This is a genomic window from Rhodanobacter sp. Soil772 (assembly GCF_001428385.1).
GTDB lineage: Bacteria > Pseudomonadota > Gammaproteobacteria > Xanthomonadales > Rhodanobacteraceae > Rhodanobacter.
This window is the reverse complement of the sequence record NZ_LMSK01000002.1, coordinates 972,375-1,030,045: the sequence shown is the minus strand read 5'-3', so window position 1 is coordinate 1,030,045 and position 57,671 is coordinate 972,375. Positions and strand designations below refer to the sequence as shown.

The following is a 57,671-nucleotide window of genomic DNA, read 5'->3' as shown; positions in this document are numbered from 1 at the left end:
TCGGATGCGATACCAGCGCGCTCTCCACTTCGGCGGTGCCCAGGCGATGGCCGCTGACGTTGATCACGTCGTCGACGCGGCCGGTGATCCAGTAGTAGCCGTCCTCGTCGCGGCGCGCGCCGTCGCCGCTGAAGTAGTTGCCGGGGTAGGCGCTGAAGTAGGTCTCGATGAAGCGCTGGTGGTCGCCGTAGATGGTGCGCACCTGGCCCGGCCAGGAATCGGTGATCAGCAGGTTGCCCTCGGCCACGCCGTCCTGCACGGTGCCTTCGGCGTCGACGATGGCCGGCTTGATGCCGAAGAACGGCAGCGTGGCCGAGCCCGGTTTGGTGCCGATCGCGCCGGGCAGCGGCGAGATCATGATGCCGCCGGTTTCGGTCTGCCACCAGGTGTCGACGATCGGGCAACGGTTCTCGCCGACCACGCGGTTGTACCACTCCCACGCTTCCGGATTGATCGGTTCGCCGACCGAGCCGAGCAGGCGCAGCGAGGCGCGCGAGGTCTTCTTCACCGGCTCCTCGCCTTCGCGCATCAGCGCGCGGATCGCGGTGGGTGCGGTGTAGAAGATGCTGACCTTGTGCTTGTCGATCACCTGCCAGAAGCGGCTGTAATCGGGGTAGTTCGGCACGCCCTCGAACATCACCGTGGTGGCGCCGTTGCACAGCGGGCCGTACACCACGTAGCTGTGGCCGGTGACCCAGCCGACGTCGGCGGTGCACCAGTAGACGTCGTCCTCGCGCAGGTCGAACACCTGCTCGTGCGTGTAGCTGATGAACACCAGGTAGCCGCCGGTCGAATGCTGCACGCCCTTCGGTTTGCCGGTGGAGCCGGAGGTGTACAGCACGAACAGCGGATGCTCGGCCTCGACCGGCGTCGGCGGGCAATCGGCGCTCTGGCCTTCCATCAGCGTGTGGTAGTAGCGGTCGCGCGGCGATTGCATGTTGATCGCGCCGCCGGTGTGGCGCACCACGATCACCGTCTCCACGCTGTTGGTGCCGGGCCGTTCCAGCGCCGCGTCCACGTTGACCTTGAGCGGGATGCGCTTGCCCGCGCGCAGGCCCTCGTCGGCGGTGATCACCACCTTGGCGGTGGAGTCGGCGATGCGTCCGGCCAGCGAGTCGGGCGAGAAACCGCCGAACACCACCGAGTGGATCGCGCCGAGGCGGGCGCAGGCGAGCATCGCCACCGCCGCTTCCGGGATCATCGGCAGGTAGATCGCCACGCGGTCGCCCTTGACCACGCCCAGGTGCTTCAGCGTGTTGGCGAACTTGCACACTTCGGCATGCAGCTCGCGGTAGGTGATCTTGCGCGACGCCTTCGGGTCGTCGCCTTCGAAGATGATCGCCACCTTGTCGCCGCGCTGGGCCAGCTGGCGGTCGAGGCAGTTCGCCGACACGTTGAGCTGGCCGTCTTCGTACCAGCGGATGTGCAAATCCTTCGGGTCGAACGAGACGTCCTTGATCTTCGTCGGCGGCTTGATCCAGTCCAGGCGCTGGCCGATGCGGCCCCAGAAGCCTTCCGGGTCGTTGACCGACTCGGCGTAAAGGCGTGTGTAGTCGTCGTGGCGCAGGCGCGACGCGGCGGCAAACGAGGGGTTGACCGGATAGAGCTTGGACATGGCTGGGCTCCTGCTGGCTCGGCGTGGAAGGTGGCGACAGGGATACCGCGGCAGGCATCGGTGCCCGGCGGTGTGCGGACTTCGAGTGTAGCCCGATCGATACGCAGGCGGCGGCGCGAAGCCGGCTCGACTTTGGTCGAAGTTCGACCAATGGCGAATAGTCGCTCGCGCTGCAGCATGGCCATGCTCGGCCCGTCATCGACCTCGGGGAGACGCACGCATGACCACGCAACACACCCACCGTTATTCCGCGCTTGCCCTGAGCATGGCTTGCGCCCTGATGCTCCCGCTGGCTGGCCACGCGCAAAGCGACACGCACGAGCAGCAACTCGAACAGCGCGTGGCGCAGCTCGAACAGCAGTTGAACGAATTGAAGGCGATGATCCAGGCGCAGAAAGCCGCGCCCGCAGCGCCGGCGGCACCCGCGCAGAATGTGGCGGCGGCTCCGGCCACTGCGACGCCGGTATTCAGCAGTGCCCCCGGCGTGTCGGTGGCGCTGCACGGCTTCGTCAGCGCCAGCGCGTTCAGCCAGAACAAGAGCTTCACCTATGGCAACGGCCAGAACGCGCTGTTCCCGATACCCGGCTCGAAGGGTTCGCTCTCCGGCGTCGACGTGCGCAACACGCGCTTCTGGCTCGATTTCAAGGGCGCCAAGTTTGCCGGCAACTGGAGCGGCGGCGGGCGCATCGAGATGGACTTCTTCGGCGGCTTCAACGGCACCGGTGCCTACAGCCAGCAGCAGCCGACGCCGCGCCTGCGCCAGGCCTACATGGACCTGACCAATCCCGAGAGCGGCACCACGGTGCGCATCGGCCAGCAGTGGGACCTGATGTTCCCGGTCGACAGTTCGCCCACCTCGCTGGCGCACATCGCGTTCCCGCTGGGCTTCGGCTCCGGCTACGGCGGCTGGCGCTTCCCCGGCGTGGTGGTGATGCAGGACCTCAACCACGGCAGCACCGGCGCGCAATGGCGGCTCGACGTGGGCGTGTTCGAAGGCACCTGGAGCGGGCCCGGCAACAACGTCAACTACCTCACCGCCGGCAGCGCCGGTTTCCGCCCGCAGGTCGAGGCGCGTCTGCACGTGCAGGACAAGAACTGGCTGGCGTACTTCTCGGCGCATTACAGCAAGGTCGACCTGCGCGGGGTGGGCGGCACCGCACCCACGCCGATCCGCTCCGACGTCAAGAGCGTGGGCTACGAGATCGGCGGCCAGTGGAAGCCCGGCCCGTGGACGTTCAAGGGGCTGGCCTATGCCGGCAACGGCCTCGGCGAGATCTTCGGCGCGATGTCGCAGTTCGGCGACATCAAGGAGCGCGGCGGCTTCGTGCAGGCGGGCTACAGCTTCACGCCGAACTGGAGCCTGTACGCGTTCTACGCGTACAGCAAACCCGATAGCGGCGATGTGATCGCCTGGATGGGCAACGGCTCGACCGGGCTGCTGCGCAACCGCCAGACGGCGATGAGCCTGCAGTACACCGCCGGTTCCTACGACCTCAGTGTCGAGTGGATGCACGACAAGCTCGACTCCACCAGCAACGGCGTGGATCGCAAGACCACCAGCGGCAACCAGGTCAGCCTCAACGCGCTTTATCGCTTCTGAACTTCGCGGCGGCGTACCGCGTGTACGCCGCCGCTGATTGCCCTCCCGTCGCGTCGGGAGGATGACGAGGCGCGGTCTGTTCGAGGGACGATCCGCGTCTCCCAACTTCTCCCAGGCGTTACCGGGAGAGGCATCTCACTATCTCGGGAGGGGAAACATCATGGCCACAAATGCGATTGACGCGACCGGCAGCGGAGCTGGCGTCAAGCTCGACGTCAGCCACAAGCGGGTGATCCTGGCGTCCAGCCTGGGCACCGTGTTCGAGTGGTACGACTTCTACCTGTACGGCTCGCTTGCCGTGATCATCGGCCACCAGTTTTTCTCGGGGTTGAACGAGGCGAGCCAGCTGGTGTTCGCCCTGCTCGCGTTCGCCGCCGGCTTCGCGGTGCGCCCGTTCGGTGCGCTGGTGTTCGGCCGGGTCGGCGACCTGGTCGGGCGCAAGTACACCTTCCTGATCACCATCGTGATCATGGGCCTGTCGACCTTCTTCGTGGGCCTGTTGCCCAGTTACGGTTCGATCGGCATGGCGGCGCCGGTGATCCTGATCGCGTTGCGCATGCTGCAGGGCCTGGCGCTGGGCGGCGAGTACGGTGGCGCGGCTACCTACGTGGCCGAGCACGCACCGAAAGGCAAGCGCGGCCTGTACACCAGCTTCATCCAGATCACCGCCACCTTCGGCTTGTTCCTGTCGTTGCTGGTGATCCTCGGCTGCAAGTGGCTGCTCGGCGACAAGTTCGACGACTGGGGCTGGCGCATTCCGTTCCTGCTGTCGTCGCTGCTGCTGGCGGTGTCGGTGTACATCCGCCTGCAACTGGCCGAGTCGCCGGTGTTCAAGAAGATGAAGGAGGAAGGCAAGCAGTCGAAGGCGCCGCTGACTGAGTCGTTCGCGCGCTGGGGCAACCTCAAGCTGGTGATCCTGGCCCTGTTCGGCGCTACCGCCGGCCAGGCCGTGGTGTGGTACTGCGGCCAGTTCTACGCGATGTACTTCCTCGGCAGCACATTGCGCATCGACGCCACCACCACCCAGCTGCTGATTGCCGCGGCACTGTTGATCGGCACGCCGTTCTTCGTGGTGTTCGGCTGGCTGTCCGACAAGATCGGCCGCAAGCCGGTGGTGCTGGCCGGCTGCCTGCTCGCCGCGCTGACCTACTTCCCGATCTTCAAGGGGCTCACCCACTACGGCAACCCGGGCGCGGAGACGGCGCGTGCGACGGCACCGGTCACCGTGCTCGCCGATCCGGCCACCTGTCACCTGCAGATCAACCTCACCGGCACGCAGGTCTTCACCAGTTCCTGCGACGTGGCCAAGAGCTACCTGGCCAAGCGCGGCGTGCCGTACGACAACGTCGCGGCGCCGGCCGGTTCGCTGGCAAAAGTGACCGTGGGCGAAGCCAGCCATGAGGCGTTCGAGGGCAGCAGCCTGGCCAAGGCGGACTTCACCGCGCAGAACAAGGCGTTCACCACCAGCCTCGGTGCCTCGCTCGACCAGGCCGGCTACCCGGCCAAGGCCGACCCGGCGCGTACCAACTACCCGATGCTGATCGTGCTGCTGACCTTGCTGGTGTTGTACGTCACCATGGTCTACGGCCCGATCGCGGCGTGGCTGGTGGAGATGTTCCCGACCAGGATCCGCTACACCTCGATGAGCCTGCCGTACCACATCGGCAACGGCTGGTTCGGCGGCTTCCTGCCCTCGGTCTCGTTCGGCATCGTGGCGCTCACCGGCAACATCTACTCCGGCCTGTGGTACCCGGTGGTGATTGCGATGATGACCTTCGTGATCGGCCTGCTGTTCGTGGGCGAAACCAAGGACGTCGACCTGCGCGACTGAGTGCGGCCACCAGGGTACGGAAAACGCAGCGGCATGAGCCGCTGCGTTGTTCTTTGGCCGCCGTGAACCGGGCGGATCGTCAAGCGCGCTTGACCAGACCGATGAGCACCAGCAGCACGATCGCGCCGATCATCGCGTAGACGATGCTGGTGACGATCGGGCTGCCGAGACTGAAGCCGATGCCGAGCATCGGCAGCAGCCAGCCGGCGAGAAACGCGCCGATGATGCCGACCACGACATTGCCGAGCAGGCCGAAGCCGAAGCCGCGCACGATCAGGCCGGCCAGCCAGCCTGCGATCGCGCCGATGAGCAGGAAAATGATCAAGCCGGATGCAGTCATCGTGAACTCCCAGGAAATGCGGGGCGGCGGGATGCCACGCCGTGACGTCAGCGCAAGCGTCCTTGTTCCGCCGTGCAGCGATCGTGATTGAAGGGTGACGTTGCCGATCCGCGCCATGCACGCGCAGCGGCGATCCGGGCGCAGGCGCCAGTGTGGCGGAAGGCCATTGCGCACGAGGTGCGCTCCTGCGGGGATTCGGCCGCGTTACCGCCCGGAGCGTTCGTGCTTCAGCGGCAGCTTGCCCTCGCGCAACCGCTTCAGGTCGTACTCGGACAGGCTGTCGTCACGCGCATTGCCGGCGATGCGCGCCTGCACGAAGGCCAGCGTGGTGGCGAAGATGCCGACCAGCCCGACCAGCATCCAGAAACCCCAGGCGCCGGCGCCGTGGCGGGTGAAGCACAGCACGAATGCAAACACGGTGAGGGCGAGCAGCAGCCAGCGCATGAGGAAGCCCCGACAGGTGGGAACGCGCCGCCGGCGGCGGCCGATGGCCGCATCATAACGCCGCCATCGCGCGTCCGGCGCGCGCCGGATCACGCCGCGAAAAGATGTCGCGACGGCTGAGACGTCGCCGCGCGAAACTGCACGGATGGACGATTCTTCGCCACCACCGACCTCTCCGGAGCAGCTCCCGACCACGCGCCTGCTCAAGGGCCGCGGCGCCGCTTCCAATCCCGAGGGCCGCTTCGAAAGCATCCGCCACCAGGCCGAGGACGACGGCTGGCAGAGTGCGCTGCTGGACGAGGATGCACCGCGCCCGCGTACCGAGGTTACCGAGGAGCGTGCGCGCAGCGTGATCAGCCGCAACGACTCGCCCGACATCGCGTTCAGTCAGGCGATCAACCCGTACCGCGGGTGCGAGCACGGTATGACGTACTGGTAACTGTACAGTGCGCTTTGGTAGGAAATATCCCTTAGAACCAACGCATTGCCGAGATCATGTGCTGAACAGTTCTGAGGACGACCCCATGATGTGGTGAACACTCTTTGCCACGGTCGATTCGCAGAGCGCTCATCGAGTCCATTCAGACGAACTGCAGCAGCGTGAGCGATTCCTGAGCTAGGTTTAGTCCGAAGGATTCGCGCGGTTACTCCGCGGCCAGCAAAAGATTCGAACCGATAGTGGTGCAGATTTCTCCTGTTCACGTATCTCCAGTTTGCCGGGCACGCTCTCGCTGGAGCGATACAGGCAGTGCAGCTTCACGTGGCTCATGACAGCTCCGCCGCCGTGTGTCCTGGTCGGCGTGTTAGGATTTGCAGAGGCGCTGGTCGACGCCCGCTGCTCACCACAGGCAAACCCTCACGGGACGGCATCCAACTGAAAACACCTGATTCCCACCTGTTGGCGGATCTGGGCAGTGAGCACCTGGCGTTCGCCTCCAGCGAGGAGTCAGCACCATGCGTTTCATTCCCACCAGCACGGCCAAGGTTGAGTCCCTCAGGAAGCAGGCGAAGCGCTTGCAGAGAAATGGGGGAGGCAAGCACGCCGATCTGCTAAATCGCGTTGCCCGCACCGCCGGGTACGAGCACTGGCACCACGTCACGCTGTGTTTCCGTGAGACTGAAGGGATCTCCGCCGACCGTTCGCTTATTGGCACCGTCGAGAAGATCGTGCAAGCCGAGCTGGCTGGTAAGCCGCTCATCATCTCCACCGGCAGCGAAACATCGACTTCCCAGCCTTTCATGCTGTTCGCCAGCGGCATCGGTGATGCGTGGATGCTGGATCCATTCGGCCAGAGAGCGCTTTGCCTTGTTTGGCGAGGACAGCGGCAGTCCCCCATCGTGCGCGAAACCCCCGATCGCCTGGAGATCCAGTGGGAAGGCTCGTATGAGTTACGCGGCGAGTTTTTCTCCGTCGATGTCGACCATCCACTTATCGGCCAACGCACCATTGGTGGCTACCCGGTTGAGCAGTTGCGAAGTCTGACTCTGTCTGTGCAACCGGTAGAGCGGACGATCGACCAAGTGATCCGGCAAGACGATGCCGTCGAGCTTTCGCTAGAGATCATTAGACAACTCATCAAAGCGGGCTGGTCGACCGACCAACTCACTGCTGCCGCCCGTCAAGGGGCGCGGTACTCGCCCTCGCGGGATTCGGTAGTGTTTCCGGCAATGGTCGCGCCGGAATGAGGTCAGTATAGGGCTCAACCGGGGGAGCCCGTGGAGCATTCAGCACGGCTCGCGGCCGCGATGACAGGGTCAAGGATTTGGCTTGCGGCGTGATCGCGCGGAAAGGTCGCGTTTCAACGCCATGTAGTCGCGGCTCTCCGCTTCAAAGTAACGTTTGAGATTGATGCGGCATTCTCGAATGGAGAAATCCGAAGTCTTTGCCATTCGTTGGGCATCCATCTCCACGTAATGTTTGCAGTGTTTCGAAAATTCCGCAAAGAAATCCCATGGCAGTTCGTCATGGGACATCATGGGTGGGTGTGACATCAAGTCCCGAGACGGGAGCATGGTTAAGAATTTCTCTCTGAATTCCCGTTCCATGCGAGCTCTGTTTTCCTCTGACTCCCGATCCCGCTGTCGTGGGCGTATGCCAACGTACTTAGGGTTGAGATTGTGATGGTTGCGATGTACAAGGCGCCACAAGATCAGGTTATAGAGGCCGGAATTGGTACGCCAACGATTGTCGAACACTTTTGCTGCAGCGATCGTCGCCCAGAGATAGATGTGTGCCTCCTGCAGAGCCATGCGATTCATGGCTATCAAAAAAGCGCATCCCAGCAAGGCGATAGCGTCGCAGCTAGCAAAATCTGCGATGCGATAAGCGCATTGTTCGAGTATCTGCGAGTTGTTTTTTTGCACAAAAGGATGATCTAAGCCCACATGCTGCGCGACCGAGCACTCCAAGCCGGTGGCCTGCGCCACCCCAAGCCGTGTCATGAGCGATTGATGGGCATCGTGCACCCAAGCTCTGGCGGGTTCCTTGGACCCTAGCAGTATCCAAAGCTCTGACTGGTAGAGGTCGGTGGCCTCGATATGTTTGGGTTCGAAAGAGACGGCTTTCAGAAGCGTCTGGCCGTTGATCCCTCTTACTTTGGCCGGATCGCTCCCGCTCCGATAGATGCGGTTGAAAGTACGGGTTCGAGAGGCAACCTTGCCTACGCTATCGGTGGGGGTACCAAGATCGATTTGCGGCCGCCAATAGCCGTCCAAAGCGTCCCAAGACATATTGGCCGTGCGATAGACCAGCCACGCCCACAGGCGATGCCTGACCTTGATGGCGACATCGTCGAGGGGGCGGCCGCGGCGACGCGCCGGCTTTGTAGTTGGAGTGTCAATATCCATGATATGGCGGTGTATTTGCGCACCACAAAAGTATGCGGAAATGCTTCGCAACGCCACAAGCAGTCAGAACCCACTATGTCTGCATACATTTCTTTTTGCATCGGAGGACCTCAGGGAGGCATCCCGGGGAACCTCCTCCAAGCGCACGGTGAATTCCAGTCTGGTGCTGCACTGTGGAGGGCATTGGGCTACCCCAGTGAGCGACCGTTCCAGCCGGCAGCGCAGCTGCGCATCTCGCTCTTCGCCTTCGACTCCAACATCGGATGCCGTGGGCTTACGGCGCTTGCGGCATTTGAGGAATGCTCAGGTGTCCAGAGCCAGCCTGTGACGGTGTTCTATGAGCCAGGCGGGTATCGGGTTCGTTACACGCCGAATTTTCGGGTGTCGTTGTCCTTGATGCCGGGCGAATTGGCTGTCGCCGGCGTCGGCCAGAAAGGTATGCCAAGGCCAAGCCATTACATCTCAGGCGGCGACAATGCGAAATGATGCCGAGACGACTCCATTCGTGGAGCTGAGCGTCTACGTATGTATTGCGCAGATAGATGCCGAAACGCGCAGTGAGCTGCTGAGCCGATCGGTTGAACCGCTGCCCAACGGGCTGCATTTTCTAGTTTCCGGAACCACGGGCAAAGTGGTGCAACCCGTCCTGGAATTCCTGCGTGACAAGTACATACGTCGTCTGCTGCCAAACCATAAAAACCAGCTCAAAAAAAGCATCAACACTCGAAAAGCGACCGCCTACGACCTGAAGGATTTTTACGATTTCCTTGATGCGGAGAAATTGACCCTCGCTGACGTCGATGACGCAGCACTCAATACATACGTGCAATCGATGACCAACAGCCCATCCCCCGTGACAGGGCGACCCTACGCGGAAAGAACCGTCATTCGCCGCCTTTCGTCCGTAAAGCTTTTGTGCGCGTGGGCCCAGAGAAACGGGCTACTCCGTCATCGCTTTTGCGTGGCAGACGTGGAAGCGAATCTTGCGCGCGACGATCGATTTCTCGCCCACTTGAAATCGGTTCGTCGCACTGAAAAATTCGCACCGGAAGTTGACGAGCCGACGGCACCCGACAAATCCGAAAGCGTAAGGATCCCGTCGTTCGACGAGACGAGACGGATACTCGACGCGCTTGGGCCACCCGCTCCGATTTCGATCTTCGCAACTGTTCCGAACCTCTCGGAGAAAGAGTTCTGCCGTGACCGAATCATGGCGCAGTGCGCGCTCTACGCGGGACTACGGCGATCTGAAGTCTGTGGGCTTGAACTCAGCATGCTGACTGCGGTGAGGATTGCGGCAGACACGTTGCCCGAACAGATGCAGGACATCCGCATATTCGGCAAGGGAGCCCGCTGGCGCAGGGTACATATCCCCACTTGGCTCATCCAGGCGATGCGCTATTACATAGCCACCGAGCGGGCCGAGGTGGTTGCAGCCGCCAGCAAAAGAGACCCCGCCTATTCGGAGCCAGATAGAGTTTTTCTCAGCAGCGTGAGCGCTCGTACGGGACTCGGATCGGCTGTATCGCCCGATTCACTCGATCGAATTTTCCGCAAGGCGCAGGAGGAAATGTCCATGGGGCCTTTGCCAAGGGAGCCGTTCTCTTACGAAAAGCCTGAGCGGTATGTTTTTCACGATCTGCGTCATGCGTATGCCGTATTGACCTACATCCTGCGGAAGCAGCGAGGCGATGCCGATCCTATCAAATACATCCAGGGGCAACTCGGGCACGTTCACATGTCGACCACCTCCGACATTTACTTGGCACGCGCTACGGCTCTCGAGTCGACCTTGTTCGACCACTACAACAGTGGGGTAAAAATGCTGGTCCAAACTTATGGCTAAGCGTGGAGCTGCTAAATCAAGGCATTCAAATCGAACCAACGCTATGGCGTTGTCTCAAGACGGCGACAGAAGGGTGTCGACGCAGATCGATGCTGTAATGCATGATGCCGAGAATGGGTCTCTGTCTATCCGGCTATCGGGATTGCACGGCCGGGACCCAAAAGAACTCAACTGCTCGTCGTGGCTGGCTGCACCAAAGCTGGCTATGGCATTCGGGAAGATATCTCTTGCCATCCGGTTCCGAGCGTTCAGGACTCGTGAGGCACATTTTATCGACTTGACGTATGGGATTTTTGCTTATTGCGCGAGCGATCCAAGGTTCAGCTGCCTGGCCATTTCGAATCTTGATAGTGCGTTCGTTAGTGGGTTTGTGCGTGAGTGGCTAAGTCGTACCAACGACGATGGATCGTATGTCTTGAGTGGCTATACACGGACGCACTACCTCGGCGCGCTCCGAAAAGTCATCCGTGCGTTGAAAGATATGAACTGCGCGGACCTTCCGGACGATTGCGAAATCCCAAGCAATCCATGGCCGGGCGGCACGCTTGTCACACAACCAAAAGAGCCGATGACACTACGGCAAAGTACGGCCTTCTATCGGTACTGCAGGGCAGGCGTCGCCGCTCAAATTGCAGAAGTTGAGGCCGTCTGGACGTCGGCAGATCAGGCACGTCGCGTGTGTTCGTATGTTGGCGAAACTCCGCTGCCACATCGCGGACGCACAGTGGGTATGGCTTATCTACGCGCGGCATATCTGGCCAACGGTTACCTTCCCGAACAAAAGGTGCTCAAGGCCACCAACGCCGAACTGTTCAAGATCACCGCAGAATTCGGCTACCAGACGATTGCCCGCGCTTTAGCGCCTCTCGCCGGCGACTTGACGAAGTTCGTCTTTCTGCTGGCTTTCGCCACTTTGCTGAATGCTCAGCCGCTGTTGGATCTCGAGTTGAGCCATATCAAAACGAAGAAGATTCTGGGCACAGAAAGGATATTTCTGTCATCGCCAAAGAACAGATCTGGCCGAAAACAACACTTGAATTTTGCAGAGTCAAGCGAGGGCGATAGCCCATACCGGGTTATCAAGTTCTTAATTCGGTGGACAGAACGCTTGCGCGATCTCTGCCCCGAACAAATGCGGAACTACCTCTTTTTATGTGTGCCGCGAAACAAGAAGGGTCGAATCCGTGTCGAGACGCTACATCAAATGGGGCAAGGGAAGAGCGTTCTATTTCATTCGCACATCATTGGCTTTTGCAAAGCGGGAGGGTTTTCGTGGATTGGACTTCGGTCGGTTCGAGCAACGGGCGCAGAAATTGCGGACCTTCTTTTTGGTGGCGATATCCGTAAGACAAGTGCGCTCCTCCAACATAGCGGGTTGGGGGTGACGGAGAAGTACTACCGATCCCGCCTCGCTCAGCGTCGCCAGTCCGAACAACTTGCCGTTGCCATGGACCGACGCGAGCGGTGGATAGCTAGTCAAGGCAAGATCGAACCGCGAAATACGCCGCAAAGCGAAGAGGTAGGTGCGGCCACGCCGGGATTTCGATGCCTGGATCCATGTGATAGTCCCCTACGCGGCGAGCGCCAAGGACGACTCTGTACTGCCTATGGTCAATGCCCGGCGTGTCCCTTTGCGTCGGTCGACGTCAAAAGCCCCTACGCACTCGCGCGAGCGCTTCAGGTGCAGGTACTTCACCACGATGCGCGTGAGCGACTTGGTGCCGAGGCTTGGCGCCTGCGATGGGGCGAAAGCTACGAACGCCTGGTGGGGTTTTGGTTGCCTCAGTTTGATGATGTCGATGTGCAAAATGTGGCAGCACAACTCCCACTCCCACCACTGCCACCCTTGGACTAGCCACATGAACGAAACCATACGATGTGCACAGAGCCATGTGGATTACGCTGATCTCGCAACGCTCTATGTGAGCGAATATTCGCGGTTCATAGACAACATCTGGAAAATGCCGCAAAACATCCCAGGCCAGGCTACCAAGTACGGAACCATCGATTGGAATGTCGAACTTCCAGACGGATCCTTGCTCACGGACAAGGAGAACGCATTTTTACTCATCCAGTTCAAGGTGCTGGTGTGGTCATTGTTTCATGCGCCTCGTGAAGCGAACGCGGCTGCTGCGGGATCCATGACGGCTATCGCGCAAGGTGTCACGAGCGTGGCAGCGTGGATGGTGTCGGAGGGCATGACACATTTTGACGAGATCGATAGCACGGCGAGTTGGGATTTTGTGCGCTTCTTCGTCGAGTCGCATGAGGAGATGAAGTCGAAAAGCCAAACCAGGCCGCGGGTGGTGTCAAATGCGACTGCGTCGGCGAGGCTTGCTCTTCTGTCGTATATGTATCGACAGCGTCGCTCCCTGCGCGAACTCGGGGTTGAGCCCCCACCCGAGCCACCATATGACGGAAGGTCAATCGATGATGTCGTGCAAAACGAGTTGGATCTTCATCGACGCGGCAAACTGGATCCGATTCCAGACGACGTCGCGATTCCGCTCCTGAGCTCAGCTATCAGGCTTATCGGACAACCAGCCGAGGATGTCCTCGCGCTACAAGAGCTATGTATGCATGCATTCGAGCATGCACCAGGGACCATGGAAGGGAAATGGTGTCGGCTAGAAAAGTATCACGCGGTGCTCGCTGAGCTGGATTCGTTTGAGTTTGCGCACGTCGAAGGGGAAACAAAGGCGTGGCATGGGCCGATTCGTCCCACAGAGCGGCGACTTCGAGATGGTCGCGTGGGCACCCTCCGGGGTACCCAGCTCCTGCGTAGACTTGTCATCACCATTCAGTCTGCCGCCATTGTCTGTATCCAGGCGTGCACAGGCATGCGAGCCCACGAAATCTGCGGCCTAGACGCCGGGTCCTCTACAGCGAGCGACCTTCCGGCATGCATTACGCCCGAAGTTTCGTCGGATGGTCTGATGGAGATTTTCTATTGTCATAGCGTAGAGGCCAAACAGAGCAAGATCAGGACCCGCTGGGTAATTGGCGCGCGGAGCGTAGGAAGCAACTATCTGCCGCCATCCGTTCGCGCGTTCAAGGTGTTGTGGCTGTTGTATGGGCGATGGCGGAAGCTGGGATGCACATCGAAACTACTGATAACTTTTAGCGCGGCAAAGGGGTTGCCACGGAAGGCCAGATCGATCGGCCGCATGACCGTCGTGGCCCTTACCAATCTCCAGAAGGACTTTCTGCGCGAGCACTGTGATTTGTCGAGCGCTTCCGAAGCAAGTCGGGCGGAGTTCCTGGAAAGGCACCGCCTGCGTGGACATCGGTGGCGTACGACATTTGCACTATTTCTCTTTCGGATCGACTCCGGGTTGCTGCCCGCGATCTCACGGCATTTCCACCATCTCAGTACAGCGATGACCGAGCGCGGCTACATCGGCAACGATGTATCTCTTATTGAGACACTCGATAGTGTCAGGACGATGGAAACCGCTCGATTTTTGTTGGAAGCCATTGAAGGCTATCGTCCGACAGTGGGAAGCGTGGCCAAATTGATCGCACAATTTCGTGCAAAGTTGCAGGAAGATCTGCAGGAGCCGACGTTGACTGCGGCTGTCGCCTTCATAGTCGAAAACGACCTGCGGATATTCTTTTTGCCGTATGGACATTGCTTTTTGCCTCTGCAGCCCGAGGCGTCGCGGTGCCACGAGCTTGGCGATACTACTCATTGGTCGCAGCGTGGCCCGAATGTTGGTTTTCGATCGCCGTCGGTGTGTGTTGGCTGTCCGCTTTTCGTGGCTGACGGCGGACATCTCGCGTTTTGGGAGCAGCGAGCGGCTTCCCATGCGGCGGCGTTGGTCGATCGTTCAAAGCGCGATCCCGCATTAAGGGTCGTGCAGGCGCGCCTCAACCAAGCCAAAGCAATGGTGGGTGTCTTGTCGGCGAAGATAAGAAAAACCGAGGCAGCACCGTGCCCAGAAAGTCGCGCGTGATGCTGGACGAGAGTGTCGAGGGTCAGTTCGAGGCAGCGCTCCAGAGACTACTAGCGGGAACGCCTCGATCCCCGCGTCTCGCCACGCTGGCGCAAAAACGCAAGATTCGAGTGTCCTTCGCGGTGATCGCGGAGGAAGCGGGACACAGCCGCACCTTGATCGGATTCGATGGCTGTCAATATCAGAAATTCCGCGAGAAGGTAAAGGCCATTCTCGCGAAGGGGCCGCGGGCGGCGGACCTGGCGCACGCTTTGGAAGCGGCGCATGAACGGATTCAGGCTCTTGAGGCAAAACTCTGCTTGAAAAACAGCATTCAGGCGAGCCTGCTGCTTGAACTCAATGCCAGGGAGCGCGCACCGCCGCGTACCCTCGGCAAGGTGACCCACATATCGCGATGAAGGCCTCGAATTTCCACGAGGGTCCGAGAAAATTATTGTGCGTATCGGTTAGACGAAGCACTTTTGTCCAATTGGGCAACAGCCTGTTGCCCAATTGATACACGTACTGAATAGTCAGCAATCCGCTGATCTATTAAGCCGACAGTGAAAGCGACAGCAATCGCGCAACAGGCTGTTGCGCAATTCAGCGGCCACAGAGCGACTGTTAAGCATGATGGATGTCGGAGCGGTGACTAGGATCGGTTGGTTCAAGTGATCAACTTCATCGGCGCGCACAAAGGTCTGAAGTGCCTTCGATGTGGGGCGATGCTGACTTGCTATGTTGACTCAATCGCCTTCAGAAGCCGCTCTTGCTCTGCAACGTCAAGCGCACTGAAAGCTCGAATCATACGTGCCAAGCGTTCGTTGTCAGCGTAGAGATACGCCAGCGGCACTCCCAGCGCTTTTGCCAGACGCTTTGCTGTCGCCTGATCCGCGGCATGAACGTCCTGCTCATATCGGTTGATGCGTGTACTGGCCACGAAAGGATCCAGACCGGCGAGGATGCCCAGTTCCTTCTGGGATAGACCGGCATCCAGACGCGCTTGCTTCAAGCGCTTGCTGAAGATGGATGACGGTTCGCTTGGGCGAAGCATGGAATTCTCGTGGATGAAGACACCTACGAGATTCGTTGCTTTGCCGCGCCACCGATACTACGATATTCGTAGTTTTGTCGATAGCCTTGGTATTTGGTCACCCTGCCGACCATAGGAAGCCAGACCCATGCTCTTGCAACTGGTGTTCGAAGATCAGTGGTCCATTCCCGTGCCGATGGACGATCGGCTGCAGGAAGCGCTTGGCGTGCAGCGCGAGCGAGCGCACTGCGAAGACTTCGATCTCGCGTTTGTCGAGCGCCTCTCGGTGTGCTTTGCGAACTCGCTCACGGAATGCCTCGACACCGATCTACAACTGCCGACGGATAACCAGTTGAAGTACGCCATGGATATTGCTCGCGAACTGGGCGTGTCGCTGCCTGCCGATGCGCTGCGTTTCCGCGGCTCAGCTCATGAGTTCATTGACCGATTCGAGGATGCATTCCGGGCGAGCCGCGAACGCCGCCGACGCGTTACGTCTCCCCCCGGTGAGTAGCTTCACGCGAGTGACCATCCAATGCTGTCACCGCGACAAATCGCGGTATGTCAGCTGCACATATCACCCAATATAAGTTGGTCATGACCCTACCTTGCGAACGCACTTGGGCAGTTGTCGAGACACGGCGTTTCTTGACAGCACTGCTGACCAATCGAAGAGCTCCTGTCGCAGTTCGTGAGCAGGCGCGCACTCTTCTGCGTCACTACCCGAGCGCAAGTGATGTGTTCCACGCAGGGTGGCAAGCGCTTGCTGATCCACGCCTCGTTCTGGAACCGGTCTTTGATGCAGACATTTTGGACTGCAACCCTTCGTTCAACTGGCCGACTCCACGAACGCGTCGTGTCATGAAGTGATCGCGTGGAACCTGCGTTCGTCGCCTTCCCCGTTGGCACGGTGGCTATGCCACGCCCCGTTAGCTTCAGGAATCGATGCGCCAAATGCCTAAAATGACGACAGACAAGCTTGGACAATTGCTAGCGGCTGCAAGGGCTACACCGCCCGGTGAAAACCCTGAGCATGCTCAGGAAGCGGTCTTCAAAGCACTGCTTGATGCGACGGTCTACGCGCATGTTCCGAAGGAGAGCCCACCAGAGGGTGTGATGCGCTTCATCCAGTTTGTACGTCCCGACAACGGGCAGACTGTGCTGCCATTTTTTAGCGACAGGGAGCAATCCGAGGCAGCTGGGGACAAGACAGCTCTCACCGTAGCGATGTCTGGCCGCAATCTGTTCAAGCTGACTCGTGGTGCGACATTGATGCTCAACCCGAACTTGGACAAAGTCGCGCTCTATCCTTCGGAAATTGCTGCTCTCCTGGAGGGTAAGGCACTAGGCTTTTTTACCAAGGATCAAATGGCTGAAGGAACGGAAGCACTTATAGGTCCCCCTTCAGTATCGACAGCTGGGCTGAACACTGTGCTGCGCAGCCTGTTTGAAAGGGAAGCCACGGTCAGGGCCGCCTTTTTAGTCGAGGTGCATCGCCAAGACCAGCGTGCCGAGGTTTTACTGCTCCTAACAGTCATAGTGGCGCAGGCGCAGCAAGAGCGAATCCTTCAACTGGCTACGCTGGCGTTCAAGACGGAGAAACTGGAGCTAGACCTGCCGCTCTGCATGAGATTCTTGACGCCGGATACGCCGCTTGATGACCTCTGCAACAGTGGAGTGCAAATCTTCGGGACCTGACGGCAAGCCTGATTGCTTCGCCAGGGTAGCGTCGCTGCCAATTGGGCAGCAGGTTGCTGCCCAAATTGACGACAAGCCGGGGTGTGCGCTACGAGGTGATCAGGGAGCGTCATCGAGGATAGGACAGGGCACTGATAAAGCTCTTTGAAGATGGAGCCGGGCCAGCTCGTGCTCGCCTTGGTTCACCACAAGGTCACCATCAGGCCTCACTTGCAAAGGTGTAGGGGAACAAGTGGTCGACCAGACCACCGCTAGGTTCATCCTCATTACCCAGTTCGGTAGGTTGATGCTGATCGTTGATGACATTCCTGCGAGCAGGAACGGGATATCTGTAACCTTTGTATGGCAAGTGGGTGCTGAGCTTGCGGTCGGGATGAAAAACATCTATCTCCGTGTTGGACTTTCCGATGCTGCCTCGTGACCGTATGTGGGAGTCTTCGCGTACGGGCCAGGCACATCCCACATCCGTGCTGCGTACCACACGGCCCACGCCACAACGAATAGCGACATCACCCACACCCATACCGGGATCGATGAACGCGCCTCGGCGCGGCGTGGCTCGAACGGGTCGTCGGTACTGAATGCATCCACGCTGAAACGCACGATGCCACGACGCACCGAGTTGGGGCGTAGTCCCGAGACGACGATGCCTGGGCCGTTGTGCACTGTGAACAGAATCTCCTCGACACCTTCGCGGCCGTTCTGGCCCTCGGCGCGGATTACCAGCCGGTGCACACCGTCGGCCAAGCTGCGGGTGTCGAGCGCGATGTCGGCCGGCAGCTCGCGATCGATGACCGGCTGCGGATCGCCATCCAGATACACCCGGACATGTGGCGTGGCCACGAGGTTTCCCGGTTCAGCGGTCATGGCGCAGCACAGCGTACTTGGGGTGATGCGGGTCGGCTTCGCCGGGGCGCAACAGCATCCAGAACATCGCCACGAAGCACGCCACCGTAATTGCTCCGGCGACGCCGATGATGATGACGTTGCCCCAGAACGGGCCGATCAGATGATGATGCATGACAACCTCCACCTCGCCGTGCTGGCTTCATCGGGTCCGGTTTCATTTGGCTTTCGCCCGTTCGGCCGCCACCTGCGCGGGGGTCACCAACTGGCCGTGATTGCCCCACGAGCTGCGCTCGTAATCGATGATGACGGCGATCTCCGCATCGCTGAGGGTGCCGGCAAAAGGCGGCATCGCGCTGCCGTAAACCACGCCGCCCACGTTGGCGTCATGCAGACCGTGCAGTACCACCTGCATGTGCATCGTGGCGTCGACGGTGTTGACGACCGCGTTGCCCTTCAGCGGCGGGAACGCGCCCGGCAAACCTTCGCCACTGGCCTGATGGCAGGCCGCACAGTTGGCGGTGAACAAGGCACTGCCCCTGGCTGCGTCGTAACCGCCGACAGCAGGCGCCGCGCCCGTGGGTGCCGGTGCACTCGCCGCCGTGGCCGGGCTGGCCATGCCGGCCATCGCCGATTCGTCGGCCGCCATCTCGGCCGCCGACAGCGGTGGCTGTTTCAGCGAAGCCAGGTAGGCGATCAACGCCTCGGCCTTGCGGGTCGGCACCACCACGCCCTGCGCCGGGGCATAGGCTTTCGGCAGCGGCACCGGCGTCACCCTGGCCGGCGCCTGCCCGACCACCTCGAACAGCCAGTCGAACGACGGCATGATCGATGCGGGCACCACGGCGCGCGGGTTGTACAGATGGATGTACTGCCATACCGCGCTGGGCTGGCGTACGCCGATGTTGGTGAGGTCCGGACCGGTACGCTCGGAACCGAGCAACTCCGGCGTCTGGTACTTGAAATCGCCGGCCATCGATGGACGGCCAAACACCTTGTCCTGATCCAGCGGTCGCACCTGCTGGGTGTGGCAGTAACCGCAGCCATTGGCCACGTACACCGCACGCCCTTCGTCCTGCTGCGCGGTCAACGGTTGCACGCCGGGCCCGGCCAACACCCTTGACAGTTCGATGCCGGGCAGCACGCCCATCATCAGCGCCAAGCAGGCATAGACCAAGGTCGAGCCGCCCACGATCAGTACCAGCTTGTTCATGCCACGGCCTCCTCGGCACGCAGGGATGCCAGCGGCGACCGCCGGCTACCCGACCCGTAGCACATGCGCCATACGTTCCAGGCAAACACCAGGTGGCTGAGGAACATCAGCGAGCCGCCCACGCCGCGCCAGACGTAATAGCTCTGCATGTCGATCACTGACTGGATGAACGGCAGGCCGTGCACCCAGTCCAGGCCCTGGATGGTGCCGCCGATCGACAACGAAATGACGTAGATGAAACTGCCCACCAGCGCCATCCAGAAGTGCAGTCCCAAGCCCAGCGTGCTGGCCTGCCGACCGGTCGCCGACGGCAGCAACGCGTAGATGCCGCCCCATACCGCGAATGCCACAAATCCGTACATCGTCAGGTGCGAATGGCCGACCGTGAAGTTGGTCAGGTGCCATACTTCCTGCAGCGAACGGAACGCCTCCAGCGTGCCCTGGGTGGAACCGATCAGGTAGCCCATCACGCCGACGAAGATGAACATCAGCGGATACGAATGCACCATGTCGCGCGTGCGCCCGCGTATGGTCAGCAGGTAATTGCTGCTGCCACCCCACACCGGTACCAGCATGGCCACGCTGAACACGATCGCGATGGTCTGCAGCCACCACGGCAGCGGGCTGAACTCGAAATGATGCGCACCGATGATCGGGTAGAACAGCAGGTTGGTCCAGAATGCGAATACGCCCAGCGCATAGGAGTAGATCGGCCGGTTCAGCAGCTTCGGCAGCGCGTAATAGAACACGCCCAGCGCCAGTGGCGTAAACCACATGCCCACTGCGTTGTGCATATAGAAGCCGGACACCGCGACCTGGCCTAGCCCGTACTGGTACCACGGCAGGATCGCCACCACCGCGATGATGCAGGTCCACAGCGTGCCGCCGATGATGTACCAGTTGGACAGGTAGATGTCCTCGCTGGTACGCCGTGCCACGGTGCCGATCAGGTTCCATGCGGTGACCACCAAGGCAGCCAGGAAAATCAGCCGGATCGGCCACGGCCATTCACGGTATTCCAGGTCGCCATCGTTGTAGCCCATATCCAGCGCGATGGTGCCGGCCACCGCGGCCAGGTTGAACAGCACCAGACCAATCCACGCCAGCCGCGCGCTGTACAACTGCGTGCCGCTGCTGCGCGCGGCGACGTAATAAGCCAGTCCCACCAGCGCGATGCTGGCGAAACCGTAGAACGTGGCATTGGTATGGATCGGCCGCAGTCGCCCGAATGTCAGCCATGCGCCGTCGCCGAACTCCGGCGCGCCGAACTTGAATGCCAGCAACAATCCGACGCCCGTGGCGAACAACAGCCATAGCGTGGCGGTCACCGTGTAGGCGGCGAACACCGAGGCCAGCGCACGATCATCTGTTTCGCCCAGACTGGAGTGTTGCGCTGTGACATCTGCCTGCATGGGGTTGCCCTCTGGATACATCCGTGCAGCTTCAAATTTCATGATGCCGCCGGCATAAGACAGGCACGCCGCCTAGAGATTGAAGGTGGTTCCAATCAAGGCCATCGTTTCACCACGGTTCGGCTCGTGGAGCGATCCGTTGGAGATATGTCGGATCTGAAAATTGAAGTGTCTTCCTTGCCAGCCAATCGTGCTGACAAATTCGTAGGCACTGCTCAACGACTGGGTTCGGCCACTGTGCATTGCGGGTTGAAAGCTGAAGAACAGGGATCGATACCAGTCGCTGGTATCGCCATAGCGGATTCGAACGCCGCCTGCGATCAGCCAAATGGAATCTGTCGTGGAGTAGCGGTTGTATCGGTATCGCTCAACATCGCGGCCATCGATCCAGCCTAGAGACGCATCGGGGGACCAGGCGAACCGGGTGGCCCCGATGCGTCGCTCGTCAAATACGCCTTCGACAAATACGGCTGTCGCGCCCGCGCAGTCCATGTAGCTGCGCCCAGCTTCAATGTTCAGCTGCGTTGCCGCTGTGACATGAGGAACGACGAAAGCAAGGCCGCATGCGGCCGTACGCCGAAGAGACTTGGCAATGGCGCGATTTGCTATTTTCCGCCCGAGGCACGGCGAACCTGTTGCCTGGTCTGCGCTATTGCCGATGCATCGCTTCTGCTTTGTGCCAAGGCTCATGGCCTCTGTCCGGAAATCTCGTCAGGCACATGCTCCTTCGGGTCGGGCGTTGTCGTATTTCACAAATCGACCTCGCGTTGGACAAAGGCATTTCCGGTTTGAGTGCGGGAAGCGTGCGGAATGGCAATTTCAATCCATGAGCGGCAAGTTCATGCCATACATGGCGGCCACCTCGGTAGGATCATCTTTCTCGCAGATCCAAATCATGAATTCGCCATGCTTGGCCATGCCGCTGGTGGTTGCCTTTATTGTGCCTTGACAGACTCAGCCTAGGCAGATAAAGTGCAGCCACCATCCGGAGACGACCATGACCAAGTCGAGGCCAAGTGCCATTGCCATGCTGAGTACAGGTGAGTTGGGTTTTTCGATCAGTGGGGTGCGAAACGCCATCTGGACTTCCATCGAGAAGGAGCTGGAACCGCTCGACATTACGGCTGCGCAGTTCGTGGTGTTCAACAGCATCGCCATGGGCAAGGGCCGGACCATCGGCGAATTTTGCCGGGTGCTTGGCTACGACTCGGGTGCCATGACCCGTTTGCTCGATCGCATCGAGAAAAAGGGATTGATACGCAGGGTGGCGAATCCAGATGACCGGCGCAGTTACCTGGTCGAACTCACGGCGGAGAGTGCCGCGCTGGTGCCCCAGGCACGCCGTCGGGTGCAAAAGGTGTTCGCGCGGTTGCTTGATGGTTTCGACGAGCAGGAAGCTGTCGCGCTGAAGGCATCGCTGGAGAAGATCCTGGCCAATGTCGCACGTGCCACATGAAGGCGTTGTACCCGCATATATCTGCCTAGGCTGTTTCTTCAGGTGAAATATTGAGGCCACCAACATGTCGATCCATTTCAACCGCAAGTTCAGCAGCATGCGCATGCTCCGGTCACTATCGGTCGTGCTGGCTGTCCTGGGGCTGGGTGCCTGCGCCAGCATGAAGGGCATGCACACACATGCGGTGGCCATTGATGCCGATCAGGTGCAGGCATCGCACAGCTTGTCCTCTGCATCGTTCTCCGCTGCTGCATGGCCGGATGATTCTTGGTGGAGCGAGTTCGGCGACAGCCAGCTCAACCAGTTGATGGGCGATGCATTGAGCGGCCAGCCGAACTTGCGTATCGCCGAGGCGAGAGTGCGCGAGGCGCAGGCGCTGGCTGGTGTCGTCGGGGCCTCGCTGTATCCACAGGTCAATGCCAACTTGAAAAGCACGCGGCAACGCTTCAGCGAGGATGGCACGGTGCCTCCGCCGATTGCCGGCACGTGGCAAACGATCAACGATGCCTCGCTGGGTGTGAATTACGAGCTGGATTTCTGGGGCAAGAACCGGGCAGCCGTCGATGCGGCACTGGGCCGTGCCACTGCGGCGGAGGTCGATCTGCAGGCAGCACGATTGATGCTGACCACCACGCTGGCGCGTACCTACTTCCGGCTTGACCTGGCCTATGCGCAGCTCGATCTTGCACAGGACACGTTGAACGAGCGTGCGCAAACCCTGGAATTGACAAAAAAACGGGTCGCCGCACAAATCGATTCCCAACTGGAACTGACCCAAGCCGAGGCGGCGCTGCCTGCGGCGCGCGGGCGTATCGCCACGATCCACGAATCGATTGCGCTGCTCAACAACCAGATTGCCTCGTTGGAAGGGAAGGGGCCGGATGCGGGCCTGATGATTCAGAGGCCACGGCTGGCGAAAGTCGGCTTGGTGCAGTTGCCAACTGACCTGCCCGCCGAGCTGATTGGCCATCGCCCGGATGTGGTGGCCGATCGCTGGCGCGTCGAGGCGGCCAGTCAGGACATCAAGGTGGCCAAGGCGCGGTTCTATCCGGACATCAGCCTCAATGCGCTGGTCGGTCTGCAGAGCCTCGGCTTCGACAATTTCCTCGATGCAGGGAGCCGAGTGTTGGGTGTTGGCCCGGCCATCTCGTTGCCTATCTTCGACGGTGGTCGCTTGCGCGGCAATCTGGGCGTGCACCAGGCCGAGTACGACGCCGCGGTGGAACGTTACAACGCCACAGTGATTGCCGCGGTCCATGATGTTGTCGATCAATTGGTGTCGCTGCATTGGCTGCAGCAACAGATGGACGAGCGGGATGAAGCACTGCGCCTGGCCCAGCATGCCTGGCTACTGGCGCAAGCGCGCTATCGCAGCGGGCTGGCGAACTACCTGCAAGTGTTGTCGGCCGAGAACCAGGTGTTGGAACAGAAGCAGCTGCTGATCGCGTCGCAATCGCGTCAGCGCGAGTTGCGACTGAACCTGATCCGTGCGCTCGGCGGCGGTTACCAGCCGGCTTCCATGACGGCACCCACCGCAGTCGCCCATAGGCAAACCCGAGGAAACAAGTCATGACCACCGATGCAAACATGCCGCAAGCGAGCACGGCATCAGCCGCGACCATGGGCAAGCCGGCACCAGGTTCGCGCCTCGGCCAATTGCTGGGTATGGCCTTGGCAGTGATCGTGGCCATCGGCGTGGCACTGTGGTGGCTATTCGCCGGGCAATACCGCGAGACCACCGAGGACGCCTACGTCGATGGCAACGTGGTTGCCGTGACTGCTCAGGTTGCCGGTGTGGTGACTGCGATCGCCGCAGACAACACCGACTACGTGAATGCGGGTAGCAACGTGGTCAAGCTCGACGACACCGACGCACGCCTCGTGCTGGCACGTGCCGAGGCGCAGCTGGCGCGCACGGTGCGGCAGGTACGCGCGCAGTACGCCAACGTCGGCCAGACCCGCGCCGGCCTGCAGTTGCGCGAAGTCGAACTGACCAAGGCCAAGGCAGACCTGGCGCGACGGCGCGAACTGGTCGCCAGTGGCGCGATATCTGGCGAAGAGGTCAAACATGCCGAAGACGCGGTGCGCGCCGCCACCGCCGGTCTTGGCGTGGCCACCCAGCAGTTGGCCGGCAGCAGCGCGCTGGTCGATCGCACAACGATTGCCGGCAATCCCGATGTACTGGCCGCAGCTTCGCAGGTGCGCGATGCATGGGTCGCTGTCTATCGCACCGATGTGCCGGCACCAGTCACCGGCATGGTGACAAAACGCAATGTGCAGCTGGGCCAAAAGATCAGCCCGGGCATTGCCTTGATGTCGGTGGTACCGCTGGATCACCTGTGGGTCGACGCCAACTTCAAGGAGTCCCAATTGCGGCATATCCGCATTGGCCAGAAGGTCGATCTGGTTGCCGACGTGTATGGCGACGATGTGATCTACAAGGGCACGGTGGTGGGCCAGGAGGCGGGTACCGGCAGCGCGTTCTCGCTGCTGCCGGCGCAGAACGCCACCGGCAACTGGATCAAGGTGGTGCAACGCGTGCCGATCCGCATCGCGCTGGACCCTCAACAGGTGGCTAAGCATCCGCTGCAGCTGGGTCTGTCAATGAAGGTCACCGTGGCCACGCGCCAGCGCGACGGCAGCCGCCTGGTCATGCCCGGCTCGCAGGAACACGGCTACCGCACCGATGTGTTCGCCAATGAACTGGCCAGCGCCGACGCCGTGGTCGACAAGATCATTGCGGCTAATCAGTAATCATCGATGCAGCGGGAGACCATCGCCATGAATGCGCGCGCCCCCGGCTTTCTACTGTATGCCACGATCTTCGTGCTGACGTCGATCGAATTCCTGCAGCTAAGCATGGTCGCGTTTGGTGCCGGCCCGATCATGGGCGAAGTGAGCATCACGCCGGAGGACTTCAGCCTGATCGCTGCGATGTACGCCAGCGTGGCGATCCTGATGATTTCGATGCAGCGCTGGTTCGTCACCCGGCTCGGCGGGCGGCTGTTCATCCAATGTGCCACGACAGTATCGCTGCTCGGCGCGGTGTTGTGCGCCACCAGCGACGACTTCACTTCGTTCCTGCTGGGTCGCATGGTGATGGCAGTGGGCGGCGGCGCGCTGTTCACCTCGGCCCGCATGATCATCCATCACGCGCTGGCTGGCCCGCGCCGCTTTGTCGGCATCAAGTCGCTGGCCTATGGCGTGGCACTGTGCATAGCCGCTGGGCCTTGGCTGGCAGCGCAGGCCGTATCCAACGACACCTGGTCGGCGATTTTCTGGCTGCTGGCGGTCATGGACGTACTGGCCTTCGTACTTGCCAGCAGCAGCCTGAGCAACGATTTGCGTGGCAGCGAGCAGGGGCGCAGCGACTGGAACCCCTGGCTGCAGGTGTTGCTGGTGGGGGGCAGTTTCGCGCTGCTCTACGCGCTGCAGCGTTTCTACTACGACTTCTATGGTGACGTGGTCTTCGTCGCAGGCGTCCTGGTTGCCGCGTTGGTGGCGCTGCTCATGTACGCGCACCATCAGCGTCGACATAGCCGCCCACTGCTGCATCTGCGCGAGATGCTGCACTTGCGCTACATCGCTGGCGTCACGCTATTCCTGTTTGCCTACCTGATGTTGGGTGCGAACAACTACGTGGTACCAGTGATGCTGCAGCGGACGCTGGGTTACTCGTGGGAGACGGTGGGCCATTTCGAGGCATTGGGCGCGCTGGCGGCGGTGGCGACGTTCGCCGTAGTGTCGAAAGTATTGCCGAAGCACCCCGCACCACGAAAGTTCTGGATCGCCGGGTTTCTCGCTCTGGCCAGTTTCGGCATGCTGCTGGCGCGACTCGATCCGGCGGCCAACCCGTGGCTGCATATTTTGCCGGCGCTGGCCTGTTACAACATCTTCCTGTTGACCGTGCTGCCCATCACTGCGATGCAGGCGTTCCGCCAGATGGAGAACGACGAGACAGTTTTCTCGAATGCGCAACAGGTGAAGAACATGCTGGCGCAGGCCGGCATCGCGCTGGGCATTTCAGTCGCCACCCTGGGCCAGCAATGGCGCACCACCGTGCACTACAACATGCTTAATGCGCAGGTGACACCGGACAACCCCATCTACATTTCCACTATCCAGCACTTGCAGGGTGCGCTGGCCTCCAGCGTCGGGCCGGTCCAGGCGACACAGATCGCGGTGGCCCGGGTGGCGCAGATGTTGGCGCAGCAATCGGCGATGCTGGCGAACATCGACCATTTCATGTTGATCGGTGTGTTCGGTGTGCTCGGCATCTTTGTCACGCTGGTGCAGAAGGTTTTCCGGTGAGCGGGGGCGACGCCAAGGGCTTCGACGATATCGTCATGCACAATGCGCTCATCGCTGCCGAGCGGCTGCACAAGGCATTGTGGAGCTCGGTCGGACAGGTACTCGCTGGCGATGATCTCAGCGTCGTTCAATGGCTTCTCATGTCGGAATTGGCGCGTGGCGAAGGGTGCACGTTGACCCATTTCGTCAGGGCCACTTCGCGCGATGCTGGTTCGCTGTCGCGCGCCATCCATCAACTGAGCCAGCGTGGCTTGCTGGACAACCGGCGCAGTCATTTCGATCGCCGCAGCAGCACGATCAGCTTCACCGCGGCAGGGCGGGCGATGCATGAGCGGCTTGCACCTGATATCGAGCAGCTTACACAGACGATAAATTTGGGCGCGGATGCGGCAGATCTGGATCGGATCGCAATGACGCTGGCGCAGGCCATCAACGCGGATCGAATGCCAGCTGCGCACACCGACATGGTTGAGCAATAGAACCCATCGATCATGATCAGCGCGTCGACATCTTGATCAGCGCGGGACCACTGGCCGTTATCGGCGGTGGGTTCAACCGGTGGATGCAACACACTGAGAGCTGCCCTGGCAGCAGGAGTGTTGCAGATGCACCAACGGAAGCGAATTTATTACTCGGAGACACAGAGGTCGTTGATGTGGGATCGCTGGCAGCGCGGTGAGTCGCTGCAGCAGATTGCCGACTTATTCGATCGACACCATTCCGCTATCGCCGGGGTCCTGGCTCGGTCAGGAGGCATTCGTCCACCACCGCGGCGTCGCTCACTGCGGGCGTTGCGACCGGCCGAACGAGAGGAGATATCGCGTGGTGTGGCTGCTGGAAAGTCGATGCGTTCGATTGCCATTGGGCTGAATCGGGCGCCATCGACCATCAGCCGTGAGCTGCAGCGCAACCAAGGCCGGCAACACTATCGGGCCGAGCAAGCCGATCGGGCCGCGTGGGAGCGGGCGCTTCGACCCAAGCCTTGTAAGCTGGCTTTGCATCGGGGCTTGGCGTCTCAAGTGGCCGCAAAGCTCCGACGACAATGGTCACCCGAGCAAGTCGCCGGCTGGCTCAAGCGTATCTACCCGGAAGATGCGAACCGTCAGGTGTCTCACGAAACGATCTATCGCACGCTGTACATCCAGTCGCGCGGCGCCTTGAAGAAGGAGCTGCTGGCCCATCTACGGCGTACGCGGGCTATGCGCCGGTCGCGCCACCACACCCAGAAGACAGGGAACCACGGTCGCATCAAGGACACCATATCGATCAGCGAGCGACCGGCTGAAGCGGGAGACCGGGCGGTGCCTGGTCACTGGGAAGGTGATCTGGTGTTTGGCAACAAGGACAGCCAAATCGCCACGCTGGTTGAGCGGCAGACACGCTATGTGATCCTAGTGAAGGTTGCCAACAAGGACAGCGAAACGGTGGTCAATGCACTAATCAAAAGCGCCCGTCGCCTGCCTAAGGAACTGTACCGGTCGTTGACGTGGGATCGCGGCAGCGAAATGGCCAAGCACCGCGACTTCACACTCGCCACGGATGTCCAAGTCTACTTCTGTGATCCACACAAGCCCTGGCAACGTGGCTCGAACGAAAATACCAACCGGCTGCTGCGGCAGTACTTTCCCAAAGGGATGGATCTCTCGAACGTGTCGCAAGCCAAACTCGATGCCGTGGCTCGACAGTTGAATGAACGCCCAAGGAAAACACTAAGCTACGAAACACCCGCCGAACGTTATCGGCGATGTGTTGCGTCGACCGGTTGAATCCGCCACCAGAAGCGGTCACTCAGTGTATGTAGCTTGAGGAAAAACTGCTTCTCCACTAACGATCTCGAATGACTTTCCCACGGTTACGCGCCATCCGGACGCACAAATAGCGCCAAGTTGCCTTGATTCTGCTGCAATGGCCATTCTCTGCCAACGCGATCAAAGCCCAACTGGGCTAAGGTCCGGTGCATACCGTGATTCTCGACGCGAGACGTTGCGAAGACGCCACTCCCTGTAGCGGCATCGACTACTGCACTGCACAGGGGCAAGGAATGCCCCTGTCCCCTTGCGATAGGAACGACGTAGACCCACCCGAGCTCAAGTAGAAATTCCTTCGCATCAAGCACTGTGCGGGATCGCTCGAAGACTTCCGCACGATGACTCCGTGTGGGTCGCTTCAGGCCAGCGACCCCCAACAATTGGTCGTCCTTCTTGAGCAATGCGATGCTTTCCGCCTGAAGCACGCGATCCCTGAGTCCTTGAGCCAGCACTTCGCCGCCAACCAGCACAAGCGCAACGAACTCATCGATCGCCTTCGAATCGAACGCGGACGGTTTCTCGGCTATCACAATTGCGTTTCTGGCATGCATGTCAAAGGTACGGCCGCTTAGATTCACTTGGCCCGAGATTTCCTCGGTATTCGGATCTCGGAATACTTGTGAATGTGTTTGTGCTTGTCGTACACATGATGCAGATCACGGTCGATCCCTGATCGGCCACGGTAGTGCTCCCCTCGCTCGCCCCAGATCAGCCAAACCAACGCCTTGTTCGACGCCTCCAAGTACTGGTCAAGCAGATCCGCTCGCACGTAAGCGATGTGCCCTCGCACCGACTCGTCTCGACCTTTGAGTCGGCGATAGAGCGAACCAACTCCCTCTTGCTCGTAGAGATCCCAATGATACGGTCGAAAACCCAATCCCGTTGCCTGGCAGATCGCTGGTGAGGGGAAAAATGCGCCACTCCCATGGTTCAACTTGCTGTGATAACTCTCCCAGGAGTAGACGTGTACAGGCACTTCGACAGGTACACCAATTCCGGTCCATCGATCCGAAGAGACCACCTCTTGCTCTGAATCGGACACCGGCGGTGGGACGCCTGGCACCGATTCGAATGGCATCTCTCCGGCGTACTTGTAGTACTGCTCGCGAACCTTCGCGATGGCATCGTTGCCCGGATACTCCATGGAATCGAAGACCTTCCTGAGTTTGCTGACCTGATCCCGCTCAACCAACATGCCTCGCATAAAGGTAAAAACATTTCGATAGTCTGTTTTTGCGGTTTCTTCCAAGAACCCCTCAAGCAGCACCCAGTTCCCCACCACGTCGTCGACGACGCTTGGTTGCAGCAAGCTGCCGTAGTCCGGCACGGGGCCGTCAACAATCCACTGGGCAATGTCCTGCGGCGACCCCACGAACAGTTCGGGAAGCACTGGGTCCCACGATTTGACCGCGCCGAGAAAGGTCGGATCAATATCTGCGTCTACGGTTCGTTCGTCGCCACGCCATTCGGACAGGAGGTTTTTGTCGCTCCTCACCCCCCACATCTCGAAGTAGGCAATCCATCCGTACTTCTTGCCGTACCTGTCGACTTTCGTGCCTTCTTCGTCATGGCGTGAGGAGGACCGCATAGTCTTGTCGACTTCTCGAAACAACTCCGGGTCGTAGCCCAACTGAAGCATTCTGACCACGATCGCTTTCCTAACCCCTACATACTCTGTGTTTTCGAAGTCATAGTTGGATCGGTTGGCTACCAGCCTGCCGAGCGTGTAGTTGCCAAAATCCATAGATATGGCCGCTTGATCTGCTGCATCAATTCTCTTCGCACTTGTACGCGGCAGCTTGTCAAACGGAGACGGCAGATGGCTGAATGGCGGCTTGAGATAATTTGCCTCTTCGTGAGAAATGCAGGAGGAATCAATCCTCCTAGCTAACGTGATGATGCCCAAACAGTACTGACGCAGCAGTGCATGCCGAGTAGGCGTCGCCGCGTGATCAGAAAAGTACGAACTGAAAATATTTCTGGCTACTGTCGGCAGTATTGATCTGGTAGTCGCGTTTGACTCATCCGACCACGTGGACAATGCCGCTCCGTAGGCCGCCGCGAACATTCGTTCCGGCACGTAAGGATCCGAAATTGTGCTGGACTCCAGCGCAAGCTCGTAAAAGCCATCTGGCATCACTAGGGCGAACGTATGTAGTGCTTTCGTTGAAAGGTCACGTAGGTACCTTGAGGTTGTTGTCAACATCCACATGACCCAACGAGCCCGCGCCAACTCCTTGCGATCTACGCCGCCGCGCGCCCACTTCACATCGAGATCGATCACATCCTTTCTGCAAATCTCCTCATTCTTACGCAGCCACTCGGACCACGACAGATCGCGCGCCGAATTGGTCATGCGGCGAAGTACCCCATCCAAGAAATCTGCATCAAATGGGTGAGCACTGGCCGCGCGCGTCATTCGAAGCAACGGGTACGCAGCATGAGCGAACCCGGATGAAGTGATCATTTCGTCATGGAACCGGTCAACAGTCTCCCGGCTGATATGGGCCGGGTCCCCTTTCGCAGAAAGAAGCAGCGCGCTAGAAACAAGACTTGTAGGCAGCACCTGCCATAGCTGACGCCCGCGCTTACGAACCGGAAACAGCCCGGCCATAGCACCAAAGATGTCCGTGGCGAGCGGGTGAGAATCCAGGCCACCGGATGACAACTTCAAGATATTCGCTGGGGAACAGAGCCATTCGTCGATGTCATCACGGTGGAGGAGATACTCCGCGATTACGTGACCAGCCATCAAGTCGTAAGTGAACGCAACCCCAAATCGCCCGGTGCCATTTGACAATCGTACGAGCACGCCCTCCGATTCCAAGCTCCTTAGTAGACTTTCGTTCCAAGAACCAGCGTCTTTGATAGTCTCGCGGGCAAATTGCTGCTCGATTCCACGAGTCTTTCGCTCCCACAGCAGCTCGCCAAGCTTGCGAAGGGCATCCTGCACTTCGTCCTGATAGAGACGCCTAGAGGAAGGCGACCGATCTGCAATTCGTACAACCAGTCGCCGGAAGTACTCGCTGAAAAGCGCGCTCATTGAGCGAGGAAGCGCTTCTACGCCGACAAGGTGCTTACGATCTGGATTTGCGACCTCGCAATAGATGCGAAGCGTAAGTGGATGCTGGAGGAATTCCAGGGGTAGATCTTCGTCAGTGGCATCGATCTTGTAGTGCTCAAAATATTTGGCAATCGCCGCCCTTGGATTGTCTTCAAACCCATTCATTGCGAAGGAGGACATGCCTTCGGGAAGGCAGTCGCCAGAAAACTGGTCTCGAAGGGTCACTATGAGCAGGACGTGGGGAAAGCGCTTCAGGATCTCGTCGGCCCTGAACAGCGGCTCTTTCCAATCTCTCGGATCCTCGGCCTCGTTCAGGCCGTCAATCACCACCGGCAGTCGTTTTCCGACCCTCTCTCCAGCAGCATCGACCGCTTCAACAAATTGCTCGAAGCTCGGAGCGGCCTTTCCTCCAATCTTGAAACTACGTACTAGATCATCAAGATCCTGCCCGGCGTGCAAGTCCTTTCCAAATAGGACGACACCACCGAACAGCTCTGCAGTAGGACAAGTCAATCTCAGTGATAGCTCAGACTTTCCGGCACCTGCAGGCGCAAGGACGGCCGCTGCGCGAATCTCAACCAAGTCTCGCAGCGCAGCAAGCTCCGAATCTGCTGCATAGATGTCTGCAAGCAGGTTCGCGCCAACAAGAGCACATGGGGATCGTGCAGATCGCAGTCTTGCAACAAGCTGACGATGCCTTTGGGGGTTGTCAATGCCTTCTGCGGACAACTGCTTTATAGCCGCAATGTCGCCGAGACGAATGGCATCGTGAACATCCTTCAAAACACTAGCCGCAGCTGCGCTCTGCGTAAGCAATTCGCTCAGACCCGGATGCAGTTTCGTCGGAACACTTCCGAAATCTGCATTGATCTCACCTGCTTGAGCGTTCAACCGGTCGACTAGGTGAGAAAGGCTACTCCACACTGTATGGCTAAGCTGACACCGCAGTAGGGCTTCCTCAGTTGGAACAACATGGTGCACTTCGGGCTGGTATCGATGTCGAAATGGCGCGGCCGCGACCTTGTACTGGTCGGCAAGCGTTTGAGGAGTGATTACGAGCTCACCGAAGTATGATTCCCGTAGATTGGTGGCCACACCCGACAACAGTAGCTCGACGTCGTCCGACGTATTCAATGCGAGCTTTACACCTGGATAGGCTGATGCAAGCCCGTAATACCACTCCTGGTCAGCTTTCGTCAGCGTGTGCTTCGTCCATAAGACCCAGTCTGTTAGTCCGGGAAGATACTTTTTGGACTTGTTCAATCCGTCGACAATCTTGTCGCGCCTAGTCTTTCCAAGGTTTTGGCCATTGCTGATCCCGTACCACTTGCACTGCCAACCGAACCAGCGCGGTGGGTCACCTAAATCGCAGGCCGTGTGCAACTTGAGGTGGAACTCAACTCCGGCTTGGTTGGCGAGCTCTTGGAAATCTCCAAATTGCCCGTAGTGTCGCCGCATGACTGCGCGGCAGAGCTTCTCGAAGTTGACGTCCGCAGCGCCTGGCAGGCGAGCGAATGCTTCCCAATTCACTGCGGGCATCAGGTTCCGCCTCAATCCTGTTTGGATTTGTCTTCCGGGTAGTCATGTGCGGAGAAGATTTCTACCCGCGCGCCTGCTTCGACGAACACCTTGATGAAAGCCGATAGATCAGCTTCTTCAGTCCGAACTGTTATTCGATTGCCGTCTCTGTCGATGCTATGGTCCAACGCAAACTGTTCGAGATCAGTGGGTGATAGCGAATAAGCCCTATTGGCACGAAGCAACGAAAGCATATCGTCCGAGAATCGCTGATCCTCTGGCGCTGACCTCGAAATATCGTAGGCCTCGTCCTTAGCCGCCTGCTCGACAATTTTGTCAATGAACGTGTTGACATTATCGGCGTCGCGCTCCTGTTTGAACGTGCCTATCAACACCAAGTTCATTGAGTGCTCTGATCCATATGCGTTCCAAATTTTCAATGTACACCTCGACTCATCTCGCCTAGCTGATGTATTGCTGCCAACAGGCCTTCGGCTCCTATGTTGACTCCATCCGTCGCATAAGAATTAACCTTGACGACCCCTGATGCAGTTACGTGCACATAGGACCTCAGCGCCTTCTCTAACGGAAGCGGATCGCATGTCATTAGGCCCCCCGACGATTCCTCGCTTATGGCAAGGCGCACGCGTCCATTATATCCAGCAACCCAATGCGACATTTTTCGGCCTACTGCGTCACTGGCCGCGCCTACGCTGGAGGTGGCACGTTGCGGAAGTAGAAGAATTTCTGACGCATCGATCTCATGAGCAAGTTCCGACAATTCGTCGAGTTCGTCAACGGTCTGATCATTGATTACTATGTTGATGCCAAGTTGTGCTTGTGCTCTGGCGTCACGAAGTCGAGCAAGCAGGCTTGCGTAGGGCCTGCCGCGATTATTTTCGTAAGTCTCTCTCACGCCATCGACGCTAACTCGGATGAAATGCACGTTCCCATTGAGCTTGTCCAGCAATGGTGCGCGCAGTCGGTGGCCGTGCGTCGTGAGAGTCACAGCCAACTTAGTCTTCTTCGCCGCATGACTGCAGATTTCTGCGAACTGCGCATGCAGAGTCGGCTCTCCTCCGCCGAATCCAACCCCTAGAGATCCAGCCTGGTCAATCTCAATCAGCCAGTCGGCGATCGCGTCCGCGCTCAACATCGCACGGTGCTTCGGGGCATAACAGTAAGCACAGTGAAGATCGCAAAGATTGGTGAGCGCTAGTGAGACTTGGCGAGGTGCTGAGCTCCACTTCGACTCTTCGACTTGCACTTCATTGAACAAGACGTTCAGACCTGTTCTTCGGTCAAAGATATGTAGTCCGTCAGGACCGAGTCGTGTCTTCATGCCTCACAACTCCAAGGAAAGGCGATGCAAATTGGGGCGGCGCTCCCGCAGATGGAACATCACCACGCCCAGAGTTAGCCGTCCCGATTGAAGAGAGGCTTCTACGAGAATACAGACACTCTGGGTTCGGCGCCGCACTAGCGTGACTTGGGGTGTGATCGAGGCTATGCGAATCTGCCGGATGCGCTCCATCGCAAGTTTCCAACCGCGAGCCAGAGTCTGACATGGCAGTTCGCCTTCCTCTTCACAGCTGGCGTGCGCCTGCCCACACCGCCGGCGGCTGTACGCCTGTCCAGCAGGTGCTTCAGAGAACGGTCAGCCCACCCGATCGCCTGCAACTTTAGCAAGCATGGTTTCGCTGGCGTTGTATCCAACGTCGGCTAAGGGTCGGTCAGCGACGGTCGGGCAATCTCCACCAACGAGTGCGCAACCTAAATCAACGGTCGCTGACCGGCCAGAACCGGTCCTCTACGAGTGACTGGTTTGCGGCTGCGTGGAAGTTTCGCACCAGTGTTGGCCAAGTACGCCCAAGCCGGAAGCTGTGGAGAGGATTGCGAGTGCACTTGGCGTCGACATTGCCGACCTACTCGCGAGCTACTAGCCGCGTCTCAAGCCCTATCAGTCGGTATATTGTAGGGCGCTGCCACCATGTACGTGCCCGGCGGCGCACGCTTAGCATCAAACAACCCATGACCAAGCTTCTTCAAACCATTTCAGATGACGACAAGTTCCGCCAGAACGTTTCCAAATACTTGCTGGAACTCATTGCGCAGCTGAAGAAGTTTGACTTCTTCAAGGCTGCTCAGAGCAAGAAGAGACTTTCGGCGCTTGAGAGCGGTCAGTTCTTTGCCGACTGCATCGGCGCGATGGAGCAGATTTTCGCACACCACATCCAGGCGTATTCAGCGATGCGGTGGATGTACTACCTCCGCAGGACGCCGAACTCCGTCTTCTCGGGAGATCTTCACTCGACGGTGGCCAACAACCGGGCACTCGCGGAGATCTACGCTCAACGCAGCAAACGGGTCGAAGAGGCTAGGTGGGGGCAGGCAGGATTCGAATTCCGTCTAGACGACGGTACGTTAAGACATGTCGCGCGATTTGTGGCGTTCGTCTTCATCATGAACAACTTGCAGGTCGACTTTCGGTTCGCCAGCAAGGGGGGTGAGTACACATTCGGTGCCGAAAGCGCTCCCAAGTCGTCTTCCTGGGGCACCAAGGCTGCTCCCTTGTTGACCTTCAAGGCCAAGTCGCCCGCCGTCGCAACCTCGCTGCCTCGGCTTGTCGACAGCGACGAGATTGTGCTGGCCGCCCGCATTTACGACCAACGCCACAACGTGCGAAGCACCTTCCTGGGCCATGCCTTGACGCGCGCCGGACTGGCCGACACGACTGACGCCAAGAATAAGCCGCCCGAGTACATGACGCTTCGCGAGGCCATCTGGAGCCTCACCGAGGAAACGCTTTTCTCGCCGCAGAAACTGCTGGAGGGGCATCCGCAGGCGGACTTGGTCGAAGAGGGTATGAAGGCCCTCGTCCGCTTCGGCCCAACTGGGATTGAACTCGACGCTCTATTCGATCTGTATCGACAGCCCGCGATGGCGGCGATCAACATCGACGATGGTGCTGTACTCCACCTGATAACGCTCTTGCTCGGTGGACGCCTACTCGAGATTCGTCGCTTCGCAGCTCTGAGGGTCATGGAGCTGGGGTACTTCGTCGTTGCGCTTGACGAATGGGATGGCTTAGCGGGCGAAGAATACGCCTCCGTCTGCGACCGGATCCGCTCGGCATTGCCTCAGCTGAATGCACCGGCCACCTTCGAGCTCTTTTCGGCTGCCTGCCATGCCTACCTTGGATCTGCCTGGCCGATCGTTCACGGCAACCCTGTGCGAACAACGCCCAACTATGTGTGCATCGACATGTGGGCTGCGTCGATGGGATTCATCGCTGCGTTTCAATTCCCCAAGGTGCAAGGGCAGGTTGCCAATGAGCGCGCGACTTGGTTCGAGGATGTCGTGCAGGAGCTGATTGATAGCACGTCGTCGGCCGCGCCGAAAATCCGCTCACTGAGACAAAAGCCTCTCACCTTGGGTGGGAAGGCGCTGACAGACATTGATGCCATCGGTACACGAGGCAGAGACCTGCTGATCGTGTCATGCAAGAGCATCCCGTACACAATGGACTACGACCGCGGCGTCTACAACGCGATCCGAAACACAGAGACCACTGTCGTAAACGCGGTTGCTCACTGGAAGGGCATCGTCAAGACGCTGGATGCCACTCGTGTCGGCGATAACTACAACTTGTCCGGCTTCGATCGAATCATCGGCGTGGTGTGTACGCCTTTCGCGGTCTACACGAAGTCGGCGGAGGCGCTGTCTAGTACTACCGGTAACCTGCGTTGGGCGAGCTCGCTCGACGAGTTGGCACACTTTCTCCGCACGGACACCGAACAGACTGATGAATAGGTCACGCGTAAAGCGGTCATATCCATTCATCTAGGGCAGGCTTGTCTACTCGACCGGGGGCAGTCCAATCGCGGCGAAGGAGACGTCCGCTCAGGTATCGACATTGCCTGCGTCGAATCACTGCTGACCGGGAGGTCCACTTTCAGGTGGCCAAACACGGTACAGCGTGTGGCTGCTTAGGGTCGGTTTTCGCCGGTCGGCGTGGATCTGCAGCTGATCGTACTGGCCGGCGGGCTGATCATCATCGATCGGTCGTCTGACGTATTCGATCCGGTTCATGCATGTCAGCGGCATGAGCCCGCGGCATGCATGGGAGTCGATTCGTTTGACGCCAGACGTCGATGACGTGGCGCAGAGCGGTTCAGGCCGGCATCTTGCGGAACGCGATGGAGAAGCGGTTCCAACCATTGATCGCGACCACCAGCAAGGTCAGATCGGTCATCTCTTCCGGCGTGAATTCGGGCTGCACCAATTCCCACACCTCGTCGGGAACGTGCGTGGTGCTCACAAGGGTGACCGCTTCGGTCCACGCCAGTGCGGCGCGTTCGCGCGTGCTGAAGAACGGCGTCTCGCGCCAGGCACTCAGAGTGGCCAGCCGCCGCTCATCTTCGCCGGCCTTGCGTGCGTCAGCAGAATGCATGTCCATGCAGTAAGCACAGCCGTTGATCTGCGAGGCACGCAGGCGCACCAGTTCGATCAGCGGTTTTTCCAGTGAGCTTTTGCCGATGCGCTGCTCCAGGCCGACCATTGCCTTGATCGCTTCGGGGCTGGACTTGTAAAAATCGAGACGCTGGTTCATGGCTGCTCCACTAGTGGTTTGGGATGGCTGCAGACGGTAACAGGGGTTTATGTCGCGCGGCTTGAACGTTTTCGGCAATCCTTGTCCGTTTCGCGCGATCGCGCGATATCGCCGCGGGAAAACGGGCGTAAGGATCAATGCTGCGCAAGAACGAACAATCCGCGCACGGCGGCCATCGCTATCGTTTTGCCGTCACTGGCCAGAGATCGTCACGATGACTGCGATGCATTCCATCAAGCCCATCGCCAGGCCGTCCCTGCGTTCCATGCTTGCGGCGGCTTACCTCGCCGATCCGTCCGATCGACTGATCGCGCCAGTCGGCGCGGACACCTACAGCACGTTGTTCAGCCTGATCCCCGTGGCGCTGGCAGTGCTTCGCGAGGCAGTGGAAATCGAACCCGATCCGGCGGAGGTCATGCATTGGTACCGCGCAACCCGGATCGCCGAACTCGGTCACCTTACCGCGGCCGAACTCGTTGCGCTGGGGCGGGCGGAAGCGGTCATCGCTTTCCTGCGATCGATCCGGAACGATCGGTGCGAGTGAGCATTCGCAAATTGCAGATACGCCGTCAGACGCCATCCTTAAATTTCTTCCATCAAGGAATCCTCATGCGCAAACCGCCAGTGAAGTTCATCGATATTGCCCGGGAGATCACGCGTGTCACTTCGATGCGCGAACAGCTCATACTGAATGCCTTCGATGCGTTGGAGTTCCGCCATGCAACGCTGGCGCAGACTCTGCTGGAGTGCATCGGAAACCGCCAGCGCGCGGCTCACTGGATGTGCACGCATCAGCGTGCATTCGGCGATCGCAGCGCGTATGAGGTGCTGGCCGACGGCGACGAGGACAGCGTATGGGACGAAATTCCCGGGTATTCGGTCGGTGACAAATCGGGTCGCACCACCAGCTGCGTATGAGCTACTGACGTATGAGCGCGATGGCCGTGTCGGAAAATGGATGTCCAAACGCCATCTGTTGGTGACATCCAAGCAGCCCTCGAAAAATTACCCGAAGGAGGGCATCGAACCACTTGCGACGTGCCTACGATCATTGCCGACGCTCGCCACACAGCGAGTTACAGGTCAGGGATCTGGAGGCGGCAGACATGCAGCAGCAAGGCGCTTTCGGCGAGCGGCTCGGGCGCTCGTTCCATCTGGGCGACCCACCCACACTTCTCGCCTGCACGCCCGGCGGGTCCCCCTTGGCGGCGACCGAAATCCGCTTCGACGAGTCGGGATGCGGCCTGACCGCGCCACTCGGCAACGATGAGGCCTATCTGATCGGCCTGCAACTCCGCGGGCTGCGTCGTCACGAACTGTGGCTGGACGGAACGCCGGTACGCGTGTGTTCGGTCAACAAGGGCGACAGCTGCATCTACGACCTCAAACGCGATCCGATCAGCTATTTCGACGAGCCGTTTCATTCGTTGAATTTCTACGTGCCGCGCCAGGCACTGGCTGAACTGGCCGACGAATTGGGCCAGCCGTCAGCAGACGAACTGGCGCATGAGCCAGGGAATTTCGTCGACGACCCGGTGATCAGCAGCCTTGGCCAAGGACTGTTGCCCGTGCTGCATGGGGAACAGCGCGCCAACCAGTTGTTTACCGATCACGTGCTGCTGGCACTGCGCTGTCACCTTGTTTCTACTTACGGTTGCGCGCGTACTGCAGCCTGTTTCGCTCGCGGCGGGCTTGCGCCGTGGCAGCAACGCAAGGCAACCGAGCTGATTCGCGAGCACGTGGTGGAAGGCATCGCACTGGCAGAGTTGGCTTGTGCGTGCCGGCTCTCCTCCAGCGCCTTCGTGAGGGCGTTCAAGAAGAGCCTGGGCGTGCCGCCACACCAGTGGCTGTTGCTGCGCCGGGTGGACCACGCTATCGAACTCATGCGCGATCGAGAGATCCAGCTCGCCGACGTGGCGTTGTCGGCGGGCTTCGCCGATCAGAGCCATTTTACGCGGATTTTTGCCCGCAAGATGGGCGTAAGCCCGGGCGCGTGGCGCAGTGCGATCTGTCCTTGATGGGATGCCCGTCATCCGGTATATCCCGCATCGAAGGCATCAAGAGTCGATGAAGCCGCGGCGGATGGCAATGGTGACGGCGTGGGTACGATCCTCGGCGTCGAGCTTGGCCATAAGGCTTTTCATGCGTGCCTTGACCGTATCCTCCGACACGAACAAGGCCTCGCCGATCGCGCGATTGCTCTTGCCCTCGGCGACCAGCCGCAGCACGCTCAGCTCGCGAAGGGTCAGGCCCTCGCTGCCGCGGTAGGCGTCGATGTCGATCGCCACCTCCGCAGCGACCACATGCCGGCCATGCATGGCCGCACGGACAGTGCGAAGGATCTCCTCCCGACACGCAGTCTTGAGCAGGTAGGAGGTTGCGCCGAGCGTCATCGCCTGGGTGACGCGGGCGTCGCCTGGATAGGTGGTCAGCACCACGATGCTGGCGCTGGGAAATTCATGGCGGATCGCGGTGATCGCCTGCAAGCCGTCCACACGCGGCATCTGCAGGTCGAGCAGGGTGACGTCGGGGAGTAGCTGACGGAACTGCTCGATCGCCTCGGCGCCGTCGGCGGCTTCGCCGACGACCTTGAGGTCGTCCTCTTGGTCGATCGCCGCGCGCAATCCGTCACGCATCACCGGGTGGTCGTCGACAATCAGGACCCGGATCTTCTCCTCGATACTGTTCAAGGCGGCTTGTCCGAAGGAAAGTGGATGGTCCACCGGATACGGGTGGTCTCGCCGGCGTCGGAACGTCGTCGGTGAAACGCAATATCCTCGCTGGACGTACTGCCGTTCAATACCCGAACGGGTAACCAGCCTGCGGTATGCCACGCTTTAGCTGCGCCCTGCGGGGTGCGGATTCCATGGGGCAGGCGGTCAAGCTTACCGATGCGCCACATGCTGCCCTTGAACAAATAACGCATGGATTGAACAAAACGATCGACATCGCCAAAGGCACTGGCACCAAGGCCAGTCAGGCGATAATGCTGGCGTGGTGTGGGCAGATCGTCCACCTCGTGCACGCTTCCTTCTCCAGATGGGGCACTGGTCCGTTCGTCATGCTTCGGGGGCTCGAATATGCCTGGCAGGCGTCTGCTAAGCGGCCTTTGCAGGATCATCGCTGGCGTGATCGCATACACGATCATGCTGATGCTGCTTGTCCACGCCGCCTCCGCTGCAACACCGGATCAGTCGTTCGCGGCACCGCCATTCGCGCAGTTCGTCCATCGCACCTACACCTCCCGTGACGGCGCGCCCAACCCGGTCATCACCCTGGCGCAGACCCGCGACGGCTTCCTGTGGCTGGGCACGCCAACCGGCCTGGTGCGCTTCGACGGTGCCGCATTCGACGCCTCCGTCGGCGAACAGCTGCCCAGCCCGAACATCTACACGCTGTTTGCCGACGACGACGTCCTGTGGATCGGCTACGCCTTCGGCGGCATCAGCAGCCTGCACCACGGGCAGCTCGTCAACTACGACATGAAGGGTTTGCCTGGTGGCAGCATCCATGGCATAGCACGGCGTCCCGACGGCGTGCTATGGGCGGCCGCCACCAAAGGGTTGATGCGACTGGTGGATGGCCGCTGGCAGGCGCTTGGTGACGATGCCGGCTTTCCCGGACATCACCTGGTATGGATGCAGCAGGTGCGCGGCACGCTGTGGGTCATGGACGTGGACGGTGCTTACGCCCTCGACCCGGACGCCAGTCGTTTCCGGCCGGTCGACAAGGACGAGGCGCGCCGCGCCCGTGCGCAAGTACCGTCGGGCGGTACGTGGCAGCCAGCACATAACGCCCTGGATTACCTTTTCCTGCTAACCGATTCGGCGGGTGGACTGTGGACGCCTACGGACACCGGGATCGAACGCGATGTCTGGTCGGCTGACCAGCAGTTGCCGCAGGTGGACAGAATGACGCCGCGCGATGGACTCAGTGGCGAAAATGTGTCGGCCATGTTGCAGGACGCAGAAGGCAACGTATGGCTCGGTACCAACGGCGGGCTGGATCAGTTTCGCATCGGCAAGTTCGCGCCAGTGCCGCTGTCCAGGGATGTCATGTTTCCGGCGTTCGTCACGGACGGGGACGGTGGTCTGTGGGTGGGCGGTCCGAACCAGGGGCCGGTGCACATCGGTCGCAACGTCACGCCGATGCCGAGCATGGGGACCGAGGTGTGGTGCGTGGCGCGTGACCGCCAAGGTGGCGTGTGGATGGCCGGCGCGGCCGGGCTGAAACGCTGGATCGATGGCCGGGTGACGACGCTGGCGCTGCCTGATGAACTGGTCAAGGCCAACGATCCGGACACGATCGGCGGCCTGTTCCAGGCGATCGCGATGGATGCTGACGGCGGCCTGTGGCTGTCGGTAGCGAAATACGATCTGTACCGGTTCAAGGATGGTGTCTGGACACGCCATGGCGGTCGCAACGACTTGCCGCCGGGGCCGGCGATCCGGCTGCTGGCTGCTGGCGACGGCCGGCTATGGCTTTCCTATCCGGACAACCAGGTCGTGGTGATCGAGCACGATGTGGCAAAACACTACACCGCCGCCGATGGGCTGGCGGTCGGCAACGTGCAGGCCATCGACGTGCACGGTGCGCACGTCTGGGTAGCGGGGGACCTGGGCGTGGCTCATCTCGAACATGGCCGCTTCGTTGCGCTGGTCGGAGCAGGTGGCCACGTGTTCCGCGCCACCACCGGCATCGTCGAGACCGCGACAGGCGAACTGTGGCTGGACAGTACCGCCGGCGTCTACCGCATCGCAGCCGACGAGGTACAGCGTGCGCGTGCCGATCCGATGCATGCGGTGGCGTTCGAACTGTTCGATGCGCAGGATGGATTGCAAGGTGCGTCCCTGCAGCTTCGGCCAGGACCCACCCTGCAGCAGGGACCCGACGGTCGCCTGTGGGTGGCCCGTTTCAAAGGCATCTCGTGGATCGACCCTCTACACGTGCGGCGCAACCGCATCGCGCCGATGGTATCGATACAGTCACTGCACGTGGCCGACGCGACTTATCCGTTGACGGCGGGACTGTTGCTGCCGAAGCTGACCCGCAACCTGAGCTTCGACTACACCGCGCCGTCGCTCTCGCAACCACAACGTGTGCATTTCCGCTACGAGCTGGAGGGTGTCGACAGTGGCTGGCAGGACGCGGGCACGCGGCGGCAGGCGTTCTATACCAACCTCGGTCCCGGCAACTACCGCTTCCGCGTACGTGCCGCGAACGAGGACGGCGTGTGGAGCACGCAAGACGCAACCTTCGATTTCCGCATCGCGCCGGCGTTCTACCAGACCTGGTGGTTCGGCGTGCTGTGCGGTTGCCTGGCGCTGGCTGCGCTGTGGCTACTGTACCTGTTGCGCCTGCGCCAGCTGGCGGCGCGCGAGCGCATTCGCAACACCGAGCGCGAGCGCATCGCGCGCGACCTGCACGACACCTTGCTGCAAGGCATCCAGGGCCTGCAATTGCGGCTGCAGACCTGGGCGGCGGACAAATCGCTGGAGTCACGGCGGCGCGACGAGATGGATCAGGTTGCGATGCGCACGCGCGACATGCTGATCGACGGTCGCGACCGCATCATTGCCTTGCGCCGCACCGGCACATCGCGCATTGCTCTGGTCGCGGCGTTGCGCGCGATCGGCGAAGACTACGCCTCGATGTATCCGGTGCGCTTCGCCCTGCACGAGCAGGGCGAGCCGCGCCTGCTGCAGCCGGAGGTTGCCGCCGAAGCGCTCGACATCTTGCGCGAAGGCCTGCGCAACGCCTTCGTCCACGCCGCCGCCAGCAACATCGAGCTGGCCGTCGCATGGCAGGCCGACGGGTTGCACCTGCGCGTGGGCGATGATGGCCGCGGCATCGACGAGGCCGTCATGTGTGCCGGTGAGCGCCCCGGACACTGGGGCCTGGTCGGCATGCGCGAGCGCGCCGCACGAATTGGCGCACAGTTCAACCTGCATCGTCGTGAAGGCGGCGGTACGGAACTATCGCTGCGGCTGCCGGCGCGCGGCACATTCGCCGCTGTCCGCATGCGCCTGTGGCGACAGTTGCGACGAACAGGGGAAGTGCAAGCCGATTGACAGCTACGCTGCAAGCAACGGACGCAGGCGGGCGAGCACTTCCTCGCCGGAGAACGCATCGGCGAAATGTGCTAGGCAGTTTCCATCCGCATCGAGCAGGTAGGCGATGGCCGTGTGCGGTACGCGGTAACCCACTGAATCGTCGGGATCGCTGGCGCGTCTGGCAAACACGCGAAACGCGACCTTGGCCCGTTCGATCTGCTCCACGCTGCCGGTTAGGCCGATGAAACGCGGGTGCGGCGCAAGAAAGTCGCGCATGACTTGTGGAGAATCGCGTGCGGGGTCAACGCTGATATACAGGCCGCGAACCGGTGTGCCCTCGGCAGCTAGCTGGTCGAGCACGACACCGTAGCGGGCCAGTGCCCGCGGACAGACCACGCGGCAATGGGTGAAGCCGAACAGCACCAGCGAACACTGGTCACGCCAGTCATGGCTGGATACCGGTTGACCGAAGTGGTCGATCAGTTCGATCTCGCCACCTGACAACAATGATTGCTTGCTGGTCGTTGCGGCGGTCATGCCGGCGGTCCGTCGATGCAATCGTTCGCGAAAATCAGGCGCATGGGCTGGATACGGCTACCCGACCAGCGGAGTTCGAGCCCGGCATCGGTACGCCGCAACTGCACCGGCCCACTGATGCTCAACTTGACGGCATCGCCATACGCCACGATCTGTGAATCGAACAATAGCGTCCAGCGTCCGCGGCCATCGATGCGACCAAGCACCACCCAGGCTTCCGACACCGGGTGATCGGCACGCACCTGCAGGGTGAACAATAGCGAGTGGCTGGCCGGTTCGAACCGCGCCTGCAGTATGTCGATACCGCCACCGACTTCGATGATGGCAGGTTCCTTGAAATGGGTCCGCACCCACGGTCCGCGATAGATGCCTTGCAAGCCGTCGCGTACGTTGAGCCGCGCATAGCCGAGCAGCACGTTGCCGGTCATCGGTTCGACCAGGGTGCGGTGTCCTGCAGCGTCTACGGCGACGTCGTTGCGCGGGTAGTAGAGGCCGCCATCGCGCCATCGCGGTGCCATGTGGCGGTCGGCGTGATGCAGCAGGCCGCGTAGGGTTTCCTCGTCGCCCATCTCCGACGCCCATGCCGCGATCCAGCCGAAGTCGGAGTCGTCGTTCAGAACGACGTGCCCGTTAATCGGTGGGCGAGGTGCCGACTTTACCGACAACGTGCCATCCGGTTCTTGCAACAGCAGGTCGGCGAGTTGCTGCGGGTAATGCGCGCGCACGAAGTCGCCATTCCACATGTTCATCAGTGCGCCACACCAGGCATCGACCCACGGCGCCTGCGCAAGATTGGGACGGACGGTACGCGTGTCCTCCGACAGCATCACGTGGTAGTGGCCGTTGTCGCCGAGCCGGCCGAATTGCGTCCACGCCTGCTCATACCCGCGCGTCACTTCTTCGGCGAGATTGCCGCCGGTGAGCAGGTCGTTCATGCGGAAGCCGAGGATCGCCGGCTGGTTGCAGATCTGGAAGATGCAGTTCGGTTCGCACGCCACGCCAAGGTAGCCGCTCTCGACCATCTTCCAGTACAGGTGTTCGTTGAGCGAATTTTGGTCATAGTGGAAGCGGTGGCCGTCGCCGCCCCAGAAGTACGACCAGTGTTCGAAGGTGATGGCATCTGGTTGTGCGTAGCGGTCGTCGTCAAACAACACGTTGTACAGCAGGGTCAGCGATTGAACGTAGGCGCTGTACATGATGTTGTCACGCACCACCGGATCCCACTCTTCGATGTACTGATCCTTCAGATGCGCGTTGAAAATGCTGCCGCCGCGGCTGACATCGCGCCAGTACAACCAAGTTTCCGGCAGCAGTAGTTTCGCGATGAGCCGCTCGAAGATCGGCTTGAAGGCACCGGGTGCTGCGGGTAGGCGATGCACGTGGGTGATCGCCAGCGCATAGGCCATGTAGGCCAGCTGGAAACGGTAGGCGCCGAAATCGTCCTGGCCCGTGCCTATGCCCTTCATCAGGGACCAATCGTTCGCTGGCTGCAGCGACAGGTTCTCGAAGTGACGCAAATGACCCACCTGCTGTGTGGTCAACGCGTCGAGCGGGGCGCTATGGTTCATGACGTTGCCCCACTTAATGCTTCATTTCCAGCACAGCCTTGATGGTTTTGCCGGAAAGCTGGTCAGATACCGCCTGACCTATGTCCTGGAACGGGTAGAACGTGATCAGGCGATCGAACGGAAAGCGACCCTGCAGGTACAAGTCGATCAATTGTGGAATGAAGACTTCCGAGATCGCATTGCCTTCTACATAGCCCCGCGCGGATTGCCCGGCCAGCAGGAAAGTGAACCAGGGCAACTCCAACGCCTTGCCCGCCACTGACGGCACCGCAACCAGTGCCACCTGTCCCAGTATCGCGAGCCCATTGATGGCCGCGCCGATCAGTGCGTTCACGCCGGCGGCATCGACGATGGCGTCCACGCCGCGCGGTGCGATCGCACGAATCGCCTCGCCAAGATTGTCAACCTGACGAGTGTTGATGACGTGGGTGGCGCCCAGTTCGCGCGCGGTCTCGAGGCGCGAGTCCACCTGATCAATCGCGATCAGGGTGGCACAACCGCAGACCTGCGCTGCCATGATCGCGGCCAGCCCTACCGGGCCCATGCCGAGCACCGCGAGCGACGAGCCGGCTCGCGGCCGGATGCCGTTCATGACCGTACCAGCGCCGGTCTGGATACCGCAGCCCAGCGGGCCGAGCAGTTTGAGCGGGACATCCTTGCGAACCTTGATCGTGCTGCGCTCGTTGGCCAGGGCGTGCTGCGCGAACGAGGACTGGCCAAAATACTTCAAGTACGCTGCATTCCCTTTCTCGCGGGTTGCGCGCGAACCGTGTGGATCCGTCTGGAAGTTGAGGTCAGTGAAATGGTCACAGTACATCTGCTGGCCACTAAGGCAGTGCGCACAGGTGCCATCAAAGGCGGGCGCCAGCACTACATGATCGCCCGGCACGACCTTGGTCACGCTGCGTCCCACCTGCTCTACGATGCCGGCGCCTTCGTGACCAAACACGTTGGGAAATGGTGCGTTCACCAGGCCTTCCTTGCTGGCCAGGTCGGTGTGGCACAGCCCGACGCCGACAATGCGCACCAGGACCTCGTCGTCGGCAGGCTCGGGTAGGTGGATATGCTCCAGCTGAAAAGGTTGCTTCACTGATTCGACGACGGCGGCCAGGGTTTTCATGGGTGATGTACCTGTGTGGAAGTTTCTGGAAAAGTGCTCAAGCAGCAGCAAGCACGATCAGCACGGCCCCGGCGATTGCCAGGGCATCTTCGAGGAGGGCTGCAGGAACATCGTTGTGGAATGCTTTGGCCAACGCGCGCCGCGTTCGATGGCCACCCCAAGTGCCGATGGCAGCGCCGGTGGCGCCGACGACCAACCCGGTCCAGAGCAGGCCATGGGCAGCAGTGAGCGTTGCACCAGCGCATGCACCGGTGACCAGCCGCGTGCCAAATTGCATCGGGATCATCCGGCTGGGCGTCTTGGGCAACTTGTCGTTGACCAGTTCACCCAGCGCGCAGAGGGCCAGGATCCACGGCGTGAGCGCGTAACCCATGAAGGCCAACGGGGTGCCCTGCAGCGGCAACCAGCCCATCCGCGCGGTACAGCTCAACACCGCTAGCGGCGTCATTGCGCGGAGGCCGGCGATCATGCCGATCATCAGCGCCCAAACATGAATCAACATGGGAACAGTCCTTGCGTGGGGACGGAGCAGGGCAGTGAAGTCGATCAGCCGTGAAGTTTGGTGGCCGTGCGCGCCACCAGTTCGCCTTGGTGCCGTGCACCTTCCAGCTCGACGGCGCTCGGTTGGCGTGAACCGTCACCGCCGGCGATCGTGGTGGCACCGTAAGGCGCGCCGCCCACGATTTCGTCCAGCGTCATCTGACCCTGGTGGCTGTACGGCAGGCCGACGATAGTCATGCCGAAATGCATCAGGTTGGCGATGATTGAGAACAGGGTCATCTCCTGACCGCCGTGCTGGGTGGCCGACGAGGAGAAGGCCGCCCCGACCTTGCCATTCAGCGCGCCACGAGCCCACAGGCCGCCGGCTTGGTCGAGAAAGGTTGCCATCTGCGCGGAGATGCGCCCGAAACGCGTGCCGGTGCCAACGATGATGGCGTCGTAGCTTTCCAGTTCGGCAACGGTCGCTACGGGTGCCATCTGGTCAAGCTTGAAATAGGCCTTTCTGGCGATCTCCTCAGGCACCGTTTCCGGTACGCGACGAATATCTGCCGTGGCGCCACCGCGGTGCACTCCTTCGGCGATGGCTTCTGCCATCTTCTCGATGTGGCCGTAGGTGGAATAGTAGAGAACCAGAACCCTGGCCATGTGACGTCTCCGTTTCGGGCCCATTGATCACGTTGATCCATATGGCGATGCCCGAGGGAGATTCTGGCGATGTCGTGCGGTCGATTCTTGGACATTCGCAGCGGCGCTTGTTCAATCACTGCGTGCGGAAAGCGATTCGGTAGAACGTACAAATCACAGCATGAATACAAAAGATTCCTGCCTGCACCGGGTTTAGATTTTGTACCGAACGACGGCCCGTGCGCGCATCCCTCCGCTGCCAGTCCGGGCGCATCTGGCCATCCATCCGGAAAGGAGCTTCAACATGCGTACAAGATTTCCGCTTCGGCTCATCAGCGTAGCCGTGCTGGCGACGGTGAGCGTCCTCCAGGCTGCTGCCGCACACGAGACCGTCAAGCCGGCCTTCGCTTATGCGATCCCCAATGTCCCGGGCAAGACGGTTACGGCATTGGTGGTGACCTACAAGCCCGGAGGCACCTCGCAGCCGCACCGCCATGGCGGGGCTTTCGTGATTGCCTATGTGCTCACCGGCGCGATTCGCAGTCAGCTCGAAGGAGGCGAGGCGAAGGTCTACCGTGCTGGCGAGAGCTGGACCGAGGCGCCAGGCGCACACCATCTGGTCAGCGACAACGCGAGCAAGACCGAGTCGGCCTCGCTGCTGGCGATCTTCGTTGCCGACGGCAATGACAAAAAGCTGGTGACCTACGACAAGCCCTGATAGTGCGAAAACCCCGTTTTGCAGGAGCGCACCTGGTGCGCGTGTATGGCCCCTCCCCCCTGGCACTCCCCGGCGCGTACCGGGCGCGCTCCTGCACTCTGTATCGCCCTGATGTCGCGCGAACGATCCGGCTTTCGACGCAACGAGCAAGCGAGCCGATCCACCGTGCGGGTGGGATTTGCGCTCATGCGTTGGGCAGCGATTTGGACGTCGCCACCGTTGTGATGACGCCAGCTTCGGCAAGAAAATCGACAATTCGAGGAGAAGTTGACATGAGGGCGAGCCGCATTCATGCCTTTGGGCAGCCAGACATCATCGTCATCGACGAAGTCGCCGTACCCACGCCGGGGGAAGGTGAAGTTCTGGTGAAAGTCCATGCTGCCGGGGTGGGGCCCTGGGACAGCTGGATCCGTACCGGCAATAGCGCGTTGCCACAACCACTTCCGCTGACCCTCGGTTCCGATTTATCCGGTGTCATCACCGAACTCGGCGACGGAGTAACCGACTTCGCGGTAGGTGACGAGATCTATGGCGTAACCAATCCTCAGTTCACCGGTGCGTGTGCCGAGTACGCGGTGGCGTCGGCCGGGATGATTGCCAGGAAGCCTCGCAGCGTCACCCACGTCGAAGCGGCGTCCGTTCCGGTGGTTGCCAACACGGCGTGGCAGATGTTGTTCGAGCATGCGGGGCTGGTCAGTGGCCAGAGCGTATTGATCCTCGGAGGGGCCGGAAACGTAGGCGGGTATGCGGTCCAGTTCGCGCGTCGCAAGGGGCTACGCGTCATCGCCACCGGGTTTGCCGGGCAGCTCGATGAGCTCCGTCGCCTTGGCGCAGATCAGGCGGTTGCCGTTGATGGTGCGCAAGTCGATGACTTTACGGGGTCGGTTGATGCCGTGATCGACACGATCGGCGGCGTGTGGCAGTCACGGTCCATGAAGATGGTGAAGTCGGGAGGCATTCTGGTCTCCGCCGTGAGCCCGCCCGATGTCAACGCCGCTGAAGCGCTCGGCATAAGAACCCTGTTTTTCCTGGTCAAGGTCAACACTTCCGCGCTGGCCGAGATCGCCACGATTATTGACCACGCCGAGCTGAAGCCGCGCGTCGGCTTGGTATTGCCCATGACCGAGTTGATTCGCGCGCACGAGTTCCTGGAGAGGATCCGCAAGCCTCAGCCCCAAGGGAAAATCGTGATCGACGTTCTCGATGCGTAATCCGAAGTCGTTCACCAGGGAGTCTTCGACGCGCACGGCTGAGTGAGGTTCGCAAGCCATGGTGAGCGAACCGCAGTGGCGGACTCTTCTGCAGTCAGCTTGAGCGTTCCAGCAGGTTGCCACGTGCCCTGATCCAGTGGCGCGCTACGAATACTCGGGCGCCCGTGCGGCTATGCGGTGTCACGAAGCATGCGAGACGGCCTCGCCTGTCACGTCGGCAGCTTCAAGTGGACGCACACGAGCATGTTGCGAGCGCTCAGTAGGCGCCTGATGCACTGATCAAATCCGCCAATGCAAAGCCAGTTCATACAAGAAGTCATCTTGCGCATCGCGCAATCTTGTCAGCGTCCTTCATAGCGCGATCGCTATTACACAGGGAGCACCGTGATGACGTCACCAGCAAAGCTGTTTCAAGCCACGCGGCACGTTATGGCGCCAGCTTTGCTCCTCGCTTTGCTGGCGCAAGGCACCGTAAAAGCCAATGACTTGCCATCAATCAATCTTGGCCTGACATCTTATCTTGATGGCGTCCTGCCATCCGGGCCCGGCTTCTACTACCAAAATTACATCGAATATTATTCGGCAAGCCGATTCAACGATGGGCTTGGCCGCAGGCTGCCGCTGCCAAAACAAAGCCTCGATCTGGTGGCTGACATAAACCAGATTACCTACTACATGCCGCAGGAGATTGGTCCTGGTCGGTTGGCTTTCGATCTGGTGGTTCCCACGGTTGTCTCAGCCTCGGTACGTGACGGCTTGGGTGGCACCGTCCTCGACTCGCAGACAGGTATCGGCGATATTCTGTTTGCGCCGATTTATGAGTTCAACCCCATTGCATTCTCCAATGGGTGGCAGCTTTCACAAAGCTTTGAATTCGATATTCTGGCGCCGACTGGAAAATACGATGCGCGTACCGCAGTCAATCCGGGTAAAAATGCCTGGGCACTCGATCCGTTTTGGTCTGCCACGCTGTCTTTCTCAAAAAAGCTCAGCGTCTCGACGCGAATTCATTATCTCTATAATTTCAAGAACACTGACCCGCCGCGCTCATTGGGTCCTGATGCCCGCACCTTGCAAGCCGGAGAGGCCTTCCACATTAACCTCGCCGCCTCCTATGCAATTACGCCGAAATTTGGAATTGGCGTTAACGGGTATTACCTCACGCAACTCACCAACTCGCGCATTAACGACGTAGGCGTTCCCGGTCGCAAGGAGAGGGTTCTTGGGCTCGGTCCCGGTGCTATGTGGTTGGTCGACCGGAACACTTTCGTTTTCTTTAATGCTTATTTTGAATCAAACGTCCGCAACCGGCCCAAGGGCAATGAGTTCATATTGCGGCTTGTCCATCATTTTTGATTCCCGACAGGCATCCGAGAGAGGAGAAGCCCTGGGCCGGCGACACTGACGACAAAGGTGGTGACGTAAAACAAGCCCTGAAGTTACGGTCTCGGCGTGAGATCCCGAGTGGCCCAGTCTTTGTAGGAGCGCACCTTGTGCGTGAGTTCCTGCCCAGCTCCCCCGCACTCCCCCGGGCGCAGGGTGCGCTCCTACAAAMAAGCCGGTAGCCCGGAGTCGAAGTCTCCACGTGGGCCACTTTCCAACATACCCGCGTCCCGCGGAGGCAACCATGGATCACCTTGACGAAACGCATCGGCCGGATCCGGATCCGCTTGAAACCATCGAATGGCTGGAGTCCATCGACGCGGTGATCCGCCATGACGGCGCTGCGCGAGCCCACTTCCTGCTGGAGCGGATGGCCAGCTCGACGCGGCACGGTGGCTTGGCGCTGCCGTTCATCACCACCAGCGATTACGTCAACACGATCCCGCCGCAGCTGGAAGCGCGCAGTCCCGGCGACACGCCGATCGAGTGGCGGATCCGTTCGCTGGTGCGCTGGAACGCGATGGCGATGGTATTGCGCGCCAACCGCAAGCCGGGTGAACTGGGCGGGCACATGGCCAGCTTCGCGTCCAGCGCCACGTTGTACGACGTCGGCTTCAATCATTTCTGGCGCGCGCCAACGGCCGATCATCCAGGCGACCTGTTGTTCATCCAGGGCCACTCCAGTCCTGGCATGTATGCACGCTCGTTTCTCGAAGGCCGCTTCAGCGCGGAGCAGCTCGATCTGTTCCGCATGGAAGTAGCCGGCAAGGGCCGTGGCCTGTCGTCGTATCCGCACCCGTGGTTGATGCCGGACTATTGGCAGGTGGCAACCGTGTCGATGGGGCTGGGCCCGATCCAGGCGATCCATCAGGCGCACTTCTGGCGCTACCTCGAACATCGCGGACTGATGCCGGCGAGCGACCGCAAGGTGTGGTGCTTCCTCGGCGACGGCGAGATCGACGAGCCCGAATCGATCGGCGCGATTTCACTGGCTGCCCGCGAGGGCCTGGACAATCTGATCTTCGTGATCAACTGCAACCTGCAGCGTCTCGATGGTCCGGTGCGCGGCAACGGCAAGATCATCCAGGAGATTGAAGGCCTGTTTCACGGCGCCGGCTGGAACGTGATCAAGCTGGTCTGGGGCGGCCGCTGGGACCCGCTGCTGGCGCGCGACACAACGGGCCGGCTGCGCCAGCTGATGATGGAAACCGTGGACGGCGAGTACCAGGCGTGCAAGGCGTTCGGTGGCGCGTACACGCGCGAGCATTTCTTCGGCAAATACCCGGAGACCGCCGCGCTGGTGGCGGACCTGTCCGACGAGGAAATCGGCCGGCTCGACCGCGGCGGCCACGACCCGCAGAAGGTGTATGCGGCCTACCACGCGGCGGTGAACACCAAGGGCTTGCCGACGGTGATCCTGGCCAAGACGGTCAAGGGCTATGCCATGGGCGAGGCGTTCCAGTCGCAGAACCCGAACCACAACAAGAAGAAGGCGGATATGGAAACCGTGCGCAACATGCGCGATCGTTTCCGCATTCCGGTGAGTGATGAACAGCTGGACGAGATTCCTTACGTGCATCCCGGCGCGGATTCGCCGGAAGTGCGGTACATGCTGGAGCGGCGCAAGGCACTCGGCGGTTTCCTGCCGCAACGTCGTCGTCAGGCTGACGAGCGTCTGGTCGCGCCTGGCCTGGATGCATTCGAACCGATCACCAAGGGTACCGGTGAGCGTGAGATCTCCACCACGATGGCACTGGTGCGCGGTATCAACCTGCTGCTGCGCGACAAGCAGATCGGCCCACGCATCGTGCCGGTGATCGCCGATGAGGCACGCACCTTCGGCATGGAAGGGCTGTTCCGCCAGATCGGCATCTACGCGCCGTTCGGCCAGAAGTACAAGCCGCAGGATGCCGACCAACTGATGTACTACCGTGAGGATCAGCAAGGCCAGGTGCTGCAGGAAGGTATCAGCGAAGCTGGCGGCATGGCTGCGTGGATCGCCGCGGCGACCAGCTACAGCGTCAGCAACGTGGCGATGCTGCCGTTCTTCCTGTACTACGCGATGTTTGGTTTCCAACGCGTGGGCGACCTGTGCTGGGCTGCGGCCGACATGCGCGCACGCGGCTTCCTGATCGGCGGTACTGCCGGCCGCACCACCATCAACGGCGAGGGTCTGCAGCACGAGGACGGCCACTCGCACCTGATGTCCGGCGTGATCCCGAACGTGATCTCGTACGACCCGACGTTCTCCTACGAGGTTGCGGTGATCCTGCAGGACGGCGTGCGCCGCATGCTGCAGGAGCAAGAGGACGTCTATTTCTACCTCACCGTGATGAACGAGAACTATACCCATCCGGACATGCCGGCGGGGTGCACCGAGGGCATTCTCAAGGGGATGTATCTGTGGCGGGAAGCGGTAAGCGGGAGCCGAGAATCGCGCAAAAGCGAAGCTCGGCATGTGCAGTTGCTCGGTGCGGGTACGATCCTGCGCGAAGTGATCGCAGCGGCCGAGTTGCTGGAGAAAGATTTTGGTGTGACGTCCGATATCTGGTCGTGCCCGAGCTTCTCGCAGGCGCGTCGTGACGGCTACGACGCGGAGCGTTGGAATCGGTTGCATCCGGGTGGGCCGCGACGTATTCCCAGCGTCACTGGATTGCTGCAGGATCGTGCTGGGCCGGTGATCGCGGCGAGTGACTACGTGCGGGCGGTGCCTGACCAACTTCGCGTGTTCATGCCTGAGGGCCGACGCTACACCGTGTTGGGCACCGACGGCTTCGGCCGCAGCGACACCCGCGCCAATTTGCGCGCCCACTTCGAGATCGATCGTCATTGGATCGCTCACGCCGCTCTCGACGCATTGATGCAGGATGGTCTGGTTGACGCGGCGGAAGTCGAGCGCGCAATCACGTTGTACGGGCTCGATCCGGACAAGCCCGAGCCTTGGACGATGTGAGGCGCGGAGGTATCGGCATGGCCACGCATGGGCCGGTGGGCCCCGCGCCGCAGGCGCACCAGGTTGTCTACACGACCCGTCACTTCGAGACGCCGTGGGCGTTCGACAACTATCTGGATACGGGCGGTTATCAGGCCTGGAAGAAGATCCTCGCGGAGAAGCCCGACCCGCTCACCCTGATCGAGGAGATCAAGCGCAGTGCATTACGTGGACGCGGCGGTGCCGGCTTCCCGACCGGCCTGAAACTCTCATTCATGCCGCGCGATGTACCGGGCCAGAAATACATCCTGTGCAATTCCGACGAATCGGAACCAGGCACCTGCAAGGACCGCGATCTGCTGCGCTACAACCCGCATGCCGTGCTCGAAGGCCTGGCGATCGCCTGCTATTGCACCGGTGCCAGCATCGCCTACCACTTCCTGCGTGGCGAGTTTCATCACGAACCGTTCGAGCGCGTCGAGCAGGCGTTGCGGGAGACGTATGCGGCTGGGTTGCTCGGTAGCGACATCGGTGGCAGTGGTATCGATGTCGACATCCACAACCTGCTCGGTGCCGGCGCCTACATCAGCGGCGAGGAAACCGGCTTGATGGAATCGCTGGAGGGCAAGAAGGGCCAGCCACGTTTCAAGCCGCCGTTCCCCGCCAGCTTCGGCATTTACGGTCGTCCCACCACGATCTGCAACACCGAGACGTTTGCCTCGATCCCGGCCATCCTGCGCCATGGGGCGGATTGGTTCCTCGCCATCGGCAAGCCGAACAACGGCGGCCCCAAGGTGTTCTCGGTGAGCGGGCACGTGGCGCGGCCGGGCAACTACGAGGTGCCGCTGGGCATTCCGTTCAACGAACTGCTGGCGCTGGCCGGCGGCATGCGACCCGGGCGCATGCTGAAGGCGGTGATCCCCGGCGGCACCTCGATGAAGGTGCTACCCGCGGCGCTGATCGCTCAGTGCAACATGGATTTTGATTCGCTGAAAGACGCCGGCTCAGGGCTGGGTTCTGGCGCGGTCATCGTGATGGATGACACTGCCTGCATGGTGCGCGTATGCCATCGCATTTCGCGCTTCTACATGGCTGAGTCCTGCGGCCAGTGCACGCCGTGCCGCGAGGGAACCGGCTGGATGCACCGCGTGCTCACACGCATCGTCGAGGGCGACGCCACGCTGGATGATCTGCATCGCCTGAAAGCCATCGCTGGCCAGATCGAAGGCCACACCATCTGCGCCTTCGGCGAAGCAGCCGCGTGGCCGGTGCAGGGCTTCCTGCATCACTTCTGGCATGAGTTCGAGTACTTCGTCACCAACAAGTGTTCGATGACCACGTCCGTCATTTGAAGCGGTTTATCCCGGAGCAGACATCGGTGGCCATCGCTACGGCGATGCGCTTGGGTGGTGAGGTGGTCCGCTCGGTGGCTTGATCAGCCGGTTGCTCCAGCCGGTGCGAATGGTCAGGACGCTATTGTGGCGATCGCCGTCGGTGCGCCCCACGCGCTCTGCAGATTTGTGTCCAGCGTGACTTCGGCGTTGAGCAGCCGGCTGAGCGGACATTTGGTCTTGGCCATCGCCGCCAGTCTGCTGAAAATCAGCGGATCGGCATTGGGTACCACGGCGCGAAGACTCAAGTGCACTGACGCGATGGTGAAGCTGGCGAACTGCTGTTCAAGGATCACGGTTGCCGAGGTCTGCAGTTCGGTCGCCGTGAGGTGTGCTTCAGCCAGCACCATCGACAACACCATGTTGAAGCATCCGGCGTGGGCGGCGGCGAGCAATTCTTCGGGGTTGCTGCCGATATGGCGATCGAAGCGACTGGCCACGCTGTAGTAGTGGTCATCGAGCGCGCCGCTCTCGGTGGACAGGCTGCCGCGACCATCGGGAAAGCCGCCGTACCAGAGTGCCGAGCCGTGTCGTTCGATCTTCATGGTTAGACTCCCCAGATTCAGAAATGTAACGACACGTCCATGTTCAAGATCACTGGTTCAGGGTGACGTGAGAGATTTCCGGAATGGGCCCGGCAAGCGTCTACGCAAACCCGCGCGCGTCGACGCCGGCCCAGACTTTCTTGGCGGTGCGTATCGGGAAGATTTCATGACGGTCAGAACGGATACTGCGCGCGGGTGTGCTGTATCGACACCCAGTGCTCGGAGGTGAACGCGTCAATCATGCCCTGGCTGCCAAAGCGGCCCAGTCCCGAATTCTTCTCGCCGCCAAACGGCAGCGCCGGCATGTCGATCGCGGTGATGTCGTTGACATGGCTCATGCCGGCGTGAATCTGGCGAGCAAACCGTTCGCCGCGATAGCTGTCTCCGCTGAGCACGGCGCTGGTGAGGCCGTACTCGGTGTCATTGGCCATGCGCAGTGCCTCGGCTTCATCGGCGGCACGCATCAGCGGTGCCACCGGCCCGAAGATTTCGTTCTGCGCCAGCGGCATCGCCTGGGTCACACCGTCGAATACCTGCGGGCCAAGCATCAGACGCCTTGGTGGTTGCCCCAGTCGCAGCCGTGCACCGTCGCTGCGCGCCTGTTCGATCATGCCGCTCACCCGATCGAGCTGGCGCTGGCTGACCATCGGGCCGATTACCGTGTCGACCTGGTTGGGGTCGCCCACTTTCAGCGAGCTGGCGTAAGCGATAAAGCGCTCGACGAATGCGTCGTAGATGCGATCCAGCACGATGATGCGGTTGGCCGCGATGCACATCTGGCCCTGGTGCAGGAACTTGGCGACGATTGCGGCGTGCACCGCGTGGTCAAGGTCAACGTCGTCCAGCACCACCAACGGACCGTTGCCGCCCAGTTCCAGCATGGCCTTCTTCAGCGTCGATGCGGTGACTGCCATCTGGCCGATATGGCGACCGACCCGGGTTGAGCCGGTGAACGACACGACACGGGAGGCCGGGTGTTGCACGAAGGCGTCACCGATTTCGCCTGGCTCACCGACGATCACACCGAGCAGGCCCGGCGGCAGTCCGGCTTCGTCGAAGATCCGTGCGATCAGCAGTCCGCCGGTGACGGGCGTTTCCGCCGCCGGCTTCACCACCACCGCATTGCCCAGTGCCAGCGCCGGCACGATCGAACGTGTGCTCAGGTGCAGCGGCCAGTTCCATGGGCTGATCACCGCGACCACGCCGACCGGTCGCCGATAGATGCGATTTTCCTTGCCCGGATAATCGCCGTCCACAATGCGGCCTTCCAATCGCGAGGGTAGCGTGGATGCTTCCAGCATTGCCGCATGCACCACCCACCACTCGATCTCCGATTTGGTGCGTGTGCTACCGGATTCGCGGATCAGCCAGTCGACGATCTCCTCGTGCCGCTGCTCCATCACCATGGCGGCGCGGCGGAACACTTCGGCGCGTTGAGACGGCAATGCCTGTGCCCAAGCCGGCTGCGCTGTCGCGGCACCGCGAAACGCTTCGTCGACATCGCTCAGATCAGCTTTGGCGAAACTGGCTATCGTCTCGCTGGTGTACGGATTGCGCACCTCAAGGCTGGAGCCCGATCTGCCGGAACGCCAGGTTCCCGCGATGCTCTGGTCGGTGAACGCATAACGTGAAGGCGGGCTGACGGAATTCGCTGTGTCC

Annotated in this window: 50 protein-coding genes and 1 pseudogene (2 of these 51 cut by a window edge); 27 read left to right on the top strand and 24 right to left on the bottom strand. The window is 60.6% G+C overall.

All coding sequences use genetic code 11. The annotated features are described in order from the left end of the window. On the bottom strand, positions 1-1,615 hold the 5' portion of the coding sequence (gene acs, locus ASG75_RS11040) for an acetate--CoA ligase (RefSeq protein WP_056388833.1). It extends 326 nt beyond the left edge of the window; only the first 1,615 of its 1,941 coding nucleotides appear in the window; the start codon lies at positions 1,613-1,615; its stop codon lies beyond the left edge, outside the window. Between the two features lie 220 nt (positions 1,616-1,835). On the opposite strand from acs, the gene ASG75_RS11035 reads away from it, so the two are divergent. Both ASG75_RS11035 and ASG75_RS11030 read left to right on the top strand, forming a co-directional pair. Further along, positions 1,836-3,215, top strand: a complete 1,380-nt coding sequence (locus ASG75_RS11035; RefSeq protein WP_056388832.1) for a carbohydrate porin — start codon at positions 1,836-1,838, stop codon at positions 3,213-3,215. A gap of 160 nt (positions 3,216-3,375) precedes the next feature. Further along, a complete protein-coding gene (locus ASG75_RS11030) occupies positions 3,376-5,046 on the top strand; it encodes an MFS transporter (RefSeq protein WP_056388831.1) in 1,671 nt (556 codons plus the stop codon). A 79-nt stretch (positions 5,047-5,125) separates the two neighbouring features. Here ASG75_RS11030 and ASG75_RS11025 read toward each other — a convergent pair whose 3' ends face one another. Beyond that, positions 5,126-5,503, bottom strand: a complete 378-nt coding sequence (locus ASG75_RS11025; protein ID WP_235580196.1) for a GlsB/YeaQ/YmgE family stress response membrane protein — start codon at positions 5,501-5,503, stop codon at positions 5,126-5,128. Between the two features lie 87 nt (positions 5,504-5,590). Beyond that, positions 5,591-5,830 (bottom strand): hypothetical protein, encoded by a 240-nt coding sequence (locus tag ASG75_RS11020; protein ID WP_056388828.1) that lies wholly within the window; start codon positions 5,828-5,830, stop codon positions 5,591-5,593. Positions 5,831-5,975: 145 nt separating this feature from the next. Between ASG75_RS11020 and ASG75_RS11015 the strand changes: the two are divergent. Both ASG75_RS11015 and ASG75_RS11010 read left to right on the top strand, forming a co-directional pair. After that, positions 5,976-6,254, top strand: a pseudogene (locus ASG75_RS11015) (radical SAM protein); the annotation flags it as partial. A gap of 530 nt (positions 6,255-6,784) precedes the next feature. Beyond that, positions 6,785-7,516: a hypothetical protein gene (locus tag ASG75_RS11010; protein WP_056388825.1), complete on the top strand. Its 732-nt coding sequence runs from the start codon at positions 6,785-6,787 to the stop codon at positions 7,514-7,516. 69 nt (positions 7,517-7,585) lie between these two features. On the opposite strand, the gene ASG75_RS16300 is transcribed toward ASG75_RS11010, so the two are convergent. Beyond that, positions 7,586-8,677, bottom strand: a complete 1,092-nt coding sequence (locus ASG75_RS16300; protein ID WP_157616941.1) for a hypothetical protein — start codon at positions 8,675-8,677, stop codon at positions 7,586-7,588. A gap of 505 nt (positions 8,678-9,182) precedes the next feature. On the opposite strand from ASG75_RS16300, the gene ASG75_RS15995 reads away from it, so the two are divergent. From ASG75_RS15995 to ASG75_RS10985, 4 genes are all read left to right on the top strand, one after another. Next, positions 9,183-10,523, top strand: coding sequence for a tyrosine-type recombinase/integrase (locus ASG75_RS15995; protein WP_162253105.1), 1,341 nt, complete (start codon positions 9,183-9,185; stop codon positions 10,521-10,523). 73 nt (positions 10,524-10,596) lie between these two features. Continuing rightward, on the top strand, positions 10,597-12,378 hold the full coding sequence (locus tag ASG75_RS16295; protein ID WP_157616940.1) for a hypothetical protein: 1,782 nt from the start codon (positions 10,597-10,599) through the stop codon (positions 12,376-12,378). Positions 12,379-12,382: 4 nt separating this feature from the next. Further along, positions 12,383-14,479, top strand: a complete 2,097-nt coding sequence (locus ASG75_RS10990) for a hypothetical protein (protein WP_157616939.1) — start codon at positions 12,383-12,385, stop codon at positions 14,477-14,479. Further along, positions 14,476-14,877 carry a hypothetical protein gene (locus ASG75_RS10985; RefSeq protein ID WP_157616938.1) on the top strand — a complete coding sequence of 134 codons (402 nt, stop codon included), beginning with the start codon at positions 14,476-14,478 and terminating at the stop codon, positions 14,875-14,877. Before ASG75_RS10990 ends, ASG75_RS10985 begins: the two co-directional genes overlap by 4 nt. 317 nt (positions 14,878-15,194) lie before the next feature. Here the strand turns inward: ASG75_RS10985 and ASG75_RS10980 are convergent, their stop codons facing one another. Beyond that, positions 15,195-15,512, bottom strand: coding sequence for a helix-turn-helix transcriptional regulator (locus ASG75_RS10980; protein ID WP_056388815.1), 318 nt, complete (start codon positions 15,510-15,512; stop codon positions 15,195-15,197). A gap of 127 nt (positions 15,513-15,639) precedes the next feature. Between ASG75_RS10980 and ASG75_RS10975 the strand changes: the two genes are divergently transcribed. The 3 genes from ASG75_RS10975 (at position 15,640) to ASG75_RS10970 (ending at position 17,189) form a co-directional block, all read left to right on the top strand. Further along, a complete protein-coding gene (locus ASG75_RS10975; protein ID WP_056388813.1) occupies positions 15,640-16,005 on the top strand; it encodes a hypothetical protein in 366 nt (121 codons plus the stop codon). 47 nt (positions 16,006-16,052) lie between these two features. Beyond that, entirely contained in the window at positions 16,053-16,361 is a 309-nt protein-coding gene (locus ASG75_RS16780) for a BPSL0761 family protein (protein WP_327213308.1), read from the top strand. A 75-nt stretch (positions 16,362-16,436) separates the two neighbouring features. Then, complete coding sequence (locus tag ASG75_RS10970; RefSeq protein WP_235580195.1) at positions 16,437-17,189, top strand: SseB family protein; 753 nt, start codon at positions 16,437-16,439, stop codon at positions 17,187-17,189. A gap of 384 nt (positions 17,190-17,573) precedes the next feature. On the opposite strand, the gene ASG75_RS10965 is transcribed toward ASG75_RS10970, so the two are convergent. Genes ASG75_RS10965 through ASG75_RS15985 form a run of 5 tightly spaced genes read right to left on the bottom strand, consistent with a single transcriptional unit; the run spans position 17,574 to position 21,350 of the window. Further along, positions 17,574-18,056, bottom strand: coding sequence for a hypothetical protein (locus ASG75_RS10965; RefSeq protein ID WP_056388810.1), 483 nt, complete (start codon positions 18,054-18,056; stop codon positions 17,574-17,576). Further along, positions 18,046-18,210, bottom strand: a complete 165-nt coding sequence (locus tag ASG75_RS16290; RefSeq protein ID WP_157616937.1) for a hypothetical protein — start codon at positions 18,208-18,210, stop codon at positions 18,046-18,048. Before ASG75_RS16290 ends, ASG75_RS10965 begins: the two co-directional genes overlap by 11 nt. A gap of 42 nt (positions 18,211-18,252) precedes the next feature. Next, the gene (locus ASG75_RS10960) at positions 18,253-19,248 is read right to left on the bottom strand and encodes a cbb3-type cytochrome c oxidase subunit II (RefSeq protein ID WP_056388809.1); all 996 of its coding nucleotides are present in this window, start codon (positions 19,246-19,248) and stop codon (positions 18,253-18,255) included. Continuing rightward, positions 19,245-20,702, bottom strand: a complete 1,458-nt coding sequence (locus ASG75_RS10955; RefSeq protein ID WP_235580194.1) for a cbb3-type cytochrome c oxidase subunit I — start codon at positions 20,700-20,702, stop codon at positions 19,245-19,247. The genes ASG75_RS10960 and ASG75_RS10955 overlap by 4 nt, the downstream gene beginning before the upstream one ends. Positions 20,703-20,732: 30 nt before the next feature. Further along, the gene (locus tag ASG75_RS15985; protein WP_235580193.1) at positions 20,733-21,350 is read right to left on the bottom strand and encodes an acyloxyacyl hydrolase; all 618 of its coding nucleotides are present in this window, start codon (positions 21,348-21,350) and stop codon (positions 20,733-20,735) included. A 307-nt stretch (positions 21,351-21,657) separates the two neighbouring features. On the opposite strand from ASG75_RS15985, the gene ASG75_RS10950 reads away from it, so the two are divergent. The 6 genes from ASG75_RS10950 to ASG75_RS10925 all read left to right on the top strand — a co-directional run bounded on the left by ASG75_RS10950 (position 21,658) and on the right by ASG75_RS10925 (position 28,193). Further along, a complete protein-coding gene (locus ASG75_RS10950) occupies positions 21,658-22,116 on the top strand; it encodes a MarR family transcriptional regulator (protein WP_056388807.1) in 459 nt (152 codons plus the stop codon). A gap of 64 nt (positions 22,117-22,180) precedes the next feature. Further along, on the top strand, positions 22,181-23,689 hold the full coding sequence (locus ASG75_RS10945; RefSeq protein WP_235580192.1) for an efflux transporter outer membrane subunit: 1,509 nt from the start codon (positions 22,181-22,183) through the stop codon (positions 23,687-23,689). Beyond that, positions 23,686-24,870: an HlyD family efflux transporter periplasmic adaptor subunit gene (locus ASG75_RS10940; RefSeq protein ID WP_056388806.1), complete on the top strand. Its 1,185-nt coding sequence runs from the start codon at positions 23,686-23,688 to the stop codon at positions 24,868-24,870. The genes ASG75_RS10945 and ASG75_RS10940 overlap by 4 nt, the downstream gene beginning before the upstream one ends. A 27-nt stretch (positions 24,871-24,897) precedes the next feature. After that, positions 24,898-26,427 carry an MFS transporter gene (locus tag ASG75_RS10935; RefSeq protein WP_056389348.1) on the top strand — a complete coding sequence of 510 codons (1,530 nt, stop codon included), beginning with the start codon at positions 24,898-24,900 and terminating at the stop codon, positions 26,425-26,427. Further along, positions 26,424-26,906 carry a MarR family transcriptional regulator gene (locus tag ASG75_RS10930; protein WP_056388804.1) on the top strand — a complete coding sequence of 161 codons (483 nt, stop codon included), beginning with the start codon at positions 26,424-26,426 and terminating at the stop codon, positions 26,904-26,906. Before ASG75_RS10935 ends, ASG75_RS10930 begins: the two co-directional genes overlap by 4 nt. Positions 26,907-27,032: 126 nt before the next feature. Beyond that, positions 27,033-28,193 (top strand): IS30 family transposase, encoded by a 1,161-nt coding sequence (locus ASG75_RS10925; protein ID WP_056389344.1) that lies wholly within the window; start codon positions 27,033-27,035, stop codon positions 28,191-28,193. 86 nt (positions 28,194-28,279) lie between these two features. Here the strand turns inward: ASG75_RS10925 and ASG75_RS10920 are convergent, their stop codons facing one another. The 4 genes from ASG75_RS10920 to ASG75_RS15980 are packed head-to-tail and all read right to left on the bottom strand — an operon-like array spanning position 28,280 to position 34,159. Next, entirely contained in the window at positions 28,280-28,813 is a 534-nt protein-coding gene (locus ASG75_RS10920; RefSeq protein ID WP_157616936.1) for a GNAT family N-acetyltransferase, read from the bottom strand. Beyond that, positions 28,810-32,838 carry a hypothetical protein gene (locus tag ASG75_RS10915; RefSeq protein ID WP_056388800.1) on the bottom strand — a complete coding sequence of 1,343 codons (4,029 nt, stop codon included), beginning with the start codon at positions 32,836-32,838 and terminating at the stop codon, positions 28,810-28,812. Before ASG75_RS10915 ends, ASG75_RS10920 begins: the two co-directional genes overlap by 4 nt. Before the next feature lie 11 nt (positions 32,839-32,849). Then, positions 32,850-33,221 (bottom strand): DUF6375 family protein, encoded by a 372-nt coding sequence (locus ASG75_RS10910; RefSeq protein ID WP_200935668.1) that lies wholly within the window; start codon positions 33,219-33,221, stop codon positions 32,850-32,852. Between the two features lie 32 nt (positions 33,222-33,253). After that, complete coding sequence (locus tag ASG75_RS15980) at positions 33,254-34,159, bottom strand: radical SAM protein (protein ID WP_082547564.1); 906 nt, start codon at positions 34,157-34,159, stop codon at positions 33,254-33,256. Between the two features lie 689 nt (positions 34,160-34,848). Between ASG75_RS15980 and ASG75_RS10900 the strand changes: the two genes are divergently transcribed. Further along, positions 34,849-36,630 (top strand): hypothetical protein, encoded by a 1,782-nt coding sequence (locus ASG75_RS10900; protein ID WP_056388794.1) that lies wholly within the window; start codon positions 34,849-34,851, stop codon positions 36,628-36,630. A 361-nt stretch (positions 36,631-36,991) separates the two neighbouring features. On the opposite strand, the gene ASG75_RS10895 is transcribed toward ASG75_RS10900, so the two are convergent. Beyond that, complete coding sequence (locus ASG75_RS10895) at positions 36,992-37,429, bottom strand: carboxymuconolactone decarboxylase family protein (protein ID WP_056388790.1); 438 nt, start codon at positions 37,427-37,429, stop codon at positions 36,992-36,994. 223 nt (positions 37,430-37,652) lie between these two features. Here ASG75_RS10895 and ASG75_RS10890 point away from each other — a divergent pair, with 223 nt between their 5' ends. The 3 genes from ASG75_RS10890 to ASG75_RS10880 all read left to right on the top strand — a co-directional run bounded on the left by ASG75_RS10890 (position 37,653) and on the right by ASG75_RS10880 (position 39,447). Next, positions 37,653-37,973, top strand: coding sequence for a hypothetical protein (locus tag ASG75_RS10890; protein ID WP_235580191.1), 321 nt, complete (start codon positions 37,653-37,655; stop codon positions 37,971-37,973). Then, the gene (locus tag ASG75_RS10885; protein WP_235580190.1) at positions 37,970-38,347 is read left to right on the top strand and encodes a DUF2384 domain-containing protein; all 378 of its coding nucleotides are present in this window, start codon (positions 37,970-37,972) and stop codon (positions 38,345-38,347) included. Before ASG75_RS10890 ends, ASG75_RS10885 begins: the two co-directional genes overlap by 4 nt. A 188-nt stretch (positions 38,348-38,535) precedes the next feature. Continuing rightward, positions 38,536-39,447, top strand: a complete 912-nt coding sequence (locus tag ASG75_RS10880; RefSeq protein ID WP_056388786.1) for an AraC family transcriptional regulator — start codon at positions 38,536-38,538, stop codon at positions 39,445-39,447. A gap of 39 nt (positions 39,448-39,486) precedes the next feature. Here the strand turns inward: ASG75_RS10880 and ASG75_RS10875 are convergent, their stop codons facing one another. Both ASG75_RS10875 and ASG75_RS16285 read right to left on the bottom strand, forming a co-directional pair. Next, the gene (locus ASG75_RS10875) at positions 39,487-40,119 is read right to left on the bottom strand and encodes a response regulator transcription factor (protein WP_056388783.1); all 633 of its coding nucleotides are present in this window, start codon (positions 40,117-40,119) and stop codon (positions 39,487-39,489) included. Continuing rightward, the gene (locus tag ASG75_RS16285) at positions 40,116-40,577 is read right to left on the bottom strand and encodes a hypothetical protein (protein WP_162253104.1); all 462 of its coding nucleotides are present in this window, start codon (positions 40,575-40,577) and stop codon (positions 40,116-40,118) included. Before ASG75_RS16285 ends, ASG75_RS10875 begins: the two co-directional genes overlap by 4 nt. On the opposite strand from ASG75_RS16285, the gene ASG75_RS10870 reads away from it, so the two are divergent. Then, complete coding sequence (locus ASG75_RS10870; protein WP_056388781.1) at positions 40,558-43,500, top strand: sensor histidine kinase; 2,943 nt, start codon at positions 40,558-40,560, stop codon at positions 43,498-43,500. The two genes, ASG75_RS16285 and ASG75_RS10870, sit on opposite strands and share 20 nt — an antisense overlap. A gap of 3 nt (positions 43,501-43,503) precedes the next feature. Here ASG75_RS10870 and ASG75_RS10865 read toward each other — a convergent pair whose 3' ends face one another. The 5 genes from ASG75_RS10865 to wrbA are packed head-to-tail and all read right to left on the bottom strand — an operon-like array spanning position 43,504 to position 47,853. Next, the gene (locus tag ASG75_RS10865) at positions 43,504-44,019 is read right to left on the bottom strand and encodes an SCO family protein (protein WP_056388776.1); all 516 of its coding nucleotides are present in this window, start codon (positions 44,017-44,019) and stop codon (positions 43,504-43,506) included. Further along, positions 44,016-45,587, bottom strand: coding sequence for a hypothetical protein (locus ASG75_RS10860; protein ID WP_056388774.1), 1,572 nt, complete (start codon positions 45,585-45,587; stop codon positions 44,016-44,018). Before ASG75_RS10860 ends, ASG75_RS10865 begins: the two co-directional genes overlap by 4 nt. 13 nt (positions 45,588-45,600) lie before the next feature. Further along, positions 45,601-46,707: an NAD(P)-dependent alcohol dehydrogenase gene (locus tag ASG75_RS10855; RefSeq protein WP_056388772.1), complete on the bottom strand. Its 1,107-nt coding sequence runs from the start codon at positions 46,705-46,707 to the stop codon at positions 45,601-45,603. A gap of 37 nt (positions 46,708-46,744) precedes the next feature. Next, entirely contained in the window at positions 46,745-47,209 is a 465-nt protein-coding gene (locus ASG75_RS10850; protein ID WP_056388770.1) for a DUF4126 family protein, read from the bottom strand. Positions 47,210-47,253: 44 nt separating this feature from the next. Continuing rightward, positions 47,254-47,853, bottom strand: a complete 600-nt coding sequence (gene wrbA, locus ASG75_RS10845) for an NAD(P)H:quinone oxidoreductase (RefSeq protein ID WP_056388768.1) — start codon at positions 47,851-47,853, stop codon at positions 47,254-47,256. Between the two features lie 283 nt (positions 47,854-48,136). Here wrbA and ASG75_RS10840 point away from each other — a divergent pair, with 283 nt between their 5' ends. The 5 genes from ASG75_RS10840 (at position 48,137) to nuoF (ending at position 55,428) form a co-directional block, all read left to right on the top strand. Continuing rightward, positions 48,137-48,550, top strand: a complete 414-nt coding sequence (locus ASG75_RS10840; protein ID WP_082547562.1) for a cupin domain-containing protein — start codon at positions 48,137-48,139, stop codon at positions 48,548-48,550. 272 nt (positions 48,551-48,822) lie between these two features. Further along, positions 48,823-49,761: an NADP-dependent oxidoreductase gene (locus tag ASG75_RS10835; RefSeq protein WP_056388766.1), complete on the top strand. Its 939-nt coding sequence runs from the start codon at positions 48,823-48,825 to the stop codon at positions 49,759-49,761. A gap of 387 nt (positions 49,762-50,148) precedes the next feature. Beyond that, positions 50,149-51,117, top strand: coding sequence for a transporter (locus ASG75_RS15975; RefSeq protein WP_082547561.1), 969 nt, complete (start codon positions 50,149-50,151; stop codon positions 51,115-51,117). 271 nt (positions 51,118-51,388) lie between these two features. Further along, positions 51,389-54,097, top strand: coding sequence for a pyruvate dehydrogenase (acetyl-transferring), homodimeric type (gene aceE / locus ASG75_RS10830; protein WP_056388764.1), 2,709 nt, complete (start codon positions 51,389-51,391; stop codon positions 54,095-54,097). Positions 54,098-54,114: 17 nt separating this feature from the next. Beyond that, on the top strand, positions 54,115-55,428 hold the full coding sequence (gene nuoF / locus ASG75_RS10825) for an NADH-quinone oxidoreductase subunit NuoF (protein ID WP_056388760.1): 1,314 nt from the start codon (positions 54,115-54,117) through the stop codon (positions 55,426-55,428). A gap of 113 nt (positions 55,429-55,541) precedes the next feature. Here the strand turns inward: nuoF and ASG75_RS10820 are convergent, their stop codons facing one another. Both ASG75_RS10820 and ASG75_RS10815 read right to left on the bottom strand, forming a co-directional pair. After that, complete coding sequence (locus tag ASG75_RS10820) at positions 55,542-56,012, bottom strand: OsmC family peroxiredoxin (RefSeq protein WP_056388757.1); 471 nt, start codon at positions 56,010-56,012, stop codon at positions 55,542-55,544. A 173-nt stretch (positions 56,013-56,185) separates the two neighbouring features. Further along, on the bottom strand, positions 56,186-57,671 hold the 3' portion of the coding sequence (locus ASG75_RS10815) for an aldehyde dehydrogenase family protein (RefSeq protein ID WP_235580189.1). The gene runs 137 nt beyond the window's last position; the window shows 1,486 of its 1,623 coding nt (coding positions 138-1,623); its start codon lies off the right edge, out of view; the stop codon is at positions 56,186-56,188.

What these genes read in the sequence shown, in the direction of transcription:
- ASG75_RS11035 (WP_056388832.1), top strand. Translation starts at nt 1,836, where the DNA reads ATGACCACGCAACACACCCACCGTTATTCCGCGCTTGCCCTGAGCATG.
- ASG75_RS11030 (WP_056388831.1), top strand. Translation starts at nt 3,376, where the DNA reads ATGGCCACAAATGCGATTGACGCGACCGGCAGCGGAGCTGGCGTCAAG.
- ASG75_RS11025 (WP_235580196.1), bottom strand. Translation starts at nt 5,503, where the DNA reads ATGGCGCGGATCGGCAACGTCACCCTTCAATCACGATCGCTGCACGGC.
- ASG75_RS11020 (WP_056388828.1), bottom strand. Translation starts at nt 5,830, where the DNA reads ATGCGCTGGCTGCTGCTCGCCCTCACCGTGTTTGCATTCGTGCTGTGC.
- ASG75_RS11010 (WP_056388825.1), top strand. Translation starts at nt 6,785, where the DNA reads ATGCGTTTCATTCCCACCAGCACGGCCAAGGTTGAGTCCCTCAGGAAG.
- ASG75_RS16300 (WP_157616941.1), bottom strand. Translation starts at nt 8,677, where the DNA reads ATGGATATTGACACTCCAACTACAAAGCCGGCGCGTCGCCGCGGCCGC.
- ASG75_RS10990 (WP_157616939.1), top strand. Translation starts at nt 12,383, where the DNA reads ATGAACGAAACCATACGATGTGCACAGAGCCATGTGGATTACGCTGAT.
- ASG75_RS10980 (WP_056388815.1), bottom strand. Translation starts at nt 15,512, where the DNA reads ATGCTTCGCCCAAGCGAACCGTCATCCATCTTCAGCAAGCGCTTGAAG.
- ASG75_RS10975 (WP_056388813.1), top strand. Translation starts at nt 15,640, where the DNA reads ATGCTCTTGCAACTGGTGTTCGAAGATCAGTGGTCCATTCCCGTGCCG.
- ASG75_RS16780 (WP_327213308.1), top strand. Translation starts at nt 16,053, where the DNA reads ATGTCAGCTGCACATATCACCCAATATAAGTTGGTCATGACCCTACCT.
- ASG75_RS10970 (WP_235580195.1), top strand. Translation starts at nt 16,437, where the DNA reads ATGCGCCAAATGCCTAAAATGACGACAGACAAGCTTGGACAATTGCTA.
- ASG75_RS10965 (WP_056388810.1), bottom strand. Translation starts at nt 18,056, where the DNA reads ATGACCGCTGAACCGGGAAACCTCGTGGCCACGCCACATGTCCGGGTG.
- ASG75_RS16290 (WP_157616937.1), bottom strand. Translation starts at nt 18,210, where the DNA reads ATGCATCATCATCTGATCGGCCCGTTCTGGGGCAACGTCATCATCATC.
- ASG75_RS10960 (WP_056388809.1), bottom strand. Translation starts at nt 19,248, where the DNA reads ATGAACAAGCTGGTACTGATCGTGGGCGGCTCGACCTTGGTCTATGCC.
- ASG75_RS10955 (WP_235580194.1), bottom strand. Translation starts at nt 20,702, where the DNA reads ATGAAATTTGAAGCTGCACGGATGTATCCAGAGGGCAACCCCATGCAG.
- ASG75_RS15985 (WP_235580193.1), bottom strand. Translation starts at nt 21,350, where the DNA reads ATGAGCCTTGGCACAAAGCAGAAGCGATGCATCGGCAATAGCGCAGAC.
- ASG75_RS10950 (WP_056388807.1), top strand. Translation starts at nt 21,658, where the DNA reads ATGACCAAGTCGAGGCCAAGTGCCATTGCCATGCTGAGTACAGGTGAG.
- ASG75_RS10945 (WP_235580192.1), top strand. Translation starts at nt 22,181, where the DNA reads ATGTCGATCCATTTCAACCGCAAGTTCAGCAGCATGCGCATGCTCCGG.
- ASG75_RS10940 (WP_056388806.1), top strand. Translation starts at nt 23,686, where the DNA reads ATGACCACCGATGCAAACATGCCGCAAGCGAGCACGGCATCAGCCGCG.
- ASG75_RS10935 (WP_056389348.1), top strand. Translation starts at nt 24,898, where the DNA reads ATGAATGCGCGCGCCCCCGGCTTTCTACTGTATGCCACGATCTTCGTG.
- ASG75_RS10925 (WP_056389344.1), top strand. Translation starts at nt 27,033, where the DNA reads ATGCACCAACGGAAGCGAATTTATTACTCGGAGACACAGAGGTCGTTG.
- ASG75_RS10915 (WP_056388800.1), bottom strand. Translation starts at nt 32,838, where the DNA reads ATGCCCGCAGTGAATTGGGAAGCATTCGCTCGCCTGCCAGGCGCTGCG.
- ASG75_RS10910 (WP_200935668.1), bottom strand. Translation starts at nt 33,221, where the DNA reads ATGAACTTGGTGTTGATAGGCACGTTCAAACAGGAGCGCGACGCCGAT.
- ASG75_RS15980 (WP_082547564.1), bottom strand. Translation starts at nt 34,159, where the DNA reads ATGAAGACACGACTCGGTCCTGACGGACTACATATCTTTGACCGAAGA.
- ASG75_RS10900 (WP_056388794.1), top strand. Translation starts at nt 34,849, where the DNA reads ATGACCAAGCTTCTTCAAACCATTTCAGATGACGACAAGTTCCGCCAG.
- ASG75_RS10895 (WP_056388790.1), bottom strand. Translation starts at nt 37,429, where the DNA reads ATGAACCAGCGTCTCGATTTTTACAAGTCCAGCCCCGAAGCGATCAAG.
- ASG75_RS10890 (WP_235580191.1), top strand. Translation starts at nt 37,653, where the DNA reads ATGCATTCCATCAAGCCCATCGCCAGGCCGTCCCTGCGTTCCATGCTT.
- ASG75_RS10880 (WP_056388786.1), top strand. Translation starts at nt 38,536, where the DNA reads ATGCAGCAGCAAGGCGCTTTCGGCGAGCGGCTCGGGCGCTCGTTCCAT.
- ASG75_RS16285 (WP_162253104.1), bottom strand. Translation starts at nt 40,577, where the DNA reads ATGATCGTGTATGCGATCACGCCAGCGATGATCCTGCAAAGGCCGCTT.
- ASG75_RS10865 (WP_056388776.1), bottom strand. Translation starts at nt 44,019, where the DNA reads ATGACCGCCGCAACGACCAGCAAGCAATCATTGTTGTCAGGTGGCGAG.
- ASG75_RS10860 (WP_056388774.1), bottom strand. Translation starts at nt 45,587, where the DNA reads ATGAACCATAGCGCCCCGCTCGACGCGTTGACCACACAGCAGGTGGGT.
- ASG75_RS10855 (WP_056388772.1), bottom strand. Translation starts at nt 46,707, where the DNA reads ATGAAAACCCTGGCCGCCGTCGTCGAATCAGTGAAGCAACCTTTTCAG.
- ASG75_RS10850 (WP_056388770.1), bottom strand. Translation starts at nt 47,209, where the DNA reads ATGTTGATTCATGTTTGGGCGCTGATGATCGGCATGATCGCCGGCCTC.
- wrbA (WP_056388768.1), bottom strand. Translation starts at nt 47,853, where the DNA reads ATGGCCAGGGTTCTGGTTCTCTACTATTCCACCTACGGCCACATCGAG.
- ASG75_RS10840 (WP_082547562.1), top strand. Translation starts at nt 48,137, where the DNA reads ATGCGTACAAGATTTCCGCTTCGGCTCATCAGCGTAGCCGTGCTGGCG.
- ASG75_RS10835 (WP_056388766.1), top strand. Translation starts at nt 48,823, where the DNA reads ATGAGGGCGAGCCGCATTCATGCCTTTGGGCAGCCAGACATCATCGTC.
- ASG75_RS15975 (WP_082547561.1), top strand. Translation starts at nt 50,149, where the DNA reads ATGACGTCACCAGCAAAGCTGTTTCAAGCCACGCGGCACGTTATGGCG.
- aceE (WP_056388764.1), top strand. Translation starts at nt 51,389, where the DNA reads ATGGATCACCTTGACGAAACGCATCGGCCGGATCCGGATCCGCTTGAA.
- nuoF (WP_056388760.1), top strand. Translation starts at nt 54,115, where the DNA reads ATGGCCACGCATGGGCCGGTGGGCCCCGCGCCGCAGGCGCACCAGGTT.
- ASG75_RS10820 (WP_056388757.1), bottom strand. Translation starts at nt 56,012, where the DNA reads ATGAAGATCGAACGACACGGCTCGGCACTCTGGTACGGCGGCTTTCCC.